Here is a 57,671-nt window from a genome sequence, read left to right on the forward strand (position 1 = left end):
TTGGCCTTGCCCGCGGCCAGGGCCTCACCGAACGCGGCCTCGATCTGCTCCGGGTGGAACAGGATCGGCTGGAACTCCTCGAACATCTCGGCAGCGAGTTCGGTGTTCTTGGGGCCGATGGCGGCCAGCAGCATCGGGATGCGTTCACGCAGCGGGTGGTTGATGATCTTCAGCGGCTTGCCCAGACCGGAACCGCCGTGCTCCTCGTCGAGCGGCAGCCTGTAGTGCTTGCCCTGGAAGTCGGTCTTGTCGCGGCGCCACACCATGCGGCAGATCTCGGCGTGCTCGCGGGCCCGGCCGACCGGGTAGTCGTACTTGACGCCGTGGAAGCCCTCGATGACCTGTGGCCCCGACGCACCGATGCCCAGCACGGTGCGGCCGCCGCTGATGTAGTCGAGCCCGGCGGCGGTCATCGCCAGGTTGGTGGGGGTGCGCGAGTACATCGGCAGGATGCCGGTCTGCAGTTCCATCTTCTCGGTCTTGGCCGCGATGTACCCGAGCTGGCTGACCGCGTCGAAGCTGTACGCCTCGGGGACGGTGATGCGTTCGACGCCGGCCGCCTCGTAATCGGTGAGGTTGTTGATCGTCTCGCGGAAGTCGCCCGCGTAGTTGATCGGCATTCCAAGCTTCATCGCAGCAGTCATGGTCGGATTCTTCCACAGCGGTTGCCGACGTCACAGTCCTACCCGAGCGTTCGATCGCTACCGATTGAGGGCGGCTCTGATGGCGGGCCGCTGCCCGGCGGGCCGATCACGTGCTCGACAGCATCGCGGCCACCCATCGCCCGATCCATCAGCGCATCGAGGGCCGCCATCTCCCCGCGTCGGCCGACGAAGGTGGTGTCGGTGCGCGCGAGCGCCATCTCCGACGGGCCGATCGCCAGCAGCCGGCGCACACACCGGCCCGTCGACACCCTTGACACGAACACGCTCCGGTTCCGCGAGCACGGCCACGTGTTCGACCAGCCGCGCGGTCGACTCCGACAACAGCACCCCACCCGGCGGCGACACCGACTCCATCCGCTGGGCGAACCGGACCGGGCCCCCCGACCGAGCCGTAACCCAATGAGCCCGAACCGATCTCACCGACGATCACCCGCCCGGAGTTGACCCCCAGCCGCAGCCGCCGTTCCACACCGTCGTGGCGATCCACCTCGGCGGCCAACGCTTCGACCCGCCGCTGGATGTCCATGGCGGCCAGGCAGGCGCGGACAGCGTGATCCTCCAACGCCAGCGGCGCGCGGAACACGCCATCACGCCGCCCCCGGTGTACTCCACGCTCCCGCCATAGTGTTCGGCCACCGACGCCGACTGCTTGGCAAGTTCGGTCATGACCTCGCGGAAGCGCTCCGCTCGAGCACCGCAGCCAACCCCATCGACCGGACCACATCTGCGAACAGCACCGTCACCTGCTTGTACTCCGCGGGCTCAACGGAAGCCCGGTCGGCGCGCCACATCGGTCGCAGAACCGGGCCCCGGTGCGCAGGGAGGTGCCGCAGGCCCCGCACACAACCGCTGCCGCCACCCGACGCTCCGGTCAGTAGCACGCGTTGTCGGGAATCGATCCGGCCTTGTCGGTTGCGTGAGCGCCGTGGCCGCACCCAGGTGTGAACACCTTGAGGCCCAATCCGGGCGGCGTCGGGCCATAGTCGGTCGGGATACCTGCGCCTCCGAAGAAGCCATCGAGCGACTCGCCGAAGGCCCCCGGGGTGTTGCCGTCCTGCTTTGCGACACCGGAGGTCACGTCGCCGGGAGGAAGGGGGCCGCCGTCCGGGTTGTAGTCGGGGTTGACCGCACCTATCACCTCGCCGGTGTGGCCCGGGATACCACCTGCACCCAGCCCGCTGGAGGTGTCGGCCCACGCGGCTCCGGCGAATGGCACGGACACGACTGCCGTCGCGGCCGCGACGACAAACAGCCTCTTCAACATCTTCGAACTCCTCTCGGTGGCTGCGGGCCGGACGACCCACAAAGGAATCGTCGTCACGGTTCGCGAGAAGGGACTCAGTAGCGTGCCACTGCAATCTGATTCACCGGTGGCGCGGGAGAAGATCAGGGAGTTCTTCGACGGCGGAAACACGAGTGCGACGTGTGCGTAGCATCGAGGGCTGCGACGAGATGACCCATCTGCGCAAATTGCCGCGACACCGAAACCAGGTCCGTGCCGTTGGCGTCGCGAAGGGCCTGGGCGAACCGTCCTGCCACTCTGGCAAACGTTCAGCCGCCGACAGCACGATGGCGATCGCCTCGCTGACCGCGCCCTCGCCGGCCGCCACCTCGCGCGTGCCACAGCATGCTCACGGTCCCGGGAGCGAAACGCTCTACTCCTCGTGGTTCGCGGCGAGTTCGGCGGTCTCGACAGAATCGTTGATCGCTCCCACCAGGTCACGACCAAACGGGCGGAATCGTGCCGACCATCGTGACCGTACGCCGGTCGACAAGCCGCCGAGTGGTCCGTCAGGTGACGAGCGCGGTCATCAGCGCAACAGTCTGCGCCAGCGCGTCGGAACCAATGTTGCCGATAGGGTCGTCGAGTGCCACGACCGGAAGCCATTGGACAAGCTCAGGGAGTACCACGCCTTCCGGCCGGCGCACAGGGACGACCATCGCCATCGCACTCGGCGGCACGGGACCCGGAATGTAGGGGCACACTATTGCGCGCCCGGTGTCGGCGGCGAGATGAATGGAGTTGGACAGGACTGCAACATAGATCTCGCGGTCGGTGTCACGTCTGGGCACCACGTCTCCGGGTGTGATCACAAGTCTCCGGACCGATTTGTCTGATAGATCAGCTCGGCATACTCGTCGATACGCAAGGCGGGAACAGTGCTGGCCGAGTAACTCGCCAGAGCAACCCGAAGATGTTCGTTACGCAGAGCCCGTTCGATCAACTCCGAACGATTCAAACCCGCCGCTTTCGCGTCAGCGTCGGCAGTCGCCAACACCGCATGGTCGATGGTCACAGAGACCTTCTCTTTGGCCATATGGTCATCCTACCGTTAGTAGGACGATGTGCGGGGCCTGCAGCGCATCTTCGCCCGGGGTGACAGCTCCAAGATCTGGCTGCTGTGTCTGGGGCGTTTCCGGCAATCACGATCGCGACGATGTCCGGAATCATGGGCGTCGAAACCGATTACATAAAAGCTCGCGCCCTGGGCGCGTCCCGCATCCAGGTGATCACCCACGTCATCCTGCCCGCCAGAGCCCCGATGCAAAGACTTCGGCGAACGACGCCCGTACGAGCTGTCCGGCGGCATGCAGCAGCGCGCCCAGATCGCGCGGGTACTGGTCAATGATCCGCGAATCATCCTGATGGACGAACCGTTCGGCGCACTCGACCCACTGACCCGGGAGAAACTGCAGGTGGAGTTGCTGTCGATGTGGCGGCGACAACGCAAGACCATCGTGTTCGTCACACACTCAGTGGAGGAGGCGGTGTTCCTCTCGACGCGAGTGCTGGTGATGAGCGCCCGGCCCGGACGCGTCATCATCGACCGGCGGATCGAGTTGCCCGGCGACAGCCCGGACGGGGTGCGCTCGCCGCAGGTGATCGCCACACAGGAGTTCCAGCAACTCAAGCTCGAACTCGCCGAAGCGATCTACAACGCGCACGACTGAAAGCTGAGGTCGTCGCCGGTCGAAATGCCTCGTCCCGGCGACGCCTCGGATAACGGCGCGGGCACATTTTGCAGCGCGATGAGTGCGACAACATGAACACTGGATGAACAGCTGTCGCCGCGCGAGAAACTCCCAGCTCGTATCGGTCAAATCGGACAGCCGATTTTTAGGTTTTGAGACCGGCCAGCCCGCATGATTATGAGCATGACCGGCGAGATGCTGATCCTTGTGCTGCTTGTCATCACGGCACTCGGCTTTGACTTCACCAACGGATTCCACGACACCGGAAACGCGATGGCGACCTCCATCGCCACCGGGGCACTCAAGCCGAAGGTCGCGGTCGGGCTCTCGGCCATTCTGAACCTCGTCGGCGCCTTCCTCTCCGTCGAGGTCGCCGCCACCATCACCAAGGACGTGCTGAACATCCAGCAGACGTCCGGCCCGGACAAGGGCGACCTGGTCTCCGGCCTGTCTCCCACGACAGCGCTGATGATCATCTTCGCCGGCCTGATCGGCGGCATCCTGTGGAACCTCTTCACGTGGCTGTTCGGCCTGCCGTCGAGTTCGTCGCACGCCCTGTTCGGCGGTCTGATCGGCTCGGGCATCGCCGCGCTCGGCACCAGCGGCATCAACTGGCACGGCATCATGTCGAAGATCATCGTCCCGGCGCTGGCGTCGCCGTTCATCGCCTGTGCGGTCGCGGCCTGCGGCACCTGGCTGGTCTTCCGGATCACCGCCAAAGTGCTGGAGTCGCGCAAGGAGAGCGGCTTCCGCTCGGGCCAGATCGTCACCGCCTCGCTGGTCTCCCTGGCCCACGGCACCGGTGACGCGCAGAAGACGATGGGTGTCATCGCGATGGCGCTGATCGCCTCGGGCCACCTCAACGCCGGTTCGGTCAGTCACGGCCTACCCGTGTGGATCGTCTTCTCCTGCGCGGCCGCCATCGCCCTGGGCACCTATCTCGGTGGCTGGCGCATCATCCGCACCCTGGGCAAGGGCCTCGTCGAGATCACCTCGCCGCAGGGTATGGCCGCGGAGGCATCGTCGGCGGCGATCATCCTCACCTCGAGCGCCGCGGGCATGGCGTTGTCGACCACGCAGGTCGCCACCGGTTCGATCCTCGGCTCAGGTGTGGGCAAGAAGGGCGCACAGGTTCGCTGGGCCGTCGCCGGTCGCATGGTCGTCGCCTGGGTCACCACGCTTCCGGCTGCCGGACTCGTCGGCGCCATCTGCTACTTCCTCGGACACCTGATGGGCGACGTCGTCGGCTCGATCGTCATCTTCGCGCTGCTGATCGCGGCCTCGTCGTACATGTACTGGCGCGCACAGCAGAACAAGGTCAACGCGGCCAACGTCAACGCCGATTGGGACGAGTCCACCAACTCGATCATCCCGGCCGCCGACACGCCGCAGCCCCCGGCCCAGGCGCCGACCACCAAGTCGCCGACCGCCTGACGGACCTGAAAGGACATCGTCATGGACATCCTCGAATCCATCCTCAAGGTCCTGGTGATCGGCCTGCTGTTCGGTGCAGGTCTGCCCGCCGTGTTCGCGATCGGCATCCGCTTGATGGCGGCAGGTCAAGGGGGCCAGAACGCCGACGGAAGGGTGGCCGCTCCGAATCCGGCGCTGCGTGCCGCGGCCTATGTGCTGTTCGCGATCGTCATCGCGGCCATCGCGTTCGGGCTGCTGTGGATCACCCGACAGACGATCCTCTACTACTTCGACATCCAGATCTTCCCGTCCGGGGCGTACAAGTAGTGCCGATCACAACGTCTATCGAAGGCATCAACATCCATGGCTGAAGGCACCCCGTTGTTCGAGTCGGCGATCAACTGGATTCGCAAGGGCTATCCCGAAGGCGTTTCTCGGACCGACTTCCCGCCGTTGATGGCATTGCTGACCCGCGTGCTCGACGAGCAGGAGGTCACCACCGTCGCGCTGCACCTCGCCCGTGAATACGGCGTGAAGGAGCCGGTGACCGAGGAACAGATCGGCGGAGCGATCGCCGGTGTGACCGACAGCGAGCCGACTCCCGAGGAGATCAATCAGGTGGCCTCGCGTCTCGCGGCCGTCGGATGGCCGCTGGCCTCGTCGAGCGCCAACTGACGGTCACCAACGCAGCGAATACAATCGCAGCAGGTCATCGGGTGTCTTGCTGTCGGAATGAAGGGGGGTGTAGCCATGGATCGACCGCAGTTTCTCCAACGAATCATCGAGTGGCTGCGCGCCGGCTACCCCGAGGGCGTGCCGCAGGCCGACTACATTCCGCTCGTCGCGCTGCTCCGACGTCAGCTGACCGAGGAGGAGATCGAGGAGGTCTCCGCCGACCTGATCGCCGAGTCCGCCCCGCCGCCCGAGCCGATCTCCAAGATCGACGCCGGGGTGAAGATCACCAAGGTCACCCACGAACTCCCCCACGAGGCCGACGTCACCCGCGTCCGTAAACACCTCGAGGCCTCCGGCTGGCCCTTCGACGACTCCCCCCTCGCCCCCGCCACCCCACCTCCGCCGACAGAACCCAAAATCCCGCCGACAGAACCCCAGATCCCGCCGAGAGAACCCAATAATCCGCCGACGGAACCCGACGACCCTGCCGGAGATGAGTCCTGAAGACCCTTCGCGCCCTTCACCTCCCCACCCGGCCCGACGTGCTCGACCGTCGCGCCGAGCTCTCGGCGATCCTCGATGGTTCGGCCGCCTACGTCCCGGTCCCCGACGTTCCACGCGAGGCCGCCATCCTGCGTGAGGCCCTCGGCGTCGACGAACCGATCGACGACGACATCTCGCTGGTCATCTCCACCTCGGGCACCACCGGCGTCCCCAAGGGTGCCCAGCACACACCCGCAAGTCTGACCGCCTCGGCGCAGGCCACCGCCGACCGGCTCGGCGGGCCCGGCAACTGGCTGCTGGCACTCGCCCCGCACCACATCGCCGGCTTACAGGTCCTGTTGCGCGCCTTGGCCTCCGGCTTCACCCCGACGGTCCTCGACGTCGGCGACGGCTTCGATCCGGATGCCTTCGCCGACGCCCTCGACACCCTCGACGGCCCGCGCCGCTACACCTCGCTGGTCCCGACCCAGCTGATCAAGGTCCTCGACTCCCCGCGCGCCACCGCCGCCCTGCGTGAGTGCGATTCGCTCCTCGTCGGCGGCGCCGCCACCCCGATTCCGTTGCTGCGCAAATCAATCGACGCCGGGATACCGATCACCCGCACCTACGGCATGAGCGAGACCGCCGGCGGCTGCGTCTACGACGGCGTTCCGCTGAACGGTGTCACCATCCGGATCGAACACCCCAACCCCGACGGCGTCGGCCGGGTGATCCTCGGCGGACCGATGGTGGCCCTCGGCTACCGCAACCGCCCCGACCATCCGGCCTTCGCCGAGCCCGGCTGGTTTCGCACCGACGACCTCGGAACCGTTGATGACGACGGTGCGCTCTCCATCCTCGGTCGCGCCGACGAAGCGATCAGCAGTGGCGGACTCACCATCGTGCCCCAGGTGGTGGAGGCCGTGATCCTCGACGACCCGTCCATCGCCGAGTGCGCCGTCGTCGGCCTGCCCGACGAACGTCTCGGCGAGCAGGTGGTCGCCTTCGTGGTCGCCTCCGGCACAGGCACAGTCGACGCCGAACACATCCGCGGCACGGTGACCGAACGACTGGATCGCTATGCCGCGCCACGCGAGGTCATCGAGCTGACGGAGCTGCCGACGCGGGGGCCGGGGAAGGTGGATCGGCGGGCGTTGCGGGAGCGGTTCGGAGGACGGACGTGAAGACCGCGCCTCACTCCGGCTGCCCACGCAGCACCGCGATGAGTTCGTGACGGTTGGCGGTGCCGGTGCGCTGTGAGGCCCGGAAGATGTGGCCTTCGACGGTGCGCACTGACATGCCGATCTCACGCGCGATCTCCCGGTTCGACAACCCCGTCGCCGCCAGTTCGAGAATCTCGCGTTGGCGCATGGTCAGCGGGACCACCGCCGAGTTCGCCTTGCGCGCCGGCGTGCACGCACCGGTCATCTCGGCGATCCGGTCGGACATCGCCGTCGCGGTCATCGCGGCGCCGCGCCGCCCTTCGTGCCGGAACACGCACGCGGCCTGCGCCGCAGCATCAGCAGCGGCGACCCGGTCGCCGAACGCCTCGTAGCCGGCGGCGGCATCCATGAGTTGGTCGGCGTCGACGGCGGCAAGGCCGGTGGCATGCTTGGCCGCGGCGTGCACGCGCGGTCCGTCCACCAGCCGGGTGAGCTCCGTCAGCCGGTCGGCCTCGGCGCGGCAACCCAGTTGCACCGCTTCCTGACGCAGCATGACCTCGACGCCCAATGCGCCGCTGCGTTGTGCCGCTTCGGATTCGACGTTCAGAGCTTCGATGGCGTGGGTGAGGTCGCCCTGCACCGCCCGTTTCCATCCGTCGGTCATCGGCACCTCGAATGCGTAGAACATGGGTGCGGAGGTGGGTCCGACGAACGATGCCGGCAGGCAGTCGGTGTCTTCCTTCGGACCGATGAGGAAGGGGCGCAGTCGGATACCGGAGAGCAGCTTGAAATCGATGGTGGAGAACCGGGCGCCCGCCTCACGCAGCCATCGTTGCGCGACGGCAAGGTCTCCACAGGCGTCGGCTATCTTGCCGAAGGTTTCGGCTCGGACGGCGAGGGTGCGTGGATGATCGGCCGAGAGCGGCTGGATCCGATCGGCGAGCTGGTGGGCCTGATCAAGGTATCCGCCGATCTCGAGCGCGATCGCGTAGGTCAGGGCCAGGCCGTAGCTGGACTCGGTGGGCAGCGCGCGGGCCACGTTCCAGGCGCGGTCGAAGTGGGCGTGGGTGGCATCGATCCGTCCCACCGCTGCCAGCGACAGGATGAGTGCGAGAATGGCGAAGTGGTCGGCGAATATGCCCTTCCGCGTGGAGGTCTCCGCGATGGGCGTCAACGTGTCGATCGCGGCCTGCCACTCGCGGCGCATGGTGTGCGCCGACCCCTGCGCGCACTGGTACAGCCGCTCGTACCCGTGGCGGGCACTGTCGGCCTGCGACACCCGGGCCAACTCTTCCTCGGCGGTCACCATTTCGCCGTAGCTGACGGCCACCATGGCAATCCGCAGGGCGATCAGGGTCAGTTCGCCGGGATCGGTTGTCCGCTCCCGGATTTCGCGGGCTACCTGTAGGGCACCCGCCAGGTGTCCCGCGCTGATGTGGGCGAAGTACAGCGTCCACCGGGTCCTCGGGCAGTCCTGGCGGCGGACTGCGGCGCGGGCCAGCGTCTCGGCAGTGTCGGCGTCGAGGAGATCGACAGCGGCGCGGGCCCCGACGACCAATTCGTCGACCGCGACGGCTGTGTCGGACTGTGCGCTCAGCACGGCCAGTCGCACCTTCTGGACCGGTGACAACGATTCGGACTGGCGACGCAGGGCGTCGGCGATCCGGCCGCGCAGTCCACGGACTCGAAGGGTCGGCAGCTGAGCCATACGCACCTCCCCGTACAGCGGGTGTGCCAACTGCGCGGTCTGCCACTCGTCGTCGGTGTCGACAAGGATCATGCCCGCGATCTCCGCGGCGTCGACGGCGTCGGCCCCGCAGATGTCGGCCAGCACCTGAAGATCCAGAATGCCTGCGGCAGCGAGAGTGTCGACCACATCGAGCACCGCCGGAGGCTGTCGGCCGATTGAGGCGGCAACGAGGTCGGCGAGGGTGGCCGACACCTGCGGCCGGCCTTCCCAGACGAACACTCCGCCGATCTCACGGATGTGCCCGGCGGCGCGCTCGTCGACGAGGAGTTGGCGCAGATAGAGAATGTTGCCGTGAGTGTGCTGCCAGAATCGTTGCGCGCTGGCCGAATCCACCTGTCCGCCGAGCGCGGCCTCCGCCAGGGTGATCACGTCGGCCACCGACAGCGGCTGGATCGACAGCAGCGGTACGATGTCGTCCTTCCACAGTGACCGTACGGCGTCGCACACCGTCTCGCCCTGGCGGACGGTGACGATCAGCGCGGCCCGGCGCTGCCGCACGAGCTGGGCCACCACCAGCGCCGACTGATCGTCGAGCAGGTGCGCGTCGTCGACGATCAGCAGCACCCGCTCGGACGCCTCGGCGACCGCGTCGGCGACGTCGGTGATGCGGTCGAGCAGGTCGGGACCCAACGATCGCGCGTAGTCGGCGAACGCGCCGAGCGGTATCGAGCGTGCCGAGGCGGTGGCGGTGACCGTCCGGCACACCAATCCATGGCTGCGGGCGCGGGCGGCGCATTCGCGGGCCAACCGCGTCTTGCCGACGCCCGCCGTACCCGACAGGACTATCCCCGACGCGTCACGGCCGCCGACCGCGTCGCAGATGCGTCGAATTTCCTCGTCGCGACCGACCAGCGGCCACCCGTCCACCATCTCAGGATATGGCGGCGGTGGCGCGGGCATCGGGGTTCCGGAGATCTTCGCGACCTACGCCGACGGTCGCCCGGAATTGTCGAGGATCGCCGCGATCTTGTCCTCGGCCAGGGCGTATACGCCCGGCAGTGCCTCGATGTCGACGCCGAGTATGGAAGCGATCAGTTCGTCGCCGATTCCGGCGGCCCGCAGGCGCAGGGCCTCGGAGTACGGCAGCGGCAACCGGTCGATCGCCTGCAAGCGGCGCGAGCCGGACTGTGCCGCATCGCCGCTCATCAGGGCACCCGTCGACGGCCATGTGACGAAGTCATGCCAGGCTCCTTGGGCTCGGGGCGCGGCGTGTTCCGCACATTGTTCACCGTGCACCACATGAGTCACGTTGTCGTAGGTAGTCCGCTACTACATTTCCGGTGGCGGCTACCCCACCAGCACCCGCGACACACCATGGTCTGCATGTCCTCACAGGTCATGGATCGACGGGCGCCGTTCGGCTGCGTCCAGCAGCATCCGACGACTCACCCTCGGGTGCCGGCATGGTCATCACCGCTGTCAATTCTGTTCGCTGTCCTAAACTTTCGTCTCCGACGTTGTCGGCGTCGGCGGTCATCGCAGAAGGCGGCGGCCACAGCTTGTCGATCCACACATCCCAGGTCCGATCGGAGGTGTAGGCCGAATGCTGGCGGGTCACCGACTCCGGGTCGTCGCCCGGCGACGGATCCGGTAGCCACACCTCGCTGACCGTTTGGCCGTCGTCGACCGCAGTGGTCAACTCGAAGCACGGACCGTCGGCGACGGTGTCCGCCCCACTCTGCGGCGATCTCACGATGTCCCCACCCACATACGTCGTCAGCCCCCGACGACCCACATGGCAGAACACCCCGTCGCCGATGTAGTCGGTGAACCGGACCATGTTGATCCAGCGCCCCTTGAGCATCGATCGCAGCGCCACGTGCGAGGTGTGCCCGAGCGCCGTCGGGAACGCGCGACCATAGGCCCAGCCGAGTTGCGAACCGTAGGTGAGCAATCCGATCCGGGGCGGTTCGACTCGTTGGTCGACGTCGTCCCCGGGCGCGGTCGTCTCCTGGTGTTCTTCCCTGGCCATCTGCTCGGCCTTGGCCATCCACACCAGCCGGCACGCGACCGCATACATCAACAGCGAACCCTGACTGTGTCCGCCGAGGATCACCCGGTCGCCGTCGTTCAGCCGGTTCTTGACGTAGGCCTCGAGATCGCGAATCGCTCGCGGCGCATAGGCCGGCGGCACGAGAGGGTGTGCTTCGCGCGGCCAGAACGAGGCGAGGTCCCAGATCACGCCGAGGCTGCGCCCGTTCTTCTTCGGACTCTTCGCCGCGTTGTACACCGACCGCAGCAGGAACAGCGCCAGCACCACCAGCACCAGGATGCCGAGTGTCTGAATCCAGACAGTCTCCGCCACCCAGCCCGGGGAGAACTGCGCCACGACGGCCGAGACCATCGCCGCGGTCGCATAGATCCCCACCAGGCCCGGGATCATCGACTTGCCGGCCGCGAGGGTCCACCGGAACACCGGCCCACGCGTCCGCCTCACGCGAAGGACCCGCGCCATCGTGACCCTGGGCGCCCACAGCACGAACGCATCACGCCCGGTGAGCCGCGGGATGAGCATCGCCACGCTCACAATGACGACGATCAGCCCGGCACTGACCATCGCCGCCATGCCCCACATCCACGTGATGGCCGCATAGGGTCTGGGGGTCACCATGTTCGTGTCGTCGAGCGCACCTGCCGACAGCAGTTGAACCACCGACGTCCACATCTTTGCCACAATGTTCGTCGGCGCCGCCGCGGGCCTCGAATCCGTGACGACAGCACCGATGATGAGTTGGCTCAGCGCGACGCCGGCGCCGGAACCGAGGAGCACGCCGAGCGCTGCCACGAGCGGAGCATGCCAGCCCCGAAGCCAGGGCGCGACCGGTGACTGCTGTTGCCCCCGAAAGAGAACGATCGCGGCGGTCACCACGATCGCCGCTGCGAGCAGTACTGCCGCGACCACCAGCGCGGCGCCGATGACGTTCGACCCGCCGATCGAATGAATCGCCGAATCCGAATCTGCGCGTTGACTGTTCAGGGCGCTGTCGAGACGCCCCGGCAGCGTCCATGCGCAGATCCACCACAGGATCAGGAAGCTGGCGGCCACCCATCCGGCCGACCGCCACGACGTGAACGCCCACCACATGCGGCGTAGCAGCGGGAGTGTCGAGTTCGGGCCGCCGAACCGGTCCCGACCGCCGGAGGCACGGGGATCGTTGCAGGCTGCGGTGACCAGCGCGGCAATGCCGATGAGGACCAGCACAGTCCACTGCAGCCCGTTGTCCAACCTGCCGCCACCCACCATGAATGCGGCCGTCAGGATGCCCACGATGGCATGGGTGGTCAGCAGGAACGTGGCGCGTCCGTCGAAGGGCCGGACGAAATCGTCCGCTGCGATGGCCGGCGGCTGCCAGCCGCCATCGTCGATCGCCGACGGTGGGCGGTTCTCGGCGACCCGGTCCCGAAACCGCTCCACATAGGTTCGCTTCGAGTCTGCTTTCGATCCCGTCACTTCAGCGCGCAGGTCGTGGTCGTTGTCCCGCCACAGCGACACGAACGCACCCACCCCGAAGATGACGAGCAGCACAGCGAGGACGGCCCACGCACGCAGCGCCGAATTGTGAGCGCCCCACCAGTCGTTTCCCAACCACGTCCAGCACCGCGACGAGTGATCGCCCACCGTCAACTGCTGGCATTGACTGGCGAGCGCATCGGCCACGATGTAGGTGATCTGCGCGATGAGAACTGCTGTCAGAGCCAATCCGATCAATCGGAACAGCGCGCGAAGGATTTCCACCAACACCGTGAATCGTCTGGATTTGGGGTCGGGAACCATCCACGACGCCACGTTCACCAGTGCGAACGGCGCAAACAACGCCCAGATCGCCTGCACTTTCAGGCCGGAGGTCATCCCGCCCCACCGATAGGCGATTCGTTCGTGCCCGTGGGTTGCCACATGCTGCGGCTGGTCCGCACACGCCGCGAACTCTCCCTTGGAGTGCGGACTCGCATTCGGGTTCGGGACGGCCTTCACCCTCGTCGTGTCCAGGACGGTCGAGATCTCGGTGCCGCTCACGCCATGCGTGAGGACCTCGACCAGTCCTCCGCTCTGTCCTGTCACCGACGTCACCCTTCACTCCGTGGTGATCGCAAGCTCCGCCCGACATTCAGCGGCGCATCTGTTGATTTTCGACCTTTGCCGCCATATTGGGAATGCACCTACACCCGTTTGAATGACATTTCATCCTCAAACTGACACCGGCACCCACCCCCACCACCGCCAATTGCAATCCCCGACGCCCCGCAGTTCAATGAGCAAGACATGGGACAGGAGGCGTCGGTGGGCAGCGAGTACGTCGACAGCTACTCGGCGGAAAGCGGCATCGATGCCACGCTCTACCGCAGGCTGCGGACGTTCATCGGCACGGCCAAGGATCGCCTGTGGATCAAGGTCCCGTGGTGGGACACCTCCGACCCGGCACGCACCCTCCTCGACGACACGATCGCCGCGCACCGACGCCGCGTCGACGTCATCGTGCTCGCCCGACCCGAAGCCTCCAACGACGCGGCCCTGCGCCGCCTCCGCAGCGCCGGCGTTCGTGTGGTGACCGTCCGCAACCTGCACGAGAAGGTCCTACTGGCCGACGACCGCGTCCTGAACCATTCGACGAACTTCACGCGCAAGGAACTCGAGGTCAACGAGAACTCGGGGACGGTGCACACCGCACCGCAGTTGGTCGAGGCGTTCGAGGCGGGCTTCGACCTCATGATCGACAGCCAGGACCGGGTCACCGCGGGCGAGGAGACATGGACTCCGACGACGACCCTGATTCCGCCGCCGCTTCTCCCCTACCTGGATCGGTTCGATCGACTCAACCCGCTGCAGTCGAAGTCCGTTCCGACGGTGCTGAGCACCTCGGGCCATGTGATGGTCGTGGCGCCGACGAGTTCCGGGAAGACGCTGATCGGCGAGGTCGCCGCGCTCCGCTCGATCCTCCTCGAGAAGCGACCGGCGGTGTGGCTCTTGCCGGCGCGCGCTCTGGCTGCCGAAGTGGCCGCGACCGCCGCCCGTTGGCGCGATCACGGCATCAGTTCGATCGAGCTGACCGGCGAGACGAACCTGTCCAGCGAACGTATCCGCACCGCGCAACTATGGGTCGCGACCACTGAGAAGTTCGAATCACTCTACCGCCGTTCATCATTGAGATCGTTCCTGGACACTGTCGGCTGTCTGATCGTCGACGAGGTCCACTTGGTGGGCGACCGCGAACGGGGCGCCACCCTGGAGTCGCTGCTCGCGCGTCTGCGGGCGTCGGCTGAACGCACGCGGATCGTCGCGCTGTCGGCGACGGCGGCCAATGCCGACGAACTCGCCGCCTGGTTCAACGCTCAGCTCATCACGGTCAACTGGCGACCCACCAACCTCATCACCCAGTTCGTCACCTATGACTCACAATCCTCGGGCAGACCGTGGGCCGATGAGGAGGCCAAAGACGAGGCCCTGACCGAACTCATGCACGAGTTGTCCGACGACGGCGCCGATTCCACATCATCTGGGGCCACGGCGGGCAGTGTGCTGATCTTCTGCGGCAGCAAGAACGCGGTCCGACGCACCGCGGGCCTGCAAGCCGGGGTCCGCTACCGCGGCGTCGAGGACGACGCCCTGGTGGAACAGACCTTTCCGCGGGGCGTCGGCATCCATTTTCGGGACGCCCCGAAGGCCCAGCGGGCGCTGGCGGCATTCAATGCGCGACAGATCGACACCCTCGTGGCAACATCCGGCCTCTCGACCGGGGTGAACACACCGGCCCGCTCGGTCATCATCCGTGACCTGACGCTGGGGATGTCCGAGCTCGAGACCAGTCAGGCCCAGCAGATGCTCGGCCGTGCAGGCCGCGCCGGCCACGAATCCGAGGGCTTCGGCTTCATCCTCGTGCCGCGTGACGAGGAACTCGCCTGGCGGAGAAGACTTGTCGCCGGGTACCGCGTGAACAGCCGGCTCGTCGACCAGCTCGCCGACGCCGTGCTCGCCGAGATCCTCCTCGGCAGCATCGCCCACCGCGACGATGCGCAACTCTGGTACGAGGGCACCTACGCGTACGCCCAGACCAGCGAACGTCGCGACCTCACCGGCGTTCTCGACCAACTCATCCGCCACAGGCTGATCGACGAAACCGACGATGGCCTCCGGGTGACCGAGCTGGGCGCGCTGACCACCCGCCTCATGGTCGGGGTGGACGCGGCGTGCAATCTGCACGCCCACCTGTCCACACTGCCCACCCCTGTGGACGCGACCGACGCCGAGCACATCGTCATCGCGGCGATCGCCAACCAGGTACCGGCCATGAGTGAGTGGCCGGTCAATCCGAAGACCTACACGCAGTGGGTCGACGAGACCCTCGCCTCGACGCCGACCTTGAATCGTCGGCTCGACAACGATTTCGGCTCCCGGTTCTGCGCGGCCGCGGCCGCGGCGGCACTGTCGACGCCCGACCGGCTGCGGGTATCGGGTGCCGGGATGTCACGGTCGGAACTGGTCCGGGCCGTCGACGCGCTGCCGCGCTACCTGGGTTGGATTGCCGCGCTGGGCTACATCGGTTTCGGCACCTGGCAGCCGGTGGTCGCCGGCGACCTCGCCCGCCGCCTCACCTGGTGGCACCTCACACCACAGCCACGGCGCGGCAGTGGACGACTGCTCTGGTTCCTCGAGCATCTTCAGGAGCCCGATGCGCGCCGCACGCGGGTGCCGCTCCTGTGGCGGCGGGCGCGTGGTGCCGACTTCCTGGACCCGGATCGGATCAACTCGCCGCCCCGCGGAGTCGATCTCCCGCGCACCGAGTTCGAGCACCTGATACACAGCCGGGCACACCTGGAGTTGGGACCCGCAAACGACACCTCCGTCACGCTCGACACGGCACCGGCCGAGGCCCACCTGGTGGTCATCGGCAACGACGGCACAGCGCATGCGGAACTACGAACACCGACCGTTCCTCGGCACATCGATCTGCCCGTGCCGCGCTCGACCCGTTCCGCCTCGCTCGCCGCCGATCTGATCCTGTATGCGCGGCAGGGAGATGTCGCCTACCAGAACGCGACCGTCGACCTTCCCGAGACTCAGCAGTTCGCCGAGTCATCGGCCATCGAGGAGGCTCGCGACCTCATCGGCCGGCTGTCACCGCCGACAGCGGTGGTCACCAAACAGGGGCGTGTCCGAACCCGCGTCCAGGGCAAACGCAAACGTCTTCTCTCGGATCTGCTGCCGCAGATCACACCCGAACCGCAGCTGCTGCCGATCGCTGAAGTGTTGAGCGGCACCGGCGACGACGAAACACGCGTGGTCACTCTCCGCGCCGCCTTAGAAGAGCTGGTCAGTATCGACCGATCCGCCACCAGCGCGCCCCGACCGGCGGCCGCCGTGCTGAAAGCCGGAAGCGCAACGGCCCGCGAGTTTGAGTGCGTACTTCTCGCGCTCGCCGGAGCCCTCGACATCGAGGTGGGTGCCGCGATGACCGATCACGGGACCCTCGTTGCGCTGGTCCATCTCGGCGACGCATGGCGAACCGCCACACCCGTGGACGACGATCAGATCATCAGCAAACCACTCGTACCCGAGTCCCTGCCACCGATCATGAGCCCGATCGGCCTCATCCCGGCCAAATCGACGGCTCCGGCCCGACCGCTGTTCGGGTGGCTGGCGGAGTTCACGCCCTCTTCCGGCGTTCCGCGGAACGTCCGCACCAACCGGACGGACGTCGAACACGTGACGGCGAGACATGCGGCGAACCTGCACGTATCACCACAACAGACGGAGCCTCCGGCCAGAGTTCACCCAAACTGACTACCCCACCGTTCATCCTTTGATACGAATCTGACCACACTGAACCCATACCGGTTGTGTGATCGCAAATCCGATGTTTCGATCAGCGCACACCGCCGTGGCGACGGTTATCGGGCGTGAGACAAGAGTTTCGGGGGATCACGCTCGGCCTCGGCACCTTCTGAGACGACTGTGCGCCAGAGAAAGCCGAGCGATGACCTACCCCGGTAACCCCAATCCCTATCCCCCGATGCCCTCGCCCGCCGCGGCGACGCACAAGCGCCGCAACCTGACTCTGATCCTCGGCGCGATCGCCGCGGTGCTGGTCCTGGTGCTGAGCACACTGATCGTCCTGACCGTCAAGTCCGAGGACGGCAACCCGCTGACGCCCGCGTTGCGTCTGTTCGGCGTGGGCGATACCCCCGAGGACCCGTTCACCCCGTCGGTTGCGCTCACGAATCGTCAGCTGCCCGATGGGATTCGGATGGCCGCCGAGCGCGGCGCGCAAAACCGTGGGGTCCGCACGGTGAACGGGACCCAGGCAGGCCTGTACGGCGCAGGCAATTCCGCAAGCTGTGACGTTGCCGCACTGGGTAATTCCCTGGCCAATGATCCGACGTCGGCCCGAGCCTGGGCCAGTGTCTTCGGGATCAATCCGAGCGACATCCCCTACTACCTCAACACCCTCACGCCGGTGGTGCTCACCGCCGACACCTGGGTGACCAACCACACCTATCACAGCGAGACCGCGTACGCGTTCCAGTCGGTGCTGCAGGCGGGCACACCCATCCTCGTCGACGGCGCAGGTGTACCCCGTGCGGTGTGCAGCTGCGGCAACCCGCTGGCACCGCCCGCGGCGACGCCGGTCGGAGGCTATCGGATCGTCGGCACCACCTGGCCCGGATACCAGACCCGGCAGGTGGTGCGCGTCGCCTACAACACCGAGAATGTCACCGTCGTCAACAACACCACAGTCGTTGCGCCCGCCGCGGATCCGACCGCGGCACGGGCGACGGCTGCGCTGTCGTTGATCAACGTCGACACCGCGCAGATGTTCACCCGCACCGTCGGCAACGTGCTCAACCTCGCCGGCCTGCCACCGCAGAGCGGGGCACTCCCGACACCCGCAACGTTGAACGTGCCGTTCACCGCCGGCTCCGACGAACAAGCTGCCCAGAACGGTCTCGCCGCAGCCGGCAGCACCCAGGCCGCCGACGACGTCCAGGCGCGCGCAGAGGAGAACGGCGACAACCCGGAGGTCAGCGGCTCGTCCGATGCTTCCGCAGCTGACACCTCCGGAGAGTCGACGGCAGCCGGCGAGTCCCGGGCTGCGGCGGCCGCACCACCCACCGCGGCATCGGAGGCGACCTCCACCGAGGCGCCACGCCCGACACCGACCACCTTCACCGGAGCCGGCGAACAGATCGGCAGCCTGTCGTTCGACAAGGACGGCCGCTCGGTGACCTGCACGGTGCCGGCCGAACCCTCGACCGCACCTCGACTCGCCTTGACCTGCAGCGACTCCGTCGCCCGCGAGGTATCGACGTCGGCGCTGCTGAGCTCCCAGGTCGCCTCGGCCACCGACAGCGCCGGAGTCTGGACCGTTTCGCTGACACCGCTCAGCCCTGCCGGCCCCGGCACCCCGACCACCGTCGCGTCCGCCTCGTGGCGGGCCCTTCCGGAGACCAGCACACCGACAACCACGGAAACCACCGAAACCACCGAGGCACCGGCACCGCCGGTCACCGAGGAACCGACCGTCGAAACCACGACTCCGGAGGTTGAGACAACGACGGAGGAGCCGACCACCGAGACCACGACTGAGGAGACGACGACTACCACGACGACGGAGGCTGCTACTCCGTAAGTGTCAAGGCTGGCGCTTGACACTTCCCGGGGGTCCCAGCAGTCTTCTCTGAGATGGGCTAAGAAATCATGTTTCCTATCGCTCACCATTGGACATGACGTGACGAACTCCTGGTTGCCGTTGTTGAGAGAGATTTCGTAAAGCATTTGATAGTCGAAGAACCTTCCGACTACGTCCTCTTGTACCGAATAGGCGCGATCATGAGCAGCTCTGGTCGTGTAACGACCGTATCCGGTTATCGCCAAGCGCCGCAGTATCGAGCAAGAATTCGAAACCTGCTCTGATACTGATGCACAGCGATCAGGTGCAGGCAGGGTCGATAGTAATTGTTCCGAGTTCCGAACCCTCAATCTTCGCGTGAACATGGTGCTCGATCGACAAGCAATCGCCAATTCAACGAACTGGCCCGTAGCCTCTTCAGTAACGTCGGCAGCCTGCTGGTCATCGACAGTCAGGAGCCTGTCATATGCGAACAGTCCTGAGGATTCCTGATTTCCCGCTCCCGGCCCCCGTAGAAATGAATCTCCGGGGTGCCCGAGGCGGGCGATGGATCACGGAGAATCAGCGGAACGACTGAATCGTCGAAGACCGCGTCCGCGTCGATAGTCATCGGCGATACAACCGGCTTTTGGTCGAGGCGACCGGCGCGGGCCCTGGACTCGCGGCCCGCTCAGACTTTCCCAAACTGGGTTTCCAGTAGCCGCCGAGCGATTCGAGTTGTCTGCGGCATCGACGGATCGAGTTGGGTACGCACCTCTTGAAGGCGTACCAGGTCGACACGGGTGGACTCAGTCTGCACTTCAGCCGCGACTCGCGCCATCAGCGTGCTGATCGCCTCCTGGACAATTTCGTACTCCAGCAGGTCACTCATCGGCCGTCCGTCCAGTGCGTTGGAATCGCGCGGATTATAACACCACACTGAGCTTTGTGTCAACCGGCCAGAACCGCTCAAGCCAGCGGCTCCACGATGGTCACCGCCGACGGCGGCCGCCGCACTTCGATACCGCACCGTCGGGCCGCGACCGTCAGGCTGACCGACTCCCGATGTGGCGCCCCGGGCCACCCGGCGTCACCCATCTCTCCGAAGATGGCGACCGCGATCGCCTCGGGATCGGGACTGAAGCGGGTCTCGTAGCGGATGCCATCGGCGACACCGGCCAACGCCGTCGCCCACTGTTGCGGCACGTCGTACGGCGTCATCGTGCACAGCTCTCGGGGGACCCCGAATTCCGCAGCCGACGGCGCGGTGTTATTGGCGACGGGATGGTCCCGGGGCAGCCGCAGCCGCGACACCTGTCTGCCACCAGCGAATTCGGCCGTGATGTAACCGAACTCGATGAGCTCAGGGCCGATCGCTTTTCGCACCGCGGCTACCTCGCTCAGCCCCAGGTAACAGGTGCCGCGTGGCGGGGCGAGGTCGAAACGCCCATCTCCGGTGCCGCTGAACCACCACGATCCACGGCTGTTGCGATGGCAGGTAGAGGTCGATGTCGGTGGTGAGCTCGGTGACCGGAAATGGGTCGAGCGGTGGTGCCGGCGGTTTCTGATACGGGCTTTGCCGTTTCATGCACTCCACCGGGCGGTCACGCGTCGGGCCGCCGCGAGCACCTCGTCGATGCTTCGGCCATTGGTCAGCCACGTCACCGGCGTGCCCCCGTCAAGACCCGAGTTCGGACTGCACATCCATGCTGCGGCCGTCCAGGGGTCTGCGTCGACGGCCAGTACCGCCCACACCTCCGACATCCCGTCGATCAAGGTGGCGTCGCCTGCGAACTGCCAGGTGGGAAACACCCAGGTGCGACTGGCGTCGGCTAGCTGGCAACCGATCAACCGGCAGCTGCGCAACCGTTTCACGACGGCCGACTTGGTGATGCCCAGGAACGCAATAACACCCTGCACGTCATAGAACGGGCCGATCAGCCCGTCGTGGGGGTCGCCCAGCGGGAGCGCCGCGATCATGCGATCGGCCAGAGTGTCGTGATCGTCGAGCACCGACGTCACGTCGACCCCGGCGCGCTCAGCTCGCCGCAGACGATCCTGCAGACGGAGCGCGAACGCCCGCGTGAGCGTAGCGACCTGGTCATCGGTCGACTTGGACACCACTCCACCGGACAATGGAAACACCTAGATCGTACACCGCGTACACCAAGCAGCTCGTCCATTTTCCTGGTGGCGAAATGACCGACGAAAGCCGAGGACGAACAGCGGTGGTTCAGGAACTGACGTCCAACTCGAGCCACGCCCTATCGTCGTAACTCACCTGGCCAAGTCCCACACCCTTGGTCATAGGGGGATCATCGATCATCATCGGATCGGACCGAATACGTTCCTGCAATGCGCTCTCGGTCTGCTCGTGGGATCCAAGCAGTTGTGGGTATCCGTCGCTCGCCAGAACTAGTCGTTTTCTGGTGCTGGACACTGGTATCCGATGCAGAAAACGTTCAGGTACATGTCGGCCGTCAATGCGACCGAAGCAGAGGGAATCTGGACGGTCGAGGTTGGCGAGATTGCCCTCGGATTTCAGCAACGGCAGGATCATCTCACGTCCGACATCTCGGTCGCGGAGTGAGTCGACAGATGCCGTTACCAAGCTGGCCCGCAGGTGTGCGGCGCGTGCGCCCGCCGCCCGAAATTCGATTTCATGGCCGAACTGATGAACCTCTTCGTCAAGCATGACCCACCCATCCCCGACGACCCACACCTCACGATGAATCGCTGAGTAGATCAGTGCACTTGCGAACGGGGATGGTTCATCGTCGTGCCGAAGAGATGCGACGCACGCGGTCAATTCATCGATTGACTCGCGGGCATTGGCAGCAGGCAACACTCCTCGAAGGCCCGCTTCCAGGGCCAGCCCAGCTCGCAAGCCTGGGCTATCACCTACAAAAGCCCCCTTCGCGGTCCCTCCGTCGAAGATCGCGTAGAACGGGTCGGCAACTGCCACCCGGTCCTCGTTCTTCGATGAATCACCCCAGCGCCCACAGGTGAACGACCTGATGACAGCAGTCATTCGTCCTACCTCCCAAATTGTCTGATCGCATTCTGCACCCCATGACCGTCAGCGGCACCGAGCCCACACTGCCTGCACGTAACGTTCGTCGTATCGTTAGACCGTGCTCACCTCCGGTCCAGCTGGAAGCCTCGACGGGGCGAGGTCGAACACTCAAGCATGCAAGTTCACCCCAGACTGGCGACGAGGTATAAGCGTAAGTGTCTAAGACGACCGCCCCGCATTCTGAAATGGTAAGTAACCGGCGAATCAAGCTCATACGGCGGTGGCACAGAAAGTTCTTCGGCAAGCACGATCCGCGCGCGGAGTATTGGCGGCGGTTCATTTGGTTCTTCAATCACGACAAAAAAGAGTTCGCTTGGCCATTAGTGTGGAGCGGCGCGGGCTTGGCGCTGTCCGTATTGTCACTGCTTCCAGAATTTCACGACATAGCTCTTGGCTGGCATTTGCTCAAGAGATTTACCCTGCTGGCGGGATTGGGATCGCTCGCCTTAGGATATATCTTGATGCGCCGATCGGTCCGCAGTCTAATGAAGAAGGCTGACGACGTGAAGCGGGGGAAAGTATACCCCGAAGATTATGAATACCTACCCCCGTACTCAGATTGGCGAAATTCTAAGAACGGAGATAGTGCGGGTTGGCGTCACGACGACCTACTGGATGAGTGGCTATTCAGTCGCCCGATAATCGGTTTGATAAATAAAGAAGGATGGCTGCGTAGATGGGTGCCAGTCGGTAATTCGAAACACCACTGGACCCTATGGGGTGGACGGAAAGACGCAATTAACGAATGGAAAGTCAGGCTTGCTAGCGACCTCTACGCTGGTGTCGAGAAAGTCGAGATAGAAAGGACTGACTATCCGTCGTCGATAGTCACCAATCACCTGTGCTTACGCACCTTAAGGATCGAAAACCAGCCCAAGATAGAATTTAAAAGCGTTGGCCTTACTCCGGACGATAGGATACCCACTCTATCTGAAAGCAACTGCTCGAATCACATAGGCGGCGATCTGCTCGTAGTCGCTCCGGGAATCGTGTGGTTGACCGAGTCCGAGAAGGACAGTGAGATGGAGTCCGAACGCCATCACTGTTCCGCCAGTGGTAGCTTCGACTGGGATTCTGATCGCATATACCAAAGAGATCTACTTGGCTTGGTCGAATCCGGACTCAGGCGGGAGCTTACCGAGGAAGCGCGATTTACAGAAGAAGCGGCGGCTGCAGGCGATGTTCGTATCGTGCGATACGCGCGCGCTACGTATTCGGGCGGTAAGCCGCAATTTCTCGCACTGTGTCGGTATCCGAACAGAAATCCGGATCTTTCCGAGCTCGGAGATGAATTCACCGCTGCCGTGGAACAGGTAGCCTTTGAGCCAGAAGCTGGGATTCGGGGCCTGGTTGCGGCGCTCGACAATTATCACACGGATGGTAGTGGTCAGGCGAAACGCCAGTTCAGTAGGCCTCTTGCCATGTGTGTGGAACTCCTTCGCGAGCTTGCGGACGGGCGTGGCAATCAAGACATTGTCGACTGGCTGACAAAGGATTGGAATTGGGACAGGTCCCTCTCGTTCCATGTCATCCCAGTTGGCAATTCCCTTCTGGATTTCGCTGCCAAGCACCAGACCCCAGTCGTTCAGAAGGCGCTCGCCCTTGGCGACGCTGAGATCCGAAGCTATCTTCGGAAAAGCGCGCACTCAGCGGCCGGAGCTCCGATCCTGTTCGAAGATCTTGACCCAGACTTCATGAAGGAAACAAGCTCTTTAAGGGACACGCCAGATGCGTGTGCCGAGTGGGCTTCCGTCAGCCTTGAGGGCGAGGGCTACGACGACTCTCGTAGCGATCGAATATACGTACTGCTAGCGAATGCCACCGCTGAGGGCCTGCAAGCAGCACTGGGCGTGGCTACCCGCTTTGCATCCCGCAAAGGCTTTTACTACATCGACGGTAAGGATGGTATTTCACTCGACAGGTTCGAGCCTGGCAATGTGTATGTGTGTCGCATCCCGGGGCTGAAGCGGGGCGAGGAACTTCCCCAGCGCGCACGGACTTCCCTCGAACTTGTAGGTCGAGCGATTACCGATGCCGCGTCACGTGTCGCCGGCATGGGGAAAGACGGCCGTATCGTGTTTCACTTCAACGCTGATTACGGCAAAATGGACGCACGCATGATCGATGTCGCAGATGAGGCCACTTGGAGCCTGGACCAACCAGAGTCCGCCGGTTGGTCCGTACACAAGGTTATGGCCCACAAGGTCACGGAGTGCGCGGGCGACCCAGGTAGGTGGATGCTCACTCGACAGAAAGTCGGTAGCTTAGACCGGTGAGTGCTGCGGCGCGATCGAACTACGTGGCCGGCCTACCGCCGCAGCTCGGTATCGAGTGCCGTCCGAAGCCAGGTGTCGCCAACCCTGACATCAAATCGCCGCGAAAAGCACCCCGGCTACACCGTTACAGGCGCCGCACCCCGACGCCCAACATCTGACTCGCGGGTGTCCGCCTGGTGCTGCTACTGCACGCCGACTAGTGTCACCACGCCGCTGCACCCCTACCCTCAACGCTGTCCGATCCGTCGCTCGACTCCTCGGAATCGTCTGCGGTAGAGCTTTCCTGATCCGACGGAGCATCGGACTCGGACGCGGAGTCACTCGACTCCCCATCCGTCGACCGGCCGTCGGACGAATCCGTCAAGGCGGAGTCTGATGTCATTGCACCTGACGTCGCCGAATCGGCAGCCTCGGTTGGCGCGGATGCGGACTCCGTGGGCGATGAACCCGGTTCGCTGGTCGACGTGCGCTCGCTCGGCGAAGCACCGGCCTCGTTAGGCGCGGAGGTGGGCTCGGTCGGCGAATCAGCGGGTTCGGTCTCCGCAACCGTAGGCTCAGCCTGCGCAACCGTCGGTGCGCTCGGCGCCGCACTGGCCTCGGCGGGCGCGACAGCCGATACCTTCGACGTCGAAACCTTCTGCACCGCAGGCGTATCGACCACGTCGCCAGCATCAGACGAGGCCGAGGCCCCAACCACCGTATCCGTCGGCACCTCATACTTTTTCAACGCCTCCTGCACCATCCCGGCCTCGGTGGCGGCGTTCGCGTTCCAGTGTGTCCAGGTGTGGGCGCCGTTGGTGTAGTTGTACTCGACCGGTAGGCCGAACACGACGGCGACGCCGTTGAGGATCACGGTCGATGCGAACGAGAGGGTCTCCAGACCGCTGCCGAAGATCACTTCGCCGATGCCGCCGAGACCCATGAGTTCGTCGAGTTCGGCCTGTCCGGTGAGGATGCCGGTGCCGGCGGAGACGATGATGGTCTGGCCGTTGTTCTTGGATTCGATGATGTGACGGGTGACGTCGTTGGCCGCCCACTGGTTTCCGGGCGCAAAGGGATTGCCCCACATGCCGTCCAGGCCGTTGGCGATTCCTTCGCGGGTACTGAGGATGTACGGGATCAGCACATAGCCGAGGACGCTGTCGGTCTGGTAGTACCCGGAGATCGAGTGCGCGACCTTGAACACCTCGGGATACTTCAACGCGATGTTCACCGCCTGTCCGCCACTCATCGACAGTCCGACGATGGCGTTGCCGGTTTCGTCGACGGAGAAGTTGTCGTTCAGATAGGCGGGCAATTCTTCGCCGATGAAGGTTTCCCACTGCGGGTCGTACTCCCCGCCACTGGCATTGGTCAGCGTGTTGCCATCGGCATCGACGGGCAGGTCCTCCCAGTTGGACGACCACGCCTTCGAACTGCCCTGTACCTCCACCAAGGTGTACTGGGTGCTGTACTGCGACATGAGGCTGCCGGCCTCGCCGTCTCCCCCGACGCCGCCGAGGAAGTAGACGGCTTGCTCTTGCTGTCCCGCTTGTTGACTCGACGGCCGCACCTTGACGGTGACGTTGGACTGCATGGACTCCGACCACACCGTGCAGGTCTGGATGTTCTGCGCCTTCTCGGCGGCGTTCGAATACGAGCATCCGCTGCGCAGCGTCGTCGGATCGACTGCCGCGGCGGTCCCCGCACCGAACAGCAGTGCCGCACTCACCACCGCGGCCGTGGCCGCCAGCGTATGCCGCCGCCGCAGCGCGGGATTCACGACGCCCCGCAGACGGGAACGTCGACGTTCACCGTCGGATCGTCCACCAGCGGCTGGATCGGCACATCGGGTTTCCCTGCCACCGTCGGCTCATCCATCGTCAGCTTCACGGTCACCGACTTTCCGGGCGGGATACGCACCATCGTCGACACATACGGCCTGCCGTGCAGCGTCTCTTCCACATACATGGGGCTCTTACCGTCCACCGAGATCTCCTTGATGACCGCCCCTTGGGTGGTGAGCATCTCCACGTTCGACAGGTTGGTTCCGCGTGGCATGTCCAGCCGCGTACCGTTCGGCGCGATGACGTAGTCCGGCAACGACAGATCGTCGAGCGTGTTGGTGAGTTTCACGGTCACCGTGCTCTCCCGGGTGTCGCCGCTGCAGCTGCCGGTCTGGTAGCTGATGTCGCGGCGCAGGTAGTAGTCGAGTTTGTTGCCGCCGGCGTTGCCGACCGCCACCTGCAGATAGGGCGCTGTGGTGTCGGAGATCTGGTGCCCGAGATTGGTGGTCTGCAAGACGCGTTCCTCCGCCGGGTGCGTGCTGTAGATCATGATGCGGCGCTCCTGCACACCGTGACCGAGCGCTTCGAGGATGGCGCCGGTATCACCCTTCGACGTACTGAGTTGGTCGACGACGGCCTTGGCGATGGATTGAAGGTACGCCTTGCGGGCGTCGTTGTCGCCGCGGAACCGCACATACGACGTGGACAGGGTGATGGGGACGACGTTGTCGGCGGTGATCTTGTCCCCGTTGGGCAGTGTCACCGGCCCGGTCACTTTGAGCACGTAGCTCAACGCGATCGGATCGAGTGCCATCGCACCGTCGAGCCGTTGCCCGGTCTGCTTCTTCCAGTTGGCGATCCAGATCTGCGCGGCATCCGGGAAATGCGCGCTGAGGTTGCCGTTCCGGAAGTCGGTGTAGGGGTGATACGGCGAGTAGATCGCGTCATAGTCGGGGCCGAGATCCACCTGTGGTCTGGCCGGGTCCTGGAAGGTGGAGTTGGCGCCCAGGGTGGGCACGGTGACGTGGCCGGTGCGGGCGTTGAGGATGGCGAATCCGCCGACGAGACCGCCGGTTCCGCGGGATTCCGACGGGGTCTGGAACGCCAGGAAGTAGTTACGTGGCCCGGTGCCGCCGAGCATCGACGGGACCAGTTGCGCCGCAACGTTGGTGCCGTTCAGGGTGGCGGCGGCCTCGTCGACCTGCTCGGACAGCTGGGCCTGCGCGTCGGCGACGGTGCCCAGCCAGCTCGGATCGATCTGATCGACCCGGTCGCTGATCTCCGACGACTTCGCGGCGACCTCGGCCAGCTGCGGCTGCGCCTTGCGCAGTGGCATCGTGTTGATCGAGTCGCCGGAGCGCAGCTCGGACGGGTTGAGCACCGATGCCAACTGCGCGGTGGGCACCAGCACGTCGGTCGCCAGATCGGACACCGCAGTGCTCATCTGCTGCACCGATTCCAGCGGTGTGCCCAGCCACGGGATCGACGATGCCGCCGACCACACGATGCCGTGTGACCAGTCATCGGCACTGTGCGCGTTGTCGGCGGCCGCGTTCGCCGATGTTGCGGCGTCCTCCTGGTTCCCGTCGAGGGCCAGGGTGCGGGCGCGCGAGGCCTCGCTCCGCGCCGATTCCAGGTCGCCCTTGACCTGCCACGCCGAGAACGCCAGCCAGGCCAGCAGTGCCGCGACGATGACGACCAGTACCGCACCGATCTGGACGGCGCGATTGCTCAGCGCTCGACGGATCATGGTGTCTCCCCCGTGTTGTCGGCCGCCGCGCCGACGAGCCAGTCCGCGATGGTCGCGACCTTCGGCTCGATCTCGGCGAACACCCGCTCGAACTCCTCTTTCGGCTGACCCATCGGGTCGAGGATGTCCAGGTGCGGCGAGTTGGTGTCGATGCGTGAGCGGGTCGCGATGATCTCGTCGAGTTTTCCGCCGGTGGCCAGCTCAGCGAATTCGGTGACGGTGAACATCCGCCTCCACCGCACCGGCAGCATCTGCTGGGCGGCGGCGCGATGGTCGCGGGTCATGCAGAGCACCAGGTCGGCGTCCTTGAGCATCGGTGGCCGCAGGTAGCGGGATTCGAATCCGGTCGCGTCGTAACCGTGTTCGACGAGTACCTCGATCGACAGCGGATGCATGGCGTGCCCGTTCATCGCGCCCACACCCGCACTCGTCGACGACACGGTCACTCCTGACCGATCCGTCATGCCCTGCAGCACCCGTTCGCCGATGGGTGAGCGGCAGATGTTGCCGGTGCAGATGAACAGGACCGACGACACAGCGTCGACCGGTGCGCTCATGACTCCTCCTCGAGTACTCGCGCGATTGCGCGCAGGATCGCAGGTTCGCCAAGGTCGGCGTGAACGGCGTCGACACGCATCATCTCGACGTTCCCGCCGACCGCCCGACCCCACGCATCCGGATCGTCGTTGTCGGCGGCGGCGACGTAGAGAACCGTCCCCGCCGCGACCGGCTGCAGGTCATAGCTGCGGGCGGCCTGCGCCATGATCGCGGTCCGTTCGTCGAAGCGCCGCACCGCCTCCGGGTCACGACGTTGCGCCGCCTCCCGCAGCGGATGGACGGCCCGCAGTTCCTCGTCCGAAACCTCGGCCAACTCGGCTGGGGTGCGCGGATCGAGCAGCACCAGCTGGGCGACCTCCTCCCCGGCGTCGACGAGCTGGCGGGCGATCTCATGCGCGATCACCCCACCGAGCGACCACCCGACCAGCCGGTACGGCCCGCTCTGCTGCTCGGCCCGCAGCGCGGCCACATGCAGTGAAGCCAACTCCGGCAACGACTCCGGCATCTCGCGCGTGGCGTCGATGAGTTCCGGAAGTTGCAGTCCCAGCACCGGTGTCGTGAGGGTGTCGGCGAGTGGCCGGAACTGTTCGACGATGCCGGCCGCGGTGTGCACGCACCACACGGGTGAGCCCTGGTCGCTGCCACGCGACGACAGACGCACCACCCGATCGTCGGCAACACGGTCCGGCGTCTCGATCAGCGCCGCGATCTCCGCCGGCGTCGGATGGGCGAACAGCTCCGGCCCGGACACGGTCTGCCCGGTCCGATGTTGCAGCGCATCACGCAAGGTCAGCAGGGCCAGGGAGTTACCGCCGGCGGCGAAGAAGTCGTCGTCCATGCCTATCTCGACGCCGAGCACCTCGGCGAACGCGTCGACCACCGCCCGCTCGGTGGCCGTGGTGGGTGTCCGCCGGGAGGCCGACCATTCGGGTTCGGGTAGCCGCTTCTCGTCGAGTTTCCCGGCGCCGGTCAGCGGCAGCTCGGGTACTTGGATGATCCGGCTGGGCACCATGTGTCGGGGTAGCACGGCACGGCACGCGGTGGCGAGGGTGTCGGTCGATATCTCGGCCGCCACGACGTAGGAGACCAGCGCCGGCCCGACGGGTCCGCCGCGCAGGACGGTCGCGGACCGATGTGCACCCGCGCCCACCAGCACGGCGTCGATCTCGGCCGGTTCGACGCGTTGGCCACGGATCTTGATCTGCCGGTCGGCGCGGCCGAGATAGACGAGTTCGGCGGTCTCGACGTCCCAGCGCACCAGGTCGCCGGTCCGGTACCACCGTTGCCCGTCGGGACCTGCGACGAAGCTCGCCGCCGTGAGAGCCGGATCGCCGAGATAGCCGCGGGCCACGCCAGTTCCGGTGACATACAGTTCGCCGACGACGTCGGGCGGCACGGGACGCAGATACCGGTCCAGGACCTGCACGCCGATGCCGGGGCGCGGCCGCCCGATTCGCACCGGTCCGCCGGGCTGGTAGGTGCTGGTCGACACGGTCACCGTGGTCTCGGTGGGTCCATAGATGTTTCTGACCTGCGCGTGGCGTGCCCAGGTGTCGGCGAGATCGGTGGTCAGCGCCTCCCCACCGATGTACACCATTCGTAGCGAGGCGATTTCGGGCGCGTTCAGGGTACGCATCACCGACGGGGTGGCGGTGAACACGGTCACCCGCTGCTCACGCAGGAAGTGGGTGAGGTCGCGGCCTCCGGCGATGTTGGCGGGAACCACCACGAGGGTGGCACCGGCCGCCAGCGGCAGCAGCATGTCGTGGAAGGTCGCGTCGAAGCCGGGGCTGATGGCCATGGCGACCCGGTCGTCGTCGGCCACGTCACCCAGCGACGCCACCCGATACACACCGCGGTGCGACACGCCCACCACGTTCGGTACACCGGTGGTGCCCGACGTGGTGATCACGTATGCCAACGCATCCGGCGACACCCGCGTGACCGGCTCCGGCGCAACATCTTCCGTCGGCTGACCGGGAATGTCATCGGCCTCGATGACGGTCGCGCCCGTCACTGCGATCACCTGATCCAGCCGCGCCCGCGGATACGTGACGTCGACCGGCACGCAGACCGCCCCGATCCGGCTGACCGCCCACAGCCCGATCACCGATTCGATGGACCGCGGCACCGCAACCGCCACCACGTCCCTGGCCGCGATTCCGCGCTGCCGCAACGTCTGCGCCGTCACCGACACCCAGTCGTCGAACTGCCGATACGTCAGCTGCCGCCGCCCGTCATCCAGCGCCACCCGCTCCGGATACCGAGCCACCGCTGCCGCCAGCAGATCCCCCAGCAACGGCAGCCCAGCAATTTCCGCCCCTTCCGCTGGTCGAGTAGCCGAGGTCCCCTCCGCTGGTCGAGTAGCCGACGAACGGAGTGAGGAGGCGTATCGAGACCACGCACGCCGAATCCGCCCACGCGACGACCGGTGGTCTCGATACGCTCCCTCGCCTAGCGGCTCGGAAGCTACTCGACCATCGGGAGTCGGCTGCCCATCCGCTGGTCGAGTAGCGGTCGAGCCGCCCCCCTCCGCTGGTCGAGTAGCGGTCGAGCCGCTAGGCGAGACCGCGTATCGAGACCACTGGTCCACCCCGACCTCACCAACCACAGCATGCCCAGCAACAAACTCCCGCTCCCCAACCGTCAACAAGTCAACCCCAGCAACCAAGCGTCCGGCTTCCGAAACCACCCCCGACACCCCATCAACCATCCGCCGACCCAACACACCAATCCCGGCCTCGTCGAACAGATCCCGCGCATACGTCAACCGCAGCCGCCACAACCCGTCAACCAGCAACGCCTCGACATGCAGATCGAACTCGCTCCGAGCCTCGAGCACCCCACCATCCTGCGGCGCCACCAGACCACCCCCGACGGAGAACGCCACTTGCACCAACGGATGCATTCCCGTCTCGCGCGGCGGATCGACCAGCGCCACTACATCGTCGAACGCCACCAACGCATGATCGATGGCCGCCAAGTCCGCGTCTCGCACCGACTCGATCAGCTCGCCGACGCTCAGACCTCCACCGATCCGCGTCCGCAACACGACCGTCGAGACCAACATGCCAACCGTCCGAGCGCTCTCGGCATCCCGTCGCATCGACACCGGCGTGGCCACGGCGACGTCATCGGTGCCGGACTGAACAGTAAGGGCCATCGCCACACCGGCGTGCAAGACGTGGAAGTCGCTGGCCTTGGCGCGATGCGCAGCGGCCGCCACCTGCTGCGACACGTCTTCGCCGAGATCGAATTCGGCCACCGCCGTGCGCAAATCGCGCGCCACCGGCCGATCCGGCACCAGGTCGAGCCGCCCGCTGTAGCCGTCGAGCGCCTCCGCCCAGAACCCCAGCTGCTCGGTCCGTGAATGCTCCTCGTCGATCGCCATCCGACGGGCGACGACATCGAATCCCGCAGCCGCCGAATCCAGCTCACCACCGGCCAACAGCGCACCGAGCTCGTCACCAAGGATCGACGCCGACTCCCCGTCAAGCACGATGTGGTGACCGACGATCACCACCGCCGCCGGATCGGAGTCGGACGTCAGCACCCATGCGCGGACGGGCGGCGCAGCCTCTAGGTCGAACGGCGCGGCAAATTCGTCGAGTCGTTCCGCGGCCTCATCGACGGTCATCCGTTCGATCTCCGGCCGCCACTCCCCCAACACCCGCTGCCGCGGCCCATCCGCCGCCGACAGGAAGAGTGTCCGCAACGCCGAATGCCGTTCAACCACAGCATGTACTGCGCCAGTCACCTGGTCGACACCAAGGCCCGCAGGTACCGGCACCACTACAGGCACCGCATAGATCGGCACCTCACCGAGCAGATGCGCGGTAGTCCACATCCGCCGCTGCGTCGGAGAGAGCGTGAAGTCCGAACCCTTCGTGGCTCGTCGCTCCGCTCCTCGCACCTCAGGGAGCGGGGAAGGCTCCTCCTCGGTCCCTGAGGAGCCCGCGAGGAACGAGCGTGCGTCACGAAGGGCCACCCCACCGTCACGAACGGCCACGCCACCCTCACGAACCCCCTCGTCCCGAAGCCCCGCAACCACAGCCCCCAGCTCCGCCGGACTCGGATTCTCGAACAGCAGCCGCGTCGGCACCCGCACCCCGAGCTCACGCCCCAGCGTCGACGTCACCCGTGTCGCCGACAGCGACGTCCCACCAATGGCGAAGAAGTCATCCCCCACGCCGACGGTCGTCTCCGACACCCCGAGCACCTCGGCCATCACCGCAGCCACTTGCCCGGTCAACGACGCATCGTCCCGCGCCACCGGCACTTCCGTCACCGCGGCACGGCCCGAAGCCTCAGCTGGCGCATCAAGCCTCGGGAACGGCACCTCCACGTCCCCAGCAGCAGCCGCAAACACGGTCACGAAGTCGCCGAGCAGAGCTTCCGCCACATCCCTGGGGATGTACCCGGAGTGCACCACCGTGACCGCGATGCCGTTCTGGTCTTCGGCGAGGACCACTTCGATGTCGAACTTGGCGTCGACGGTGGCGATGCGATCGACCACCGCGGCCCGCCACGCCTCGCCGCCAGATCCGCCAGTCAGGATCTCGTCGGAGATCGTCGGCAGCACATCCTCGTTCACCAGTAGCACCGAGATGAGCGGGTCGAAGCCGTCGTGGGCGTTGGGGCGTACGGCGCGGGCGACCGCATCGTAGGGCACCTCGGCATGGTCGGCGGCGGTGAGCGCGACGTCACGGGCCTGCTCAACGACGGCCCGCATCGGGTCGTCGGCGCCGACCCGGGTGCGCAGGGCGACGGTGTTGACGAACATGCCGACCACCGATTCCCATTCGGGTGCACTACGACCGTGGACCGGCACACCGACCACCGCATCCCATCGCCCGGTCCACTGCCCCACCACGGCCGCCAACGCGGCGTGCGCGACATGGAACACCGTGGCCGACAACCGCTGCGCCGTCTGCCGCAGCTCGTGCGTCGTGGCGCTGTCGACCCGTTGGGTGATGCGGCCGGGCGCCCCTTCGGTGTCACGTCGGCCGGGGATACGGATCGGTTCGCCGGCACCGTCGAGTGTGGTGAGCCAGTGGCCGAGTTCGCGGCTGTAGCGGCTGGCGGGGTCGTCGGGCCCGCCGAGGCGGCGCATCTCCCACTGGGTGAAGTCGGCGTAGGTCAACGCCCGATCCGACGGCAGGCTCTCGCCGGCAAACGCGCGCAGCAGATCATGCATCAAAATCCGCATCGACCATCCGTCGATCGCGATGTGGTGCAGCGCCGCTACGAAATACCGTTCGACGACGGCACCCGATGGTTCGTCGCTGACGTCGAAGACGGTGGCCCGGAAACCGGGTTCGTGTTCGAGATCGAACGGTGAGGAGAGGAACACGTCGATGGCCGGTCCGACCGCACCGGCGTCGACGCGCTCGTGGCCCAGGACCGGGCCGTCTCGGTCGACGATCCGCTGTACCGGCCCGGCCGGGCTGTCGGGGTAGGCGGTGCGCAGCACGGCATGAGTGTCGACGACGGCGTCGACAGCCTGCCGTAGCTGGGCGACGTCGATCTCGCCGTCGATGCGGATCACCACCGGCACGTGGTAGGCGGTCGACGTCGGGTCGTAGTGGTGGTGAATCCACATGCCACGCTGCGGATGGGCCAGCGGCAGATGGTCGGGGATCGGCAACGACTCGGGTACCGGACCGGGTGCGGTGCTGCGCAGTTCGTCGACGCGCTCGGCGACGGCCCGCACCGACCGCGCCTCGAACAGCACCCGCACCGGCACCTCGACACCCAACGCCCCCGACAGCCGTGCGGTGACCCGCGTCGCCGACAGCGATGTGCCGCCGGCCGCGAAGAAGTCCGAGTCGGCGGTGAGCTGAGCGACGGGGATTTCAAGGACGTCGGCCCACACCTCGGCGATTACCTCTTCCGTCGCACCCGACAGCGCCGCACCAGCGGAAATGGCACCGGCAGCCATGTCGGGTTCCGGGAGTCGCGCCGTGTCGACCTTGCCGTTCGGTCCGATCGGCAGTGCGTCGACGGAGATGATCGTGGCGGGAACGATGCTGCGCGGCAACACATGCGATAGTTCGGCGCGCAGCGCGTCGGGCCGGAGGTCGGTGTCGGGTTCGGCGACCACCCATGACACCAGCGTCTTCTCGCCGCTGGCGTTGGTGCGCACCGCGGTGACCGAGGTCGCCACCTCCGACAATTGCGACAGGGCGGCGTCGATTTCGGCGGGTTCGAGGCGGATGCCGCGGATCTTGACCTGGTCGTCGGTGCGACCGTGGATGACGAGTGTGCCGTCGGGTCGACGATGCACCAGGTCGCCGGTGCGGTACAAACGTTGCCCGGAGCCGGCGGGGTCGGCGATGAATGCTGCGGCAGTGAGAGCCGCGTCGTCGAGATAGCTTCGCGCCAGACAGTTTCCGGCAACGTACAGCTCCCCGACCGTGTGAACGGGCACCGGCCGCAGCTTGCTGTCGAGGACGTGGGCGGTGACACCGGCCAGGGTGGTGCCGATCGGGACCGCCCCATCGGCGCCGTGTGTGAGTCGTGCGCTACTGACCGCGACGGTGGCCTCGGTGGGCCCGTATTCGTTGCTCATGGTGACCGAGGGTGTCCAGTCACGGACCAGGCCGGCGCCCAGCGGTTCGCCACCGACGGCCACATGCCGCACACTCGGCAGGTCGTCGGGTCGTAGGGTCGCGAGCACGGATGGCGTGGTGAGCAGCACGCTGACGTCGTGGTCGGTGATCACGTCGCGGAGTTCGTCGGCGGCGATGACGTCGGGCGGGCAGATGACGATGCTCGCTCCGACGATCCGCGGCACCACCAAACCCATCAGCTGCGCATCGAATCCTGGCGCGTACGTGTGCAACACACGGTCGGCGTCGGTGAGCTGCAGGCGTGCAACGGTGTCTCGGGCCCAGCCGGCGATGCCGCGGTGGGTGACCACCACACCCTTCGGCGTTCCGGTGGTGCCGGAGGTGAACGTGACGTACGCGGCGTCGTCGGCAAGGAGGGGACGCACCCGCTCGGACACGGAGAACGGAGCGGCAGAACCGGATTCGATCTCATTGACCGCGAGGACAGGAATCGACGCATCGACGTCCGGCACCGTCTGGCCGGCCAGCGTCAGCACAGCGCGCGGTCGAGCCCGACCGATGATGGTGCGTCGCCGCTCCATCGGGTCACGCGGATCGACATTGACGAACGCGGCTCCCGTCCGCGCCACCGCCAGAGTCGCCACCACATTCCACACCGATCGCGGAAGATGCTGCACCACAACATCCCCCGGCCCGATCCCGTGGCCGATGAGTTCCCGAGCCACCGCTGCCGATCGCTGGTCGAGCTCGGCATTGGTCATCGCGCCGTCACCGACGACGGCCATCGCGTCCGGACGTTCGGCAAGTCCGGTGCCCACGAGGTCCCCGAGTGTCTCCACCGCCGGCGCCGGAACCGCCACCGACGTCTCCCCGGCCAGCAGTTCAGCCGTCGGCCGATCAACGTTGCCGACCGCCCGTTCCAGCGTCTCCACCACGAGCCGACACAGCGCATCCAGCCGCTCCGCGCCGGCCACCGCGTCGGTGCAACTCATGGTCAGGTGCAGCCGCCCCTCCACCTGATACATCGAAACGTCAATCCCAAACAGCGGCATGTCTGTGCCCCGCTGGTCGAGGCCCACCCCCCGCTGGTCGAGTAGCCTCCGAGCCGCTAGGCGAGGAGGCGTATCGAGACCACCACCACTACCAAGCCCAGCAACCTCAACCACCTCCCCCGGCACCATCCCCAACGACACCTCGAACAACGAATTTCCGGCCATCCCGCGCCCCGGATCCGCGATCTCGGCAATCTCCGTCAACGGCAGATCCGCATTCGCAAACGCACCGAGGTCAACCTCGGTCACCCGCGACAACAGCTCCCCGAACGACACATCCAAGTCGATGGCCGTGTGCAACGGCACCGCCCGAGCAAACAGCCCGGGAACCGACGCCAACCGCGCATCCAGCCGTCCCGACACCGCGGTCCCGATCGTCACCGTCGACGAACCACTCTGCTGGGCAAGCACAGCCGCCAACGCAGTGTGTGCAGCAATGAACGCCGTGCTGTGCCGTTCGATCGCCAAAGCATCCAACGCGGCGGTCACGGACTCCCCGAGCTCACCGTGCGCGGTATGCACCGACAGCGCAGCCTGCTCACTGTCGATCCCGCCTCGCAGGTTGATCTCCGGCAGCCGCAGCGGCTGCACCGGTTCGGCGAATGCCGCCGACCAGTGCTCCACGAGCTCGTTGCGTCGGGCCTGCACCATCTCGTCGCGCCACAGCGAGTACTGGCGGTAATCGACCCGCTCATGATCGACAACGGGAGTCCCGGCAAGTTCGGCTGTCAACTCGTCCCGCAGGATCGGCACCGATTCGCCATCGACGGCGATGTGATGGACCACGACGAGAAGCCATGTCTCACCATCACGTTCGACGATCCGCAGTCGCCACGGCAGCGACTCGGCCAGATCGATGGGTGCCACCTTCGCGTCGATGTCTGCCGCGAGTTCCCGACTCAGGTGGGCCTCGAGTTCGGCGTCACTCCAGCGCCGCTGGTAGGGCGATCCGTCGTGGACGGGGAAGTTGGTGCGCAATGCATCGTGGCGTGCGACGATCGCCGACACCGCCCGCCGTGTTTCCTCGGGGTTCGCCGGTACTGGTATCGCGAGGTTCATCAGGTAGCCGGTGAACTCGGGTTCTGTGCGCCACCGCAACCACAGGTCCAACTGTTCCGGTGTTAGCGGAAGGCGCTCCGGTTCGTCGCGGTGTTCACTGAGCGACGGCATGGCCTCGCCCGGGCTGCCCTCCCCGCGCGCGTCAACGATGACACGGGCCAGGCCTTCGATGGTCGGATAATCGAAGACATCCGCGACGCCGACGCTCTGGCGTTCCGCGACGAGCGCGGCGGCAAGCCGCGCCGCTGACAGCGACGTGCCACCAGCCGCGAAGAAGTTGGTCCCGGGCACCATCGGTGTCGATTCGTCGGTACCGATCACCGCCCGCATCGCCGCTGCGACAGTCTCTTCCACCTCGGTCAGCGGCCGCGACGGCTCAGCTGACTCATCGAGGTCTGCAAGCAGTTTGTCTCGGTCCAGCTTGCCGTTCGGAGTCATCGGCCAGCCTTCGACCACCTGCACTCGCGACGGCACCGCATAGCTGGGTAGTCGCGCTGCGCAGGCCTCGAGCATGACCGATTCGTTGAGTGCCTTGACGTCGTCCCAGTCGGCGAGTCCGTCTTCGGTCACGAAGGCGACGATCCGCTCATCGCCGGCCGTTCGGCCTGGTGCCACCAACACCCGCACCGTGCCCACACCGGGCACCGATCGCAGGACTGTGCTGATCTCGCCGAGTTCGATTCGGTGTCCACGAAGCTGCACCTGGTCGTCGTCGCGGCCCAGGTACGCGAGACGGCCAGGTATCACCTCACGCACCCGATCACCGGTCCGATACATGCGCGTGCCCGACCCATACGGGTCGGCGACGAATCGCGTGGCCGTCAGCGCAGTCGCATTGAGGTATCCCATCGAAACCTGGTCGCCGGCAACGTACAGCTCACCGAGGCCACCCATCGGCACCGGCCGAAGCCGCGAGTCCAGGATCACCCACCCGACGCCGTCAAGCGGAGCACCGATGATGCTGCGTTCGTCGTCGAGGTCGACGTCGCAAGCGGTGAGATGCACGGTGGTCTCGGTGATCCCGTACATGTTGATTAGTCTTAGGTCAGCGACGCTCTGTTCACCCCGATCCCCGAGGTCCCGCGATCCAACGCCCGCGGCCACCTCGGGATCCCCGAGGTGTGGGGAGTGCACGCTGGTCGCCTCCCCCAGATCCCCGAGGTGCGGGGAGTGCACGCTGGTCGCCTCCCCCAGATCCCTGAGGTGCGAGGAGCGCAAGCGACGAGACACGAAGGGCCGCAACGCCGCCGGACTCAACGCCTCGCCACCAAAAACCACCGTTCGCACGCTGGGCAAAACACTGTCGACAACCGACGGGTCTGTAAGCGCCGCAACCGCCGTCGGCGTCTGGGACAGGATTGTGACCCCGTTGCTATTCAGTCTCTCCGCCAGCAACTGCGGATCACGCACTGTGTCACGATCGATCGCAACAACCGTCCCGCCGGACGCCAACGCGCCAAAGATCTCCCACACCGAGAAGTCGAATGCGTAGGAGTGCACCCAACTCCACACCTCGCCAGGTCCGGCGTCCACCACATCGAGCGCCGCGCCCAGCATCGCTGCCACATTCGACCGCGTCACCACCACACCCTTGGGCACACCCGTCGACCCAGACGTATGGATGATGTACGCCCCATCCGGAATGGGCTCGGCCACACCCAGCCCCACGCCGGCAAGCACCTCAAGCCCCGGCCGCACCACCGCTGCCGGCTGCGTCGCATCCAGCACCAGATCGATCCGCGTCTGCGGATACTCCGGATCAATCGGCACGTACACCGCATCGGCCAACAACGACGCGACGATCGTAACCACCGCATCTGCCCCCTCGGGCAGCAGTAACCCCACCCGGTCCCCCGGCCGCACACCCATGCTCTGCAATCGCCCGGACAAATCACGAGCCCGCGCCACCAGCTGCCGATACGTGAGCCGCTCGTCACCGGCTACCAGCGCCAGCGCGTGCGGGCGCGCATCTGCATGCTGCAGCAGCGCGTGGATCGGGTCAACGAGAGGCGTCGCCCGGCCGGTGCGCTCCGGCAACGCCACCACGGGTGCGCAGTGCAACACGCGCGATTCCGCGTCTGCCCCGGTGGGCCCGACAACAGAGTCGACAAACCGATCGAGAATGTGCTCAGCCGCAACCACATCCACGTACTGCTCGGCGACTGTCAAAGTAATCACGAGTTCCGTCTCGTCATCAACGACGCTGAACTCCAACGCGGTTCGCGCCTGATACGTGGGGAGTGCCTTCCCATCCACGATGACCCCTGATGCAGCGAGGTCAGGTTGTCGGGCTTGGTACGCGAAGATGACGTCAGCCAGCCCGGTAGGCGCCGACGCGGCGTGCCGCTGAGCCTCAGTAATACCCTTGGCCACCCGAGACAGAGCTTCGTGCACCGCCAGCTCACGAGCGCCGGTAATCCGCAGCGGCACCGTCTGCACAAACATGCCCACGGTCTGCAGTTCGTCACTGGTTTCGCGGCCGGCGACGGGTATGGACAGCACGATGTCGTCGGTGTCGGTGTAGTCGCCCAGTGTGGCAACGACTGCCAGGTTTAGCAGGGTGTTCAGGGTGGTGCCGGCCGACCGCGCCACATCCACTGCGCGCCCGCGCAGGTCGCTGCTGATGGCGCGTCGCAGGTAAACGGCAGGCCCTCGAGTCAGTCCGGTAGGAGCAGTGGCCGCCGGCGCCGGCAACGCCAGGCGTTCTGGCGCACGTCGCATCTTGCGGGTCCAATAGATCCCCGACGCAGGTGATTCGTCCCGCGCCTCGAGAGTAGCGCTGAATCCGGTCACCTCCGATGCCCATTCCGGCTCGTTTCCGGACTGCCGTGCCTTCACAGCTATAGCAAAGTCGGCGAGCACAATTGGAAGCGACCACTCATCGATTGCAATGTGATGGGCAACGAGCACAAGATCGACGGTGTCGCCAGAGGTGTCGAGCACGGCACGCCAGGGCGCCTCGACGGTGAGATCGAACAGTGTCGACACCGCACGCTCCAATCCCGCCACATCCAACGTCGACGAGGTGATCGGAGCGGTCGCCGCCGCGTCACCCATTGGCCGCACAACCGCGATCGGTTCACCCCCGTCGTCGTGGTATACGGTCCGGAGTGCCTCGTGGCGGCCAGCCACATCGATCAGCGCCGCCCGTACGGCGTCCTCAGATATTCCTGCAGCCAGCGCGAGATGGACAGCCAGGTGATAGACAAGGTCCGAATGCGAACCACCGGTACCGTTGCGCGCAGATACTGGCGCACCATTCGCCCACTCAGGTCCAAGCGGCGTCGTCCCACCAGACGCCCCGGCCGATCCCTGAGGTGCGAGGAACGAAGCGACGAGCCACGAAGGGTTCGCCCGGTTCACCACCCAAATCTCCCGCTGCGCCTTCGTCGGCCGATACCGCACCACACCACCCGACACCGCGCGCATTGGTGCAGCCTTCTCAATCACCTTCGCCAGTTCGCGCAAAGTGGTGACCTCATTCAGGTCGCGCACACCCACGCTCACCCGAAGCCCACTACCGAGCCGTGCGGCCAGCTGCATGAAACCCATTGACGTCACGCCCAGTTGAACGAGCTCATCATCCATAGACGGCTTTTCAGCACCGGCCACGTCGCTCACCGCATTAGCGACTGCCTGCTCGATCGGTCCCTCCGGTGCACTGTACTGTGTCTTTTTCCGAGGCAATGCAACCAGCAAGGCAGAAACCGCTTCCCGATCTGCCACACCACGCTCGGTCATCGGGACGCCGTCAAGGATGTCGACGTACTCGGGCCAAATAAGCTGCGGCACTACTGAGTTCACTCGCCGCCGAATCGCCCCGCGCACGTGAGCGCGATCTACGCCAGCTTCAACTACGATCCCAACGCCAAGCCCCGACTCCGTTTTGACTGCGACCGCGGCCGCCACGCCCTCAACATCAAGCGCCGCGCGCTCAAGGTCCGCAAGGTCAACCCGAACGCCGTCTACAACGACCTGATCTATGGCGAGATGATCGACGACGAGTGCTCCGGTCTCAACGTCGATATGTCCTAGGTCTCCGGTGTTCCTATCACCAACGCAGATGTACCCAGTCAACCCCGACGGCAGACGCACGCCACGCACATCACGAACAATAACCGCGCCAAAGTCGCCGGTCGAGTTGCTAGGCGACGACGTATCGATGCTCTCTTCCGCGGCCCACTGTGCCTCCTCCTCCGCATCCAACGGCAATTCCCCCACCAGCCGGTCCGGCTCCTCCAGCAACGCCCGTGAGACGGTCGCGAGCATCGCCATAAACCTCCGGTGGTGTAGGTCAACCTCAGCCTGGCTATACCGATTCGGATTCGCGTCGAAGGCCACCATCAACGAGTCCGGCCCCGACTTCTTGGGCATCGGATAAATGTTGATCGTCAAGTCTTCGGCAGGACCGACCGTCAAGATATGAAAGGTTGCCGTTGCCTCACCACAAGGAAACTCACGCTCAAACAACATCAGGTTGAGCATCGGCCCGGATCGCTCCTGGATGGCCGTACGGGAGGTTCTGCCACTCGTCTCGTCGGCCGCCACATCTGCCCAGATGTCTTCGCCCCGGTACCGCTGATGCCGCAGAGCCACCATCAGGGCGGCTTGGGTGGCTTTCAAGGCCGAGACAACAGTCGAATTCGGCGTGACATGGGTACGAAGCGGCACTGTGTTCGCGACCGGAAGTGGCGTAGAACGTAGTTCTTTGGTTGTTCGCGCCGCAACGGGGAACTGAAGGATGACTTCATCCCCGTCGGCCACGCGAGCCAGGTAGGAACCGAACGCCATTGCGATCAACGTCGGTATGACCGCAGCGTGGTGGGCGCCCGCAACTTGCAATCGACTCATGGTGGTAGCGGGTATGACGGCGGATGCCGACAGCCCAGCGGACTTCGGCGAGCCCGAGCGGTGCGCGAGCGACTTGCCAAGGCCAACACCGGACATCTGACTCTGCCAGGCGGCGCGATCTGTTACGAATCGAGAGGACTCCCGGTACTGAGCGTCGACTCGGGCAGGAAGGTCCAATTCTACTGGATTCGAGCACGGCGGGGGATCGCCGCGGACTGCTGCGGTGTACGCAGCGAGAGCTTCGACCATCTTGTCCTTGCCGCCCATCCCATCAGACAGCAAGTGGTGGCCTCGGTTATAGATTAGAAACTTGTCGTCACCAAGGACGAAGAGGATTCCACGAGCGGTGCGATCCACACAAGGGTCAAGGACCTGTGAGTAGTCCTCTCGCATCATTGATTCAGCGATCGCTCTCGGATGAAGCTCGCTACGCAAGTCGATAACTTCGACCCAATAGTGCAACGCCGGATCATAGACGCCCGCAGGCCCATCCTCTAGATCGTGGAAGCGCACCTGAGTGAATTTGGCGTTCTTGACAACTTGACTTGAATGACGAACGAATATATCTATGTCGAGAGGTCCATCCACTTCAACATATTGGGCCGTGTTAATGGGAACGTTAGGTAGGCTTTGTTGCGTCTTCCACAGTTCCAACTGTGCTCGACTTAGTGGAAATTCTTCAACGAACTTAGTCATGCCGAGCCACCATAGTGAACCGATTGGCGGAAAGGTGAAAGTTGGTGACACGCCCAGCGAACCGTTCGGGCCTCGGGAACACCCGAGCCAGCACAACGGGATGCATATGCCCACATCGCCACGTGCGCGCACCGCAGGTCACCACGCAGTGTCACACCAACAACCCGGCCGCAATAGATATCGGGTCGAAGATAGGACCCGAGCTGCCACAGTGGCCAATACACCAACATCGGGAGACGCTCCAGTACACGAAGAATCGGAGGGCTAGGGAACCAGTCGATAACGACAACTCAATCGTTGTAGACGAGCAGGCAGTTCTCCAATAGAGAGAGAAATGCCACAAGGACAATCCTTCAGCCTCCTTCCCGCCCGGCAAGCTGATCATTCGATGCATCAGACGAGGAATCCGAACCGTAGTTAGCGTATTGATAACCGTCGAATTCGCCCTGGAAACCATTCAAAACTGAACCTAGGATAGGCGTCCTACCCGCAGACAGTCCACCGACAGCCGAATGCAACTCAGCGCGCTTGGTAGCGGCAGCCCACGCGACGAGAAGTATTCCGTCTACCCACTGACTTAGGACCGATGCATCAGCAACAGGCAAAATTGGCGGAGAGTCAACGATCACGTAGTCGTAAGCGGCCGATAGCTCAGTAAAACACCGTCGTGCTCGCTCCGAGCCCAGCAGCTCAGCGGGATTGGGGGGCAACTCACCTGAGGCCAAAACATCCAACAGTGGAGTACCCGACGATTGAATCAGCTCAGACCAACTGTCTTCTCGACGCAGCAAATTGCCGAGACCGAAGGCCGAACTCAGGCCCAACCTATTTGAGACGGCTGGCTTCCGTAAGTCTGCATCAACCAAAACAACCCGATGACCAGCCTCCGCAAGGGATGCAGCGAGATTAATCGCCGTAGTGGTCTTGCCCTCGCTCTCATTAGCACTCGTAATGAGAATTCGCGATACTGAACGATCCACGCTCACGAACTCGAGATTCGTCCTAAGCCGACGATACGATTCCGCGGCGACAGACGAGCCAATGCTAAAATCGATCGTATCACCATGGCGTAGATTCTCGTCCAAAGGAACGATTCCCAATGACGGTCGGTGAAGAATCAGCTCCACGTCGCCAGAATTACGTACCTTAGTATCCATACGATCACGAATAAACAGAGCCGCGACTCCCAGGAGTCCACCGATCAAGAAACCGAGAACCATATTTCGTCCGGGCCTTGGCGAGATCGGTGATGAACTCGCACTCCCCGGACTTACGACAGTCAGTTTGGCCAGGGGCTGGCCACCAGTCGACGGTTCCTCGAGGGTACGGACGTAAGCCACCAAAGCATTCGCAACTCCGTCAACCAACCGGACCGCCCGAGCTGGATCCGCGTCTGTCGCGCTGACGGTTAGCAAAACAGTATCCGGAGAAGTCGTCGCAGAAAGGGCACCCTCAGCATCCTCGACCGACAACCCCACACCCGAGTCCCGGAGCGCAGCGGCCAACACCGTGTCGGACGTCACGAGACGAGCATAAGACGCGACACGTTGCTGGGACGCCAACGAGCCCTGATAGGCGCTCTGGGCGTTCGCGTCTGAACCGGAAGTCACGTACAGCGACGCAGACGCAGCGTACTGTGAGGTCCTACTCAGGCTCAGAGTAAGCGCAGCAACTGCGAAAACGAGCGCTACAAGTGCAACAACCCACCAACTCTTGACGACCAACCGCCATGACGACCGTAGACCGTCCCAAACGTCCTCCGTCTTAGCCACGCCACTAGCAACCATGTGTTCAGCCCTCTCAAACACTCATGACGCTCGAATACGGCGCCATTGATTCCGAACCTCAATAGGATAAAGATTCGAAAACGAAACAGTTGACAATAGAAGGATCATGAAGCGCACCGAATCAGATTCGATGACATCTGCTGAATAGCCGATGAAATTTGAAGCAATACAGAATCGCCATGATCCCACATCTTTCGACGATACTCCGCCCGGTAAATTTGGGATGCACTGAACCGCTCTAGTTCACAGCCGATAGAATCATAATAGTCAATAAATTTGAAATCCGGTTCAGTAACCCCACCGCCAAAATCGACCGCCGCCGCGGGAACACCATATGAATGAGCGCAAATGAGACCGTGCAAGCTCGACGAAAGAACGAGGTCCGCGGACCGAATCTCCGACAGAACTCGATACGGAGTGGATGTAGGACTGACAACCCTCACGCCCGCGCTCATCGCAGATTTAATAACAGCAAGACCCACGGACGACGCAAAAGCCTGGTAGTGAGGTATAAGAATCGTGGATTTAGAGTGATTGGAAGGAGGACAATGATCGAAGACCGAGCCAACAAGAATACCCGGGTCACCGTGAACGAAATCTAGAGCAGAATCTAATGCTTCACCAGTACGAGGGCCGCGCACCGCAAGTATCCGTCCGAAGCCGGCGGGGTGCTCAGTCAGCCGCCCGATCTCCCTCACTCCCGATCCCCAGACATCAGCACCTGTGCCGCCGACCGCCAAGTAGAAATCGATAATGGAACCAACGGCGAGGAGGTCCGCAGACTCAGGAGGAACCCAACGGACGCGTTTCCCGAAGACTGCCTCGACGATCAACGGCGACAACTCGTCGCCGAAATTGGACAATGTACGCCGGCTAAACCGAGCCAAATTCCACCACGCACTACCACGGGTTGAAAGTTCTTCACGAAGTACATGCGGCATCCTCCATGGCCGCCACCAGAATGTGTCGATCATGGCGCAACCTCTTCTCTACCCACGACCGACGAAGCAAGCCGCACAAACGGATAAAAGAGGAGCCTCACAGGTTGAAAAACCAACGAGATAACAAAAGTGACAGCATAAACAGTGGAACTTACCATCACTTGAATCCAACCAACGCTTATATCTCGCGCAACCAGCCAAGCGAAAAGCGCGCAAAGAAAAAAGATGGTCAAGACTGACACGCCAGATCTAGCAAGGGGTTTCACCAGGATGCCATGCCGGACTGAAAGCCAAAGTAGACCGGCTGGCCAGCTGATCGTATAGGACGCCAATAGAACCAACACTACAGTCGTCGGGGACCCAAATATTGCCGCCAGGACCACCGCCGCGACCTGTAGGCTACGAGTTACGAGAGAAAACAGAAGATTAGAACGGGTGAAACCGTACGACACAAAAGTCCAAAAAATAGGGAGGCCCAGCGATTGAAAGACAACACCTACCGCTAGCAGTTGAATTAGATGAGTTGCTCCGGCCCACTGCGGACCCAGAACATTACTAACCAGGATCGGCATCACAGGAACAGCCCAAAACATCATACAGGCGAGTGTGCCGACTATTAGATTCTGCCCAGCAACAAGGTACCTAGAGTAAAGAAGAGGCTGCTTTCGTAAGCCCGATAGAACCGGAAGCGACACATTGGTTGATGGTCCTGACACCTGAGCTAGTGGCATGCTAGTCAACTGCATCGCGCGGTTAACTAGCCCGGCATCCGAAATACTATACCGCCAACCGATCAATAATGTCGCAATATTTTGGCTAATATAGACGATAAACTGGGTTGCCGTGTACTCGAGTCCGAATCGATAGAATCTCCCCATGCCTCTTAAGCGCAGAACGAACATTGGAAGCCACCGCGCGGCACCGATAAGAACTGCGGTGGTCACCCCAAACACCGCCAACTGCTGGCCTACAAGGCTCCAATATCCGGCTCCTGAGACCGCAAGGGATACTCCAAGAATGAGTCCAAGTACCTGACCAGCAATGTCGGAAACTGCGACAGGATAGAAGCGCTGGGAACGAAGTAGTGAGGCTCGGTATTGTGCAGCTACACCATTGAAGACAAAGATGGGCGCCAACGCACACAAAATGGAGGTAAGGCGGCTATCGTGGTAGAGATTCGAAACCAGAGGCGATATCAGGACCGCGAGTGCAGCCAAAAGACACCCAATCAATGTGTTAACCCAAAATAGCGAGTCACGCTCCGAGTCATTCAACGAATCAGCTTGGATCGCCGCCGCCGACAAACCAAACTCGCGTATAAGCTCGCCAAACATAACAACACTGAGAACAATGGCAAGAAGACCGTAATCAGAGGGAGACAGCAAACGGGTCAACACAACAACGTTGATCGACTGAACCATTACCCGAATAATTTGCCCCACAACAGTAACAGATGCACCGCGCGCAACCCTGGAGGCCTCCACTTGATAATTGCCGGCCATCAGCCGACCTCTGCCAGACGCAGATAGACATCTGCTAGGCATCGACGAAACTCGACGTCAGAGTATCGAGACCAGCAGAAGTCAAACGCTGCGGCTCGGGCCGCCTCCACAGATCTAGTCAACGCAATGGCGTCTACCACCGACCGCGCAAACTGACGCGGGTCGCACGAAATGCCAGCATAAATGGATTCGTCCCCGATACCTTCAGCACCTACGGCGGTGGCCACCACCGGTAATCCCCACATCATCGCGGACACCGTCTTAAACTTCACACCTGCACCGCCGTGAAGCGGGACGATCGCCACCCGCGCGCTCTTGTAGACCGCGGACAGGTCCTCAACGTAGCCAGTCGCCGATACAGAGAACCGCGTATCGGATTCAGGAGAACTATCTCTGGAAAACGTCGACCAGAACGTGTCAGACGCCATTCCCGCGAGGACAAGTGTCGCATCGGGATTAGCGGTGAGCACGCGATGCCAAACCTCTCGAATAAACCACTCCGCTCCGGCGCAATTGACGGCGCGTGTGAAGTCGGCGACGAAAACTACTTCAAAGGATCTTGCTTCGAGCGACGGAAGCGACTGAGGCATTGACTCTTCTTGAATAGACGGATGAACAACTAAAACTTCAGATGCGCATCCACCGCGAAGCATATAGTCTTTGTCCTTTTGACTGAAGACAATAATCGCATCTAGCGCTTTCCACATTCGACGCTCAATAAATCTTGCCCGATATAGTCTCAGCGTCGATAGTGGATTAAGGGCCGAGAATCGCGTAACACCAACTTCGCGCTCCGTGCGCTGCGTAAGCACATCGTGAGCCACACCGACGATTTTGGTCTTCGGCCCAACAGTCCTTCGCAGTTTCGGTGCCAGGGTAAAGAACTCAGACCACTGTAGTTCCACGATCGTCGCCGTCTGAAGGGCCGTTTGAAGACAGGCGCTCTGGTCTGCTGCAGACCGGAAAGCTGACGTCAACAACCATGGGTTATAGAGTCTCCGAAGGCGTGTCCAGACGCGTGCCAAGTAGCGTCCGCCCCGACTGTCAGTCTCCAGAAAAGTCAGTTCGACGTTATTTAGATCGATCGCGTATGCATCGGCTCTTCCGTTTGACTCATTAGGCGTTTCTGTAAAAACGCTGATTCGGAACAATGAGCACAAAGCGTCAACATGATCGAAGAAATATCGACCGCCCGCGTGCGTGGAATTCAAGTCAGGTGGGGCGAACGAAATTGTCGTCAACAGCGCGTCACCCTGATCTCGACGCCGGCTACTTACAACGCTGTTCACGATCGAGGCTTCTCCGGGTTAGGCAGCTCAATTATCTCATGTTTGGGTATTCTCAGCCCAGCCATGAAACCCCCAAGCCAGCACATTAGCTTCGGAACTTTGTCTACTTCCTCGCGCAGCGGCCGCAGCGACAGACGAAGTGTCTCAGGTAATGCGTGCAAGGATAATGGATGACGCCAAGTGTTGCCGCCTCTGCGCATAACCAATGCACGATTGCGCGCAGAATAGAAATAGTACAATCGGCTTTGTCCCGCTCCAACTGCACCCACTGAGCCACCGACTTTATGCCAGAGCCGAAAGCCGTGGTAAACGCCCATCTTGTAGCCTAACCGATTAGCACGTTCTGACAGATCAACGTCTTCCCAATACATAAATAGGGTTTCATCAAATCCGCCTATATCCATCCATACCGACGACACGAACAACATTGACGCCCCGCTTACGAAAGTAACCGTATCTATATCCGGCCTCGTCTCAGATGCTGGTATAGAACCATAACCGACGTGTACGACCCGTCCACTGAAATTGTTCAGCGTGCCGCCGTTATACCATATTTGGTATGGTGCCCGTCCAGTTAGTATCTCGCAGGACAACAGGTCAACATCGCAACTGGCATACCTTCTCAAAAACAGATCTACGTCACCTTGATGCAGTAGCATGTCGGGATTCACCAGCCACACAAGTGCGTCTCCGCCGTACAACTCGTAAATTGTGGACACGCCAAGGTTAACGCCAGATCCGAAACCGTTGTTCAGCTGACTAAGTACGCGATATTCTACCGAGCTCGGAGCAAGCGCTTCAAGTTCGCGCGCCTGGGCTTCACCAGAATGATTAATAATTAGAATCGAGGCACACCATGAACGGTGGACCCGCGCTAATAGGTTACAAATCTCATCGACGGTTTCATAATTCACGACAACGAGATGGCACTGATTCTCATAGCCGCTTCTGGTGTTTGCCACTATTGCCTCACCATGGTGCGCTCGTCACTCGAGAGCCTCGCCGACGGGACTGGCTCGTCGCGGTCCTCCGTTCTACCCGGGAGGATTGCCGAGCAAGTGTTGTGAAATACCGACGTGTAAGAACATGCACCTAGTAAGGCGCCCGTCGTAAAGCATAGGAAGAGAAGAACAGATCCCGATAGCAGTCCCCACCCAGTCCATCCGATCAACACAAGGCCCGGCAGCGCGCACATAAATGACTTCGCAAATCTCGATCCGTGTCCCCCGTTCCGAATTTCCAGAATCATTCGTCGCGTGACAACCAGGAAGGCGGTGGCTGCGATCGCAACCCCTACCGCACCAAGTTCGAGCAACAGCAGCATCGCAGAATTGTGGACTGGCCACCCAAGCGCGGTCAGACGGTCAGTCCTACCTATTGTTGCAACGTAAGCGTTCGGTCCGGTCCCTGTCAGAAAGTATTGCGGCAAGTTCTTTAGCGCAATCTCCATTAGATGGGTCCTGGGATCGAACCCGCCGTTCAACTTATTAGCGTCTTCGAATCTCTTCAGGATCGGCCCGTAAGCGAAAGCCGTCGCCACGATTAAACCAATCGATAGGCTTAGGATGACCCTCCTATTGCGCTTCCCTCGATAGTTAACTATTAACCACAACCCGACGAGGATCATGGCACCAATTACATTGGCGCGGCTCTGCGTTAGAATTAGGCTTATACCACCAAGTGCCAGTCCTGTGCATGCCATTACGCGTGTATATCTTTCACTATCGATTGTGAATGGCAGGATTATCATTAAGGCTAGATATATTAGCTTGCCAAGGGTTCCTGGATGATCGGCCGTTCCGTTAACCCTACCTTCCGTTGTGGCAGCGGTGATGTCCGATACGGAGTAGTGCGAAAGAATGTTTAGCTCGACACCTGCGGCTTGCAACAGGCAAACAGCAGCCTCGAGAGCTAGCACGACGACAATGATACTGATAAGAGTCTTGCCAAGATGCACTTCCGTCAACTCGGTGGCGAAGATGTACCTTCCCAGACCGAATGCCACTCCCGCAGAAATGAATAGTACGATTCCTGAAACTATCTCCGGCGACACGCCCCACCAGAGAACTAGAGCCGCTATCAGGTACATTGCCAGGGTTAACGCTAGTGGACCGATTGGCGGCGTTCGCATAAGCAACATGTAGGCAGCGAATACTGCGAGAACAGCGGTGTAGGTTGTTATCTCGAAGTACCCCGTCGTTATTCCGACGTGCCTGGCGTCATAGCCGCTCACCCAGAGTGTGGTGGGTAGGATTAGTACGCTAACTAGAAAGCCGACAAACAGTCCAGCTCTCATGCCAAGGATCAAGCAGACGATCGCCGCGCAGATCGTACAAATCGCGATTAGCGCCATCGTGTTCGTCATTCTTCGCTCCGTTGCGATTCGAAGATCATTGACGCAACGGTTTGGCGTAGCCAGGCGCTCAATCTCTTTCTATGTGGCGCTGGAGGTGCCTGAAGTCCCTTTTGCAGCGCGTCACCGACTCGCCGCGCGTATGCGTCTAGACTGTACCGCTCTCTCCATTCTTGACGAATCCTTTGCGGTGTTACCGCCGGATCTGCGAGAATCGCTTCGAGTTGCGGCAGAATTGCTGTATCGGTGTCGATTACCCGTATGAATTTCCCGGTGTAATCGAGCAATCCAGGCGAGCGATTTGTTGCTATTGGTATACCGCACTCCAAGGATCCAATTGCTACCATCTGACCCGATGATCTATTTGTTGTTACGTCCAATGGCAAGAATGTTATGTCGGCTGTGGAGAGAGCGTTTCCAAAATCCTCAGCTGTAACTACTGGGAGCCATCTTGCGCGCGCAGATCCGGTTTCGTTCTGCACAATCTTGGGTCCTGATCCGTCAGCAATCAGAAGTTCGATCTCTCGATTGTCCCGCAGGACTTCGTCGACGAGTTTCTTCAAACTCGCTTGGTCGCGGTCAGACGTTCCGCCGGTGAAAATTCGTATTCGATCGGGGTCGCTTGATTTCTGTGGATAGCGGAATGTGTTGCCGTATCGTATGAACGTACATCTGCCTCCGTTCTCGTTCCATGTCTGCGCCTCGGTGCTCATATGCGTCATTATCAAAGTACGCGACAGAACTCGCGTGAGCAGACGCCATGACCTGCTCTGCGGCGTGGTGTAAAGACCAATGACCGCCAATCGCCTAGTGCCGAGAGCCTTCAGCGCTACCCCGATCCAGGGATTCTCCGCAACAAGTGTTGCGGAATTGCGCGCGTTCTGTAAGCGTGCCCTGATCCCCACGCGGAGTGCGTCAATCCCGAGTCCCATCGCTCGGGAACCGAATCGTCTTCCCAATGGAGCCGGATCTGAGATTCTCACCTCGCTGGTTATTCCCGCGCATTGTGCCCAAACAGCCGTCCTCCAGGCTACAGGGGGACCGAGGCTAACCAGGACCAACTCATCCAACGCTCGCTCCCTTTAACCATTCTGCCCATTCCGATAGCGCGAAGTTCTTATAATTTCGGTATCGCGCTTTACTGACTTCAGGGTCTTCCGCAAGAGCGGAATCTATCGCTTTTGCCCATGAATCTTGGGATTGAACTTGACTCAGACTGACCAGCGTCGCCGCCGATTGCCCAATTAGCTGTTCCATGAATGGGGTTCTTGGGCCCACAACCGGCGTACCCAATTCTACGCATCTGACGGCGATCCCACTCTGATAGAATCTCGTGTACGGAATCAGGACTACACTGGCTGTTCTAATTGCCTCAGTTAGGCTGCACTCTTCGAGGTATGTATCACTAACATCCCATTTGTCGACCGCCGGCCACCCGCGCCCTATAATTTCTAACTTGTATTCCGACATTCGCGCGCTACGCCCCAAGGTCTCGAGTATTCTCGTATCTCGTGTCTTCTTATACTGCCCGAGTACCCTTACAATTTTGGGTCGGCGATCTCTGTCTGGTGGCTGTATCGATTCGCAGGACATTGGATGAGGCAGTATTGTCGGTGTTGATTTGAGTTGCGCCTGGATGACGCTGGCGGCTTCAGTGCTGTGCACTATGACTCGCGATGAACCTAACCGTCGTGCCAGCATTTTGCTGAAGGTGTCATACCCTGCGCTCCTCACCATCGGTACGGGATCGTGGAGTACTACATACGTTCCACGCCCAGCTAGGCGTGCGCCAATAAGGTCAAGATATCCGAGAGCTGGCCAGACCACTATTGTGGGAATTCGATCGCCGGTTCGACAGAAGATGCTCGTCCAACGCTGCCTCAGATAAAATCGGCCCACTCTGAATACCCACTTGAACCGCCTACTCAATGAAGAGGCTGGTTCATCATAGCTTTCAAGGTGTACATCTACTCTGAGTTGATCTGAGATCGAGCCAAGTTCTACGCCATAATGGGTCAAAGCTGAACCTAAGGGGTTAAACACCCTCAACTGTGTCTTGTTGGCGTCGCTCACTAGTAAGCACCATTCTTGGCAAAGACTGCTTGCAGAGTTTTCCAAAGAATCAGTGCGTCCTGCATGATCGACCAGTTCTCCACGTACGAAAGGTCCAGCCGCACCGACTCCTCCCAAGACAGGTCAGAGCGGCCAGACACCTGCCACAGTCCCGTCATTCCTGGTTTCACCAACATCCGACGCGCCACCCGACCGTCGTACTGCTCAACCTCGTCGGGCAGCGGAGGCCGTGGGCCAACAAGGCTCATTTTGCCGCCTAGTACATTGAACAGTTGCGGAAGTTCATCAAGGCTGTACCGCCGAATGAATGTGCCTACTTTTGTCACACGCGGGTCTTCACGCATCTTGAACAAAAGCCCCGAACCCTCATTCATCCCGCGCAGTCCATCCCGGATCGAATCGGCGTTCTGCACCATCGACCGGAACTTCCACATCGAAAAGGGCTCGTTGTTGAGTCCGACGCGTGTGGCGCGATAGAACACCGGACCACGGGAATCAAGTTTGATCGCGACTGCAACGGCAATCATCACCGGTGCCAACACCGCGAGGATCAACGCCGATCCGACCCGATCCACAACTGCCTTCCGGAACCGTGTAGCGCCTTCGTATCTCGGCTTGTCGATATGAACAAGGGGCAGGCCAGCGACAGGCCGAACCATCATTCGGGGGCCTGCCACGTCGGCTACACCCGGGGCCACCAACATGTCCACGTCGATTCCCTCGAGATCCCACGAGAGACTTTGCATCGCGCTGTGACCAATGGCTTCGGCAGATGTCACTGCGACGGTCGTTGCACCTGATCGCTCAACCGCGTCACTGACATCGTCAAAATTCCCGAATACTGGTACTGCACGCTCACCGACGGCGACAAACTCCCGGGCCCGCCGATGATCCGGGAGGCAAATGCCAACGACGCGGTAGCCCAGGCTGGGTTCGCTCATCAACCGTTCGGCTAGCGGGACCGCTGAAGCCGGGGAGCCAACGACGAGTACGTGCTCGAGGTTCCTCCCCGCGGCATGTTGCCTCCACAGCCGCCGACGCCATGACCACCGAGAGAGGAGTAACCCGAGCGTGCCAATCGGCAGTGCTAGAGCGAGAAACCCTCGGGCGATGTTGAGGCGGAATAGCAGATCAAGAATGGCTAGCGCACCGAACACCGAGAAACAGGCGGTCACTACACGGCTGTACTCCTGCGGACCTGAACCAACGATTCGCCGGTCCATGGTCTGAAATGCCCTTAGGGCCAGTAGCCACACCAGGCCGAGGACGACTGAAACGTACGCCGCCGGCGCTTTGATCGCACCGTTCGGGGTCAAGGCATCATCGGTTCCGAACCGCACCCACTGCGCGACGGTCATCGCGACCGCGATGATGACAGCGTCGGACCACGCAACCCTTACGAGGTAGCCGTGAACCCACGAGCGTGATCGCTCACCCGAACGGCTTACGAACCTCAGTCGCTGTCCAAGGCGCGTCGCCGTCACTTCACGTGAAGCGTCGTACGCTTGACCATTCGCCAACGTCGCTTCCTCTCCCCGACACCCCGTTCGCAGCGGTTTTGCTGCAACGCCAAAAAGGCAGCACAAATCCAGCGCCGCCATTTCAAGACTTCTCAAGAGGCCATTTCTTGACCCTGAACGGATGCTGAGAAGGCTATTGCAGTCACCTGACTTTGACAACTTGAAAGCGGACCGCAGCCCTCCCGCGATCGTGAAGATCGCCAGGTACTGGCCGATGCCACTAGTTCAGGCCTGTCTGCTAAATCGGGTTTGCCCGCGTGCACGTTACCGGCATCCATCCATGACCTGCGAGTTCCACTGACCAGCATCGTTAGCCGGGCGAAAGAACTCGGATCGGTTTCCAGCCAAGTGATTTCGGACACACTTTCAACCGATGTACACGACGATTGGTCGTGACGGGAAGGCATCCTCGCGAGCAGGCGGAGCTTCCCTGGAGATTCACTATCGCAAATTCACTACGCTTAGGGTTTGCTTAGCTGACGTTTATTGCAAACCGAGTTGCAAGGTCACCAACTTCCGAGCTTCGCTTTTTGCATTCGCTGCTATCACGTCTCGTTAGCTTCTGAAAATACTTCAATCGGACTATATCGTTCACAGTTCTGGATGCGGATTTCGATACGGGGCAGGCGATGGACACCACAGCTGAATCTCGATTCGGACACGCGAGCGCTTGACTCTGGGCCCGCGTGCCTCACGCCGCACAGCCCGCGTCGCCTCAGCGGCTACCTGCGTCCGACACGCCACGCGGCTGTTGGACATAATCTCCGCATGCCTAGTACCCCTCACCCGTCCACGTCTTGTCTTCGCATCGCGCTGATCGGCACTCGCGGTGTGCCAGCCGCGTACGGGGGGTTCGAAACCGCAGTCGAAGAAGTCGGCAAACGACTGGCCTCGCGCGGTCATATCGTGACTGTGTACGGCCGCGATGACGGAGAGGTTGGCGACGAATACCTGGGAATGCATCGCATTACCCTTCCCGCGGTCCGCAAGAAGGCCCTCGAAACTCCGAGCCACACTGCACTATCGGTGGTCCATGCGGTTACCCGACGCCGGCCCGATGTTGCATTTGTCTTCAACGCCGCCAACTCCCCCTTCCTGCCAATGCTCCGTATGGCGCGCGTACCCGTCGCCCTCCACATGGATGGACTCGAATGGAAGCGGAGCAAGTGGGGCAACACCGGACGTGAGTACTACCGGAGAGCCGAAACTTTCGGTGTTCGGACTGCCGACGCTCTGATCGCCGATTCGCCCGGAATCTCCGATTACTACTCCCACCAGTTCGGAGCCGACACCGAGCTCATCAAGTACGGGGCACCCCAGCTGCACGAAGCCCCAGCGGACGGTGTGAAAGAGCTTGGTCTCGACCCTGGCAACTATCACCTCGTGGTCGCGAGATTCGAGCCGGAGAACCATGTTCGCGAGATTGTCGAAGGCTACGTCCAGTCCGGGACATCTAAACCTCTGGCAGTCGTTGGATCAGCGCCGTACTCCGAGGAGTACACGACAGCCATTCAGGAGCTGGCCGCATCCGACGACCGCGTCAAACTGCTCGGCGCGGTCTACGACCAAGACTTACTGGACGCTCTGTACTTTCATGCGTGTACCTATCTGCACGGACACTCTGTCGGAGGAACCAATCCGTCGCTCCTCCGGGCAATCGGTGCCGGCACGGCCGTGATCGGATTCGATGTCTCATTCAATCGCGATGTCACCGACAACCGCGGCTGGTTCTTCACTACGGCGCAGGGCGTCACCGAGGCAATCGAAGGCGCCGAGGCCACACCCGACCTGATCACTCAATACGGCAATGAAGGCCGGCAACGCGCGGCGGACCATTACACGTGGGACGGCGTGGCCGACCAGTACGAGGATCTCGCCAAACGACTACACCAAGGACAGAGCGCACATCGCGTCCACCGCAAGGCACGGCGAAACACGGTCGAATGGCAGCGCTGAATTCTTTCAGCCGATGACCCGTTCGGTGGCCGCGTAGGTCTGTTCGACGGCCTGTTTGGTGGGCTGCCACCAGTCGGGGTGGTCGCGGTACCAGTCGATGGTCGCCGACAGTCCGGCGCGGAAGTCCACGTACTGCGGTCGCCAGCCGAGTTCGGTGCGCAGCCGGGTGGAGTCGATGGCGTAGCGGCGGTCGTGGCCGGGGCGGTCGGTGACGAAGTCGAACGCGTCAGCGGGTTGGCCCAGCAACTCCAGGATGGTCTCCACGACGGTGCGGTTGTTCACCTCGCCGTCGGCGCCGATCAGGTAGGTCTCGCCGATCTCGCCGCGCTCGATGATGGTCCACACGGCATCGTTGTGGTCGTCGACGTGAATCCAGTCGCGCACGTTGAGGCCGTCGCCGTAGAGCTTGGGCCGCACCCCCGACAGCACGTTGGTGATCTGACGCGGGATGAACTTCTCGATGTGCTGGAACGGGCCGTAGTTGTTCGAGCAGTTGGAGATCGTGGCGCGCAGTCCGAACGAGCGCACCCATGCCCGCACCAGCAGGTCGCTGCCTGCCTTGGTCGACGAGTAGGGGCTTGACGGGTTGTAGGCGGTCTGTTCGGTGAACCGGGCCGGGTCGTCGAGGTCCAGGTCGCCGTACACCTCGTCGGTGCTGATGTGGTGGTAGCGCACGTCGTGGCGGCGCACCGCCTCCAGTAGCGAGAACGTGCCGACCAGGTTGGTCTGGACGAATGCGGTGGGGTCGGCCAGCGAGTTGTCGTTGTGTGACTCCGCGGCGAAATGCACCACCAGGTCGGTGCCGGCCACCAGAGCGTCGACCAGGTCGGCGTCGGCGATGTCACCTTTGACCAGGTCGATGCGGTCGCCGACGGCGTCCAGTGTCGCCGGGTTGGCCGCGTAGGTCAGTTTGTCCAGCACCGTGACCTGCACGTCGGGCCGCTGCTCGAGGGTTCGCAGCACGAAGTTCGCACCGATGAACCCGGCGCCCCCGGTGACCAGAACCCGCATGTGTTGCTCCCTTGCCCAGACTCCGGCACACGCGCCCAGTCGCTATGCGCGATATATATTCAGCGGCGCAAATCTACGACACAGTCCTGAATCACACCAATCGTCGTCGCTCTTTCCCATTTCCAACCAAAGATGGAATTCTGATTTGGAAATCGTAGAGGATTCTCGAAATAACTACCGCGTGTAGTTTGGTCTCGGCCACTTCTGCGATCTAAGTCACACCAGCGCAGGCATTCTCGCGATTCGACAGTGAATCGACCAGCGCATACCGTTGTCACATGCGTGGAATCATCCTTGCCGGCGGAACGGGATCTCGGCTGCACCCGATTACACAGGGCGTCAGCAAACAATTGGTCCCAGTCTATGACAAGCCTATGATTTACTACCCCTTGTCGACCCTGATGTTGGCCGGAATCACGGACGTCCTGGTCATCACCACTCCCCACGACAGCGACGCCTTCCAGAGCTTGCTCGGCAACGGCGACCAATTCGGGATTGATATCACCTACAAGACCCAGCAGTCGCCGGACGGACTGGGACAGGCCTTCACCCTCGGCTCCGACCACATCGGAGATGATTCGGTTGCCCTGGTCCTCGGAGACAACATCTTCTACGGCCCCGGTTTGGGCAGTCAGCTTCGCGGATTTGAACATCTGAACGGTGGCGCGGTCTTCGCGTACTGGGTGGCCAACCCCACCGCGTACGGCGTGGTTGAGTTCGACGACAACGGGACTGCCATCTCGCTCGAGGAGAAGCCGGCCGAGCCGAAGTCCAACTACGCGGTGCCCGGCCTGTACTTCTACGACAACGACGTCGTGCAGATCGCCCGCGACCTCAAACCCAGTGCCCGTGGCGAATA

General features: G+C 63.0%; 37 protein-coding genes and 2 pseudogenes (2 of these 39 cut by a window edge). 12 read left to right on the top strand and 27 right to left on the bottom strand.

Annotation, left to right across the window (positions count from 1 at the left end; all coding sequences use genetic code 11):
* From ACVT6V_RS26795 to ACVT6V_RS26820, 6 genes are all read right to left on the bottom strand, one after another.
* A protein-coding gene (locus tag ACVT6V_RS26795) for an LLM class F420-dependent oxidoreductase (protein WP_489897094.1) crosses the window boundary here: on the bottom strand, positions 1–644 show its 5' portion. 424 nt of this gene lie to the left of the window's left edge; only the first 644 of its 1,068 coding nucleotides appear in the window; its start codon is at positions 642–644; its stop codon lies beyond the left edge, outside the window.
* Positions 645–682: 38 nt separating this feature from the next.
* Positions 683–922, bottom strand: a complete 240-nt coding sequence (locus tag ACVT6V_RS26800; RefSeq protein WP_489897095.1) for a hypothetical protein — start codon at positions 920–922, stop codon at positions 683–685.
* A gap of 482 nt (positions 923–1,404) precedes the next feature.
* Positions 1,405–1,524 carry a zinc-ribbon domain-containing protein gene (locus ACVT6V_RS26805; RefSeq protein WP_489897096.1) on the bottom strand — a complete coding sequence of 40 codons (120 nt, stop codon included), beginning with the start codon at positions 1,522–1,524 and terminating at the stop codon, positions 1,405–1,407.
* 12 nt (positions 1,525–1,536) lie between these two features.
* Positions 1,537–1,929, bottom strand: coding sequence for a hypothetical protein (locus tag ACVT6V_RS26810; RefSeq protein WP_489897097.1), 393 nt, complete (start codon positions 1,927–1,929; stop codon positions 1,537–1,539).
* 527 nt (positions 1,930–2,456) lie between these two features.
* A complete protein-coding gene (locus ACVT6V_RS26815) occupies positions 2,457–2,759 on the bottom strand; it encodes a toxin (RefSeq protein ID WP_489897098.1) in 303 nt (100 codons plus the stop codon).
* Positions 2,756–2,983: a ribbon-helix-helix protein, CopG family gene (locus tag ACVT6V_RS26820; protein ID WP_489897099.1), complete on the bottom strand. Its 228-nt coding sequence runs from the start codon at positions 2,981–2,983 to the stop codon at positions 2,756–2,758. The genes ACVT6V_RS26815 and ACVT6V_RS26820 overlap by 4 nt, the downstream gene beginning before the upstream one ends.
* A gap of 132 nt (positions 2,984–3,115) precedes the next feature.
* Between ACVT6V_RS26820 and ACVT6V_RS26825 the strand changes: the two genes are divergently transcribed.
* The 7 genes and pseudogenes from ACVT6V_RS26825 (at position 3,116) to menE (ending at position 7,393) form a co-directional block, all read left to right on the top strand.
* Positions 3,116–3,295 (top strand): hypothetical protein, encoded by a 180-nt coding sequence (locus ACVT6V_RS26825; protein WP_489901031.1) that lies wholly within the window; start codon positions 3,116–3,118, stop codon positions 3,293–3,295.
* Positions 3,216–3,617 (top strand): annotated as a pseudogene (locus ACVT6V_RS26830) (ABC transporter ATP-binding protein); the annotation flags it as partial. The gene ACVT6V_RS26825 and the pseudogene ACVT6V_RS26830, both read left to right, overlap by 80 nt.
* Positions 3,618–3,821: 204 nt before the next feature.
* On the top strand, positions 3,822–5,072 hold the full coding sequence (locus ACVT6V_RS26835; protein WP_489897100.1) for an inorganic phosphate transporter: 1,251 nt from the start codon (positions 3,822–3,824) through the stop codon (positions 5,070–5,072).
* 21 nt (positions 5,073–5,093) lie between these two features.
* The gene (locus ACVT6V_RS26840; protein ID WP_489897101.1) at positions 5,094–5,378 is read left to right on the top strand and encodes a hypothetical protein; all 285 of its coding nucleotides are present in this window, start codon (positions 5,094–5,096) and stop codon (positions 5,376–5,378) included.
* A 36-nt stretch (positions 5,379–5,414) separates the two neighbouring features.
* Entirely contained in the window at positions 5,415–5,726 is a 312-nt protein-coding gene (locus tag ACVT6V_RS26845; protein WP_489897102.1) for a DUF3349 domain-containing protein, read from the top strand.
* A gap of 75 nt (positions 5,727–5,801) precedes the next feature.
* Positions 5,802–6,230, top strand: coding sequence for a DUF3349 domain-containing protein (locus tag ACVT6V_RS26850; protein ID WP_489897103.1), 429 nt, complete (start codon positions 5,802–5,804; stop codon positions 6,228–6,230).
* Between the two features lie 38 nt (positions 6,231–6,268).
* On the top strand, positions 6,269–7,393 hold the full coding sequence (gene menE / locus ACVT6V_RS26855) for an o-succinylbenzoate--CoA ligase (protein ID WP_489897104.1): 1,125 nt from the start codon (positions 6,269–6,271) through the stop codon (positions 7,391–7,393).
* Between the two features lie 10 nt (positions 7,394–7,403).
* Here the strand turns inward: menE and ACVT6V_RS26860 are convergent, their stop codons facing one another.
* The 3 genes from ACVT6V_RS26860 to ACVT6V_RS26870 form a co-directional block, all read right to left on the bottom strand.
* Positions 7,404–9,989 carry a LuxR C-terminal-related transcriptional regulator gene (locus tag ACVT6V_RS26860; protein ID WP_489897105.1) on the bottom strand — a complete coding sequence of 862 codons (2,586 nt, stop codon included), beginning with the start codon at positions 9,987–9,989 and terminating at the stop codon, positions 7,404–7,406.
* A gap of 57 nt (positions 9,990–10,046) precedes the next feature.
* Positions 10,047–10,268, bottom strand: a complete 222-nt coding sequence (locus ACVT6V_RS26865; protein WP_489897106.1) for a hypothetical protein — start codon at positions 10,266–10,268, stop codon at positions 10,047–10,049.
* A gap of 190 nt (positions 10,269–10,458) precedes the next feature.
* The gene (locus ACVT6V_RS26870) at positions 10,459–13,182 is read right to left on the bottom strand and encodes a hypothetical protein (RefSeq protein WP_489897107.1); all 2,724 of its coding nucleotides are present in this window, start codon (positions 13,180–13,182) and stop codon (positions 10,459–10,461) included.
* Positions 13,183–13,383: 201 nt separating this feature from the next.
* On the opposite strand from ACVT6V_RS26870, the gene ACVT6V_RS26875 reads away from it, so the two are divergent.
* A complete protein-coding gene (locus ACVT6V_RS26875; protein WP_489897108.1) occupies positions 13,384–16,899 on the top strand; it encodes a DEAD/DEAH box helicase in 3,516 nt (1,171 codons plus the stop codon).
* A 193-nt stretch (positions 16,900–17,092) separates the two neighbouring features.
* A complete protein-coding gene (locus tag ACVT6V_RS26880; protein WP_489897109.1) occupies positions 17,093–18,745 on the top strand; it encodes a DUF6777 domain-containing protein in 1,653 nt (550 codons plus the stop codon).
* A 670-nt stretch (positions 18,746–19,415) separates the two neighbouring features.
* On the opposite strand, the gene ACVT6V_RS26885 is transcribed toward ACVT6V_RS26880, so the two are convergent.
* The 4 genes from ACVT6V_RS26885 to ACVT6V_RS26900 all read right to left on the bottom strand — a co-directional run bounded on the left by ACVT6V_RS26885 (position 19,416) and on the right by ACVT6V_RS26900 (position 21,755).
* A complete protein-coding gene (locus ACVT6V_RS26885) occupies positions 19,416–19,616 on the bottom strand; it encodes a hypothetical protein (protein ID WP_489897110.1) in 201 nt (66 codons plus the stop codon).
* A 77-nt stretch (positions 19,617–19,693) separates the two neighbouring features.
* The gene (locus ACVT6V_RS26890; RefSeq protein ID WP_489897111.1) at positions 19,694–20,110 is read right to left on the bottom strand and encodes a hypothetical protein; all 417 of its coding nucleotides are present in this window, start codon (positions 20,108–20,110) and stop codon (positions 19,694–19,696) included.
* 198 nt (positions 20,111–20,308) lie between these two features.
* Positions 20,309–20,845: a hypothetical protein gene (locus tag ACVT6V_RS26895; RefSeq protein WP_489897112.1), complete on the bottom strand. Its 537-nt coding sequence runs from the start codon at positions 20,843–20,845 to the stop codon at positions 20,309–20,311.
* Positions 20,846–20,957: 112 nt separating this feature from the next.
* Positions 20,958–21,755, bottom strand: a complete 798-nt coding sequence (locus ACVT6V_RS26900; RefSeq protein WP_489897113.1) for a hypothetical protein — start codon at positions 21,753–21,755, stop codon at positions 20,958–20,960.
* Positions 21,756–21,955: 200 nt separating this feature from the next.
* Here ACVT6V_RS26900 and ACVT6V_RS26905 point away from each other — a divergent pair, with 200 nt between their 5' ends.
* Positions 21,956–24,076, top strand: coding sequence for a hypothetical protein (locus ACVT6V_RS26905; protein ID WP_489897114.1), 2,121 nt, complete (start codon positions 21,956–21,958; stop codon positions 24,074–24,076).
* 202 nt (positions 24,077–24,278) lie between these two features.
* On the opposite strand, the gene ACVT6V_RS26910 is transcribed toward ACVT6V_RS26905, so the two are convergent.
* The 13 genes and pseudogenes from ACVT6V_RS26910 to ACVT6V_RS26970 form a co-directional block, all read right to left on the bottom strand.
* The gene (locus ACVT6V_RS26910; RefSeq protein WP_489897115.1) at positions 24,279–25,838 is read right to left on the bottom strand and encodes an alpha/beta hydrolase-fold protein; all 1,560 of its coding nucleotides are present in this window, start codon (positions 25,836–25,838) and stop codon (positions 24,279–24,281) included.
* Positions 25,835–27,592: a DUF4012 domain-containing protein gene (locus ACVT6V_RS26915; RefSeq protein ID WP_489897116.1), complete on the bottom strand. Its 1,758-nt coding sequence runs from the start codon at positions 27,590–27,592 to the stop codon at positions 25,835–25,837. Before ACVT6V_RS26915 ends, ACVT6V_RS26910 begins: the two co-directional genes overlap by 4 nt.
* Positions 27,589–28,149: an arsenate reductase/protein-tyrosine-phosphatase family protein gene (locus tag ACVT6V_RS26920; RefSeq protein ID WP_489897117.1), complete on the bottom strand. Its 561-nt coding sequence runs from the start codon at positions 28,147–28,149 to the stop codon at positions 27,589–27,591. Before ACVT6V_RS26920 ends, ACVT6V_RS26915 begins: the two co-directional genes overlap by 4 nt.
* Positions 28,146–42,380, bottom strand: coding sequence for an amino acid adenylation domain-containing protein (locus ACVT6V_RS26925; RefSeq protein ID WP_489897118.1), 14,235 nt, complete (start codon positions 42,378–42,380; stop codon positions 28,146–28,148). Before ACVT6V_RS26925 ends, ACVT6V_RS26920 begins: the two co-directional genes overlap by 4 nt.
* A gap of 353 nt (positions 42,381–42,733) precedes the next feature.
* Complete coding sequence (locus ACVT6V_RS26930) at positions 42,734–43,507, bottom strand: CpsD/CapB family tyrosine-protein kinase (RefSeq protein WP_489901032.1); 774 nt, start codon at positions 43,505–43,507, stop codon at positions 42,734–42,736.
* Positions 43,508–43,876: 369 nt separating this feature from the next.
* Positions 43,877–44,167 (bottom strand): annotated as a pseudogene (locus ACVT6V_RS26935) (Wzz/FepE/Etk N-terminal domain-containing protein); the annotation flags it as partial.
* Positions 44,168–44,271: 104 nt separating this feature from the next.
* Complete coding sequence (locus ACVT6V_RS26940; protein ID WP_489897119.1) at positions 44,272–45,141, bottom strand: polysaccharide pyruvyl transferase family protein; 870 nt, start codon at positions 45,139–45,141, stop codon at positions 44,272–44,274.
* Complete coding sequence (locus ACVT6V_RS26945; protein WP_489897120.1) at positions 45,138–46,610, bottom strand: lipopolysaccharide biosynthesis protein; 1,473 nt, start codon at positions 46,608–46,610, stop codon at positions 45,138–45,140. The genes ACVT6V_RS26940 and ACVT6V_RS26945 overlap by 4 nt, the downstream gene beginning before the upstream one ends.
* Complete coding sequence (locus tag ACVT6V_RS26950; protein ID WP_489897121.1) at positions 46,610–47,851, bottom strand: glycosyltransferase; 1,242 nt, start codon at positions 47,849–47,851, stop codon at positions 46,610–46,612. The genes ACVT6V_RS26945 and ACVT6V_RS26950 overlap by 1 nt, the downstream gene beginning before the upstream one ends.
* Positions 47,852–47,895: 44 nt before the next feature.
* A complete protein-coding gene (locus ACVT6V_RS26955; RefSeq protein WP_489897122.1) occupies positions 47,896–48,861 on the bottom strand; it encodes a glycosyltransferase family protein in 966 nt (321 codons plus the stop codon).
* The gene (locus ACVT6V_RS26960) at positions 48,861–50,264 is read right to left on the bottom strand and encodes an O-antigen ligase family protein (protein WP_489897123.1); all 1,404 of its coding nucleotides are present in this window, start codon (positions 50,262–50,264) and stop codon (positions 48,861–48,863) included. The genes ACVT6V_RS26955 and ACVT6V_RS26960 overlap by 1 nt, the downstream gene beginning before the upstream one ends.
* On the bottom strand, positions 50,261–50,965 hold the full coding sequence (locus ACVT6V_RS26965; protein WP_489897124.1) for a glycosyltransferase family protein: 705 nt from the start codon (positions 50,963–50,965) through the stop codon (positions 50,261–50,263). Before ACVT6V_RS26965 ends, ACVT6V_RS26960 begins: the two co-directional genes overlap by 4 nt.
* A 1,359-nt stretch (positions 50,966–52,324) precedes the next feature.
* A complete protein-coding gene (locus ACVT6V_RS26970) occupies positions 52,325–53,926 on the bottom strand; it encodes a sugar transferase (RefSeq protein WP_489897125.1) in 1,602 nt (533 codons plus the stop codon).
* A 687-nt stretch (positions 53,927–54,613) separates the two neighbouring features.
* Here ACVT6V_RS26970 and ACVT6V_RS26975 point away from each other — a divergent pair.
* Positions 54,614–55,801, top strand: a complete 1,188-nt coding sequence (locus tag ACVT6V_RS26975) for a DUF1972 domain-containing protein (protein ID WP_489897126.1) — start codon at positions 54,614–54,616, stop codon at positions 55,799–55,801.
* A 6-nt stretch (positions 55,802–55,807) separates the two neighbouring features.
* Here the strand turns inward: ACVT6V_RS26975 and rfbB are convergent, their stop codons facing one another.
* The gene (rfbB, locus tag ACVT6V_RS26980) at positions 55,808–56,812 is read right to left on the bottom strand and encodes a dTDP-glucose 4,6-dehydratase (protein ID WP_489897127.1); all 1,005 of its coding nucleotides are present in this window, start codon (positions 56,810–56,812) and stop codon (positions 55,808–55,810) included.
* 278 nt (positions 56,813–57,090) lie between these two features.
* On the opposite strand from rfbB, the gene rfbA reads away from it, so the two are divergent.
* On the top strand, positions 57,091–57,671 hold the 5' portion of the coding sequence (gene rfbA / locus ACVT6V_RS26985) for a glucose-1-phosphate thymidylyltransferase RfbA (RefSeq protein WP_489897128.1). It continues 295 nt past the right edge of the window; only the first 581 of its 876 coding nucleotides appear in the window; it begins with the start codon at positions 57,091–57,093; its stop codon lies beyond the right edge, outside the window.

The organism is Gordonia sp. LMA167, assembly GCF_058130025.1.

Coding starts and splice junctions, on each gene's coding strand:
- ACVT6V_RS26810 (WP_489897097.1), bottom strand. CDS start 1,929: ATGTTGAAGAGGCTGTTTGTCGTCGCGGCCGCGACGGCAGTCGTGTCC.
- ACVT6V_RS26820 (WP_489897099.1), bottom strand. CDS start 2,983: ATGGCCAAAGAGAAGGTCTCTGTGACCATCGACCATGCGGTGTTGGCG.
- ACVT6V_RS26825 (WP_489901031.1), top strand. CDS start 3,116: ATGGGCGTCGAAACCGATTACATAAAAGCTCGCGCCCTGGGCGCGTCC.
- ACVT6V_RS26835 (WP_489897100.1), top strand. CDS start 3,822: ATGACCGGCGAGATGCTGATCCTTGTGCTGCTTGTCATCACGGCACTC.
- ACVT6V_RS26840 (WP_489897101.1), top strand. CDS start 5,094: ATGGACATCCTCGAATCCATCCTCAAGGTCCTGGTGATCGGCCTGCTG.
- ACVT6V_RS26845 (WP_489897102.1), top strand. CDS start 5,415: ATGGCTGAAGGCACCCCGTTGTTCGAGTCGGCGATCAACTGGATTCGC.
- ACVT6V_RS26850 (WP_489897103.1), top strand. CDS start 5,802: ATGGATCGACCGCAGTTTCTCCAACGAATCATCGAGTGGCTGCGCGCC.
- ACVT6V_RS26865 (WP_489897106.1), bottom strand. CDS start 10,268: ATGAGCGGCGATGCGGCACAGTCCGGCTCGCGCCGCTTGCAGGCGATC.
- ACVT6V_RS26875 (WP_489897108.1), top strand. CDS start 13,384: ATGGGACAGGAGGCGTCGGTGGGCAGCGAGTACGTCGACAGCTACTCG.
- ACVT6V_RS26880 (WP_489897109.1), top strand. CDS start 17,093: ATGACCTACCCCGGTAACCCCAATCCCTATCCCCCGATGCCCTCGCCC.
- ACVT6V_RS26885 (WP_489897110.1), bottom strand. CDS start 19,616: ATGAGTGACCTGCTGGAGTACGAAATTGTCCAGGAGGCGATCAGCACG.
- ACVT6V_RS26900 (WP_489897113.1), bottom strand. CDS start 21,755: ATGACTGCTGTCATCAGGTCGTTCACCTGTGGGCGCTGGGGTGATTCA.
- ACVT6V_RS26915 (WP_489897116.1), bottom strand. CDS start 27,592: ATGATCCGTCGAGCGCTGAGCAATCGCGCCGTCCAGATCGGTGCGGTA.
- ACVT6V_RS26920 (WP_489897117.1), bottom strand. CDS start 28,149: ATGAGCGCACCGGTCGACGCTGTGTCGTCGGTCCTGTTCATCTGCACC.
- ACVT6V_RS26925 (WP_489897118.1), bottom strand. CDS start 42,380: ATGACTAAGTTCGTTGAAGAATTTCCACTAAGTCGAGCACAGTTGGAA.
- ACVT6V_RS26940 (WP_489897119.1), bottom strand. CDS start 45,141: ATGATCGACACATTCTGGTGGCGGCCATGGAGGATGCCGCATGTACTT.
- ACVT6V_RS26945 (WP_489897120.1), bottom strand. CDS start 46,610: ATGGCCGGCAATTATCAAGTGGAGGCCTCCAGGGTTGCGCGCGGTGCA.
- ACVT6V_RS26960 (WP_489897123.1), bottom strand. CDS start 50,264: ATGACGAACACGATGGCGCTAATCGCGATTTGTACGATCTGCGCGGCG.
- ACVT6V_RS26965 (WP_489897124.1), bottom strand. CDS start 50,965: ATGAGCACCGAGGCGCAGACATGGAACGAGAACGGAGGCAGATGTACG.
- ACVT6V_RS26970 (WP_489897125.1), bottom strand. CDS start 53,926: ATGGCGGCGCTGGATTTGTGCTGCCTTTTTGGCGTTGCAGCAAAACCG.
- ACVT6V_RS26975 (WP_489897126.1), top strand. CDS start 54,614: ATGCCTAGTACCCCTCACCCGTCCACGTCTTGTCTTCGCATCGCGCTG.
- rfbB (WP_489897127.1), bottom strand. CDS start 56,812: ATGCGGGTTCTGGTCACCGGGGGCGCCGGGTTCATCGGTGCGAACTTC.